The sequence below is a fragment of the Proteus sp. G4415 genome (genome assembly GCF_963896075.1).
Lineage (GTDB): Bacteria > Pseudomonadota > Gammaproteobacteria > Enterobacterales > Enterobacteriaceae > Proteus > Proteus mirabilis.
Map to the genome: position 1 here is coordinate 1 of NZ_CAWQOK010000041.1, position 55,074 is coordinate 55,074.

General features: G+C 34.3%; 71 protein-coding genes (1 of these 71 only partly in view). 14 read left to right on the forward strand and 57 right to left on the reverse strand.

What is annotated here, in order from left to right:
- The first annotated feature begins 70 nt into the window (after positions 1-70).
- Positions 71-436, forward strand: a complete 366-nt coding sequence (ddp1, locus tag AACU95_RS03970) for a DNA distortion polypeptide 3 (protein ID WP_049195411.1) — start codon at positions 71-73, stop codon at positions 434-436.
- A gap of 84 nt (positions 437-520) precedes the next feature.
- On the opposite strand, the gene AACU95_RS03975 is transcribed toward ddp1 (AACU95_RS03970), so the two are convergent.
- The 3 genes from AACU95_RS03975 to AACU95_RS03985 all read right to left on the reverse strand — a co-directional run bounded on the left by AACU95_RS03975 (position 521) and on the right by AACU95_RS03985 (position 2,263).
- Positions 521-724: a hypothetical protein gene (locus AACU95_RS03975; protein ID WP_036896419.1), complete on the reverse strand. Its 204-nt coding sequence runs from the start codon at positions 722-724 to the stop codon at positions 521-523.
- Between the two features lie 360 nt (positions 725-1,084).
- The gene (locus tag AACU95_RS03980) at positions 1,085-1,366 is read right to left on the reverse strand and encodes a ribbon-helix-helix domain-containing protein (protein WP_036896424.1); all 282 of its coding nucleotides are present in this window, start codon (positions 1,364-1,366) and stop codon (positions 1,085-1,087) included.
- A gap of 243 nt (positions 1,367-1,609) precedes the next feature.
- Positions 1,610-2,263: an AAA family ATPase gene (locus tag AACU95_RS03985; protein ID WP_049195410.1), complete on the reverse strand. Its 654-nt coding sequence runs from the start codon at positions 2,261-2,263 to the stop codon at positions 1,610-1,612.
- Positions 2,264-2,880: 617 nt separating this feature from the next.
- Between AACU95_RS03985 and AACU95_RS03990 the strand changes: the two genes are divergently transcribed.
- The 3 genes from AACU95_RS03990 (at position 2,881) to cui (AACU95_RS17915) (ending at position 4,114) form a co-directional block, all read left to right on the forward strand.
- A complete protein-coding gene (locus tag AACU95_RS03990) occupies positions 2,881-3,144 on the forward strand; it encodes a type II toxin-antitoxin system Phd/YefM family antitoxin (RefSeq protein ID WP_012368894.1) in 264 nt (87 codons plus the stop codon).
- A gap of 8 nt (positions 3,145-3,152) precedes the next feature.
- Positions 3,153-3,455, forward strand: a complete 303-nt coding sequence (locus tag AACU95_RS03995) for a type II toxin-antitoxin system RelE/ParE family toxin (RefSeq protein WP_012368893.1) — start codon at positions 3,153-3,155, stop codon at positions 3,453-3,455.
- 140 nt (positions 3,456-3,595) lie between these two features.
- The gene (gene cui / locus AACU95_RS17915; protein ID WP_012368892.1) at positions 3,596-4,114 is read left to right on the forward strand and encodes a colicin immunity protein Cui; all 519 of its coding nucleotides are present in this window, start codon (positions 3,596-3,598) and stop codon (positions 4,112-4,114) included.
- Positions 4,115-4,193: 79 nt separating this feature from the next.
- Here the strand turns inward: cui (AACU95_RS17915) and AACU95_RS04000 are convergent, their stop codons facing one another.
- Complete coding sequence (locus tag AACU95_RS04000; protein WP_012368891.1) at positions 4,194-5,660, reverse strand: colicin-like pore-forming protein; 1,467 nt, start codon at positions 5,658-5,660, stop codon at positions 4,194-4,196.
- 839 nt (positions 5,661-6,499) lie between these two features.
- Between AACU95_RS04000 and AACU95_RS04005 the strand changes: the two genes are divergently transcribed.
- Entirely contained in the window at positions 6,500-6,646 is a 147-nt protein-coding gene (locus AACU95_RS04005; RefSeq protein ID WP_012368889.1) for a Hok/Gef family protein, read from the forward strand.
- Positions 6,647-6,714: 68 nt separating this feature from the next.
- Here the strand turns inward: AACU95_RS04005 and AACU95_RS04010 are convergent, their stop codons facing one another.
- The 26 genes from AACU95_RS04010 to AACU95_RS04135 form a co-directional block, all read right to left on the reverse strand.
- Complete coding sequence (locus tag AACU95_RS04010; RefSeq protein ID WP_161737181.1) at positions 6,715-7,677, reverse strand: DUF6685 family protein; 963 nt, start codon at positions 7,675-7,677, stop codon at positions 6,715-6,717.
- Complete coding sequence (locus tag AACU95_RS04015) at positions 7,652-8,257, reverse strand: DUF459 domain-containing protein (RefSeq protein WP_223307256.1); 606 nt, start codon at positions 8,255-8,257, stop codon at positions 7,652-7,654. Before AACU95_RS04015 ends, AACU95_RS04010 begins: the two co-directional genes overlap by 26 nt.
- Positions 8,229-8,744, reverse strand: a complete 516-nt coding sequence (locus tag AACU95_RS04020; RefSeq protein ID WP_012368886.1) for an H-NS histone family protein — start codon at positions 8,742-8,744, stop codon at positions 8,229-8,231. Before AACU95_RS04020 ends, AACU95_RS04015 begins: the two co-directional genes overlap by 29 nt.
- A 44-nt stretch (positions 8,745-8,788) precedes the next feature.
- Complete coding sequence (topB, locus tag AACU95_RS04025; protein ID WP_012368885.1) at positions 8,789-11,107, reverse strand: type IA DNA topoisomerase; 2,319 nt, start codon at positions 11,105-11,107, stop codon at positions 8,789-8,791.
- A 3-nt stretch (positions 11,108-11,110) separates the two neighbouring features.
- A complete protein-coding gene (locus tag AACU95_RS04030; protein WP_012368884.1) occupies positions 11,111-12,790 on the reverse strand; it encodes a PcfJ domain-containing protein in 1,680 nt (559 codons plus the stop codon).
- A gap of 14 nt (positions 12,791-12,804) precedes the next feature.
- Positions 12,805-12,999 carry a hypothetical protein gene (locus AACU95_RS04035; RefSeq protein WP_012368883.1) on the reverse strand — a complete coding sequence of 65 codons (195 nt, stop codon included), beginning with the start codon at positions 12,997-12,999 and terminating at the stop codon, positions 12,805-12,807.
- 30 nt (positions 13,000-13,029) lie between these two features.
- Complete coding sequence (locus AACU95_RS04040; RefSeq protein WP_012368882.1) at positions 13,030-13,152, reverse strand: hypothetical protein; 123 nt, start codon at positions 13,150-13,152, stop codon at positions 13,030-13,032.
- Positions 13,149-13,661, reverse strand: coding sequence for a hypothetical protein (locus AACU95_RS04045; protein ID WP_012368881.1), 513 nt, complete (start codon positions 13,659-13,661; stop codon positions 13,149-13,151). Before AACU95_RS04045 ends, AACU95_RS04040 begins: the two co-directional genes overlap by 4 nt.
- A gap of 213 nt (positions 13,662-13,874) precedes the next feature.
- A complete protein-coding gene (locus AACU95_RS04050) occupies positions 13,875-14,423 on the reverse strand; it encodes a TrbM/KikA/MpfK family conjugal transfer protein (protein WP_012368879.1) in 549 nt (182 codons plus the stop codon).
- Complete coding sequence (locus AACU95_RS04055; protein ID WP_012368878.1) at positions 14,413-14,820, reverse strand: cag pathogenicity island Cag12 family protein; 408 nt, start codon at positions 14,818-14,820, stop codon at positions 14,413-14,415. The genes AACU95_RS04050 and AACU95_RS04055 overlap by 11 nt, the downstream gene beginning before the upstream one ends.
- Entirely contained in the window at positions 14,817-16,649 is a 1,833-nt protein-coding gene (locus AACU95_RS04060; protein ID WP_036896429.1) for a type IV secretory system conjugative DNA transfer family protein, read from the reverse strand. Before AACU95_RS04060 ends, AACU95_RS04055 begins: the two co-directional genes overlap by 4 nt.
- 8 nt (positions 16,650-16,657) lie before the next feature.
- Positions 16,658-17,689 carry a P-type DNA transfer ATPase VirB11 gene (gene virB11 / locus AACU95_RS04065; RefSeq protein WP_036896431.1) on the reverse strand — a complete coding sequence of 344 codons (1,032 nt, stop codon included), beginning with the start codon at positions 17,687-17,689 and terminating at the stop codon, positions 16,658-16,660.
- A gap of 2 nt (positions 17,690-17,691) precedes the next feature.
- Complete coding sequence (gene virB10 / locus AACU95_RS04070) at positions 17,692-18,876, reverse strand: VirB10/TraB/TrbI family type IV secretion system protein (protein ID WP_036896434.1); 1,185 nt, start codon at positions 18,874-18,876, stop codon at positions 17,692-17,694.
- Positions 18,873-19,793, reverse strand: coding sequence for a TrbG/VirB9 family P-type conjugative transfer protein (locus AACU95_RS04075; protein ID WP_370685674.1), 921 nt, complete (start codon positions 19,791-19,793; stop codon positions 18,873-18,875). Before AACU95_RS04075 ends, virB10 (AACU95_RS04070) begins: the two co-directional genes overlap by 4 nt.
- On the reverse strand, positions 19,793-20,512 hold the full coding sequence (locus AACU95_RS04080) for a virB8 family protein (RefSeq protein WP_036896438.1): 720 nt from the start codon (positions 20,510-20,512) through the stop codon (positions 19,793-19,795). Before AACU95_RS04080 ends, AACU95_RS04075 begins: the two co-directional genes overlap by 1 nt.
- Positions 20,502-20,744 carry a hypothetical protein gene (locus tag AACU95_RS04085; RefSeq protein WP_036896441.1) on the reverse strand — a complete coding sequence of 81 codons (243 nt, stop codon included), beginning with the start codon at positions 20,742-20,744 and terminating at the stop codon, positions 20,502-20,504. Before AACU95_RS04085 ends, AACU95_RS04080 begins: the two co-directional genes overlap by 11 nt.
- Positions 20,745-20,806: 62 nt before the next feature.
- Positions 20,807-20,932, reverse strand: a complete 126-nt coding sequence (locus tag AACU95_RS04090; protein ID WP_190306347.1) for a conjugal transfer protein — start codon at positions 20,930-20,932, stop codon at positions 20,807-20,809.
- Between the two features lies 1 nt (position 20,933).
- The gene (locus AACU95_RS04095) at positions 20,934-21,968 is read right to left on the reverse strand and encodes a type IV secretion system protein (RefSeq protein ID WP_052124780.1); all 1,035 of its coding nucleotides are present in this window, start codon (positions 21,966-21,968) and stop codon (positions 20,934-20,936) included.
- A 7-nt stretch (positions 21,969-21,975) separates the two neighbouring features.
- Positions 21,976-22,227, reverse strand: a complete 252-nt coding sequence (locus tag AACU95_RS04100) for an EexN family lipoprotein (RefSeq protein WP_036896444.1) — start codon at positions 22,225-22,227, stop codon at positions 21,976-21,978.
- On the reverse strand, positions 22,227-22,994 hold the full coding sequence (locus AACU95_RS04105; protein WP_049195405.1) for a type IV secretion system protein: 768 nt from the start codon (positions 22,992-22,994) through the stop codon (positions 22,227-22,229). Before AACU95_RS04105 ends, AACU95_RS04100 begins: the two co-directional genes overlap by 1 nt.
- 9 nt (positions 22,995-23,003) lie before the next feature.
- Entirely contained in the window at positions 23,004-25,775 is a 2,772-nt protein-coding gene (locus AACU95_RS04110; protein ID WP_074154166.1) for a VirB4 family type IV secretion/conjugal transfer ATPase, read from the reverse strand.
- Positions 25,776-25,835: 60 nt separating this feature from the next.
- Positions 25,836-26,123, reverse strand: coding sequence for a TrbC/VirB2 family protein (locus tag AACU95_RS04115; protein ID WP_036896447.1), 288 nt, complete (start codon positions 26,121-26,123; stop codon positions 25,836-25,838).
- 9 nt (positions 26,124-26,132) lie between these two features.
- A complete protein-coding gene (locus tag AACU95_RS04120) occupies positions 26,133-26,747 on the reverse strand; it encodes a lytic transglycosylase domain-containing protein (protein ID WP_036896450.1) in 615 nt (204 codons plus the stop codon).
- A complete protein-coding gene (locus tag AACU95_RS04125; protein WP_036896454.1) occupies positions 26,744-26,926 on the reverse strand; it encodes a hypothetical protein in 183 nt (60 codons plus the stop codon). Before AACU95_RS04125 ends, AACU95_RS04120 begins: the two co-directional genes overlap by 4 nt.
- 152 nt (positions 26,927-27,078) lie before the next feature.
- The gene (locus AACU95_RS04130) at positions 27,079-27,348 is read right to left on the reverse strand and encodes a hypothetical protein (protein ID WP_036896456.1); all 270 of its coding nucleotides are present in this window, start codon (positions 27,346-27,348) and stop codon (positions 27,079-27,081) included.
- 254 nt (positions 27,349-27,602) lie between these two features.
- Positions 27,603-28,013, reverse strand: a complete 411-nt coding sequence (locus AACU95_RS04135; protein ID WP_036896458.1) for a replication/maintenance protein RepL — start codon at positions 28,011-28,013, stop codon at positions 27,603-27,605.
- 404 nt (positions 28,014-28,417) lie between these two features.
- Here AACU95_RS04135 and AACU95_RS04140 point away from each other — a divergent pair, with 404 nt between their 5' ends.
- A complete protein-coding gene (locus AACU95_RS04140) occupies positions 28,418-28,669 on the forward strand; it encodes a type II toxin-antitoxin system Phd/YefM family antitoxin (RefSeq protein WP_036896461.1) in 252 nt (83 codons plus the stop codon).
- Entirely contained in the window at positions 28,666-28,953 is a 288-nt protein-coding gene (locus AACU95_RS04145; protein WP_036896464.1) for a type II toxin-antitoxin system RelE family toxin, read from the forward strand. Before AACU95_RS04140 ends, AACU95_RS04145 begins: the two co-directional genes overlap by 4 nt.
- Positions 28,954-29,043: 90 nt before the next feature.
- On the opposite strand, the gene mobP1 is transcribed toward AACU95_RS04145, so the two are convergent.
- The 9 genes from mobP1 to AACU95_RS04190 all read right to left on the reverse strand — a co-directional run bounded on the left by mobP1 (position 29,044) and on the right by AACU95_RS04190 (position 33,712).
- Positions 29,044-30,207, reverse strand: a complete 1,164-nt coding sequence (mobP1, locus tag AACU95_RS04150; protein ID WP_036896467.1) for a MobP1 family relaxase — start codon at positions 30,205-30,207, stop codon at positions 29,044-29,046.
- Between the two features lie 8 nt (positions 30,208-30,215).
- On the reverse strand, positions 30,216-30,764 hold the full coding sequence (gene ddp1, locus AACU95_RS04155) for a DNA distortion polypeptide 1 (protein WP_036896470.1): 549 nt from the start codon (positions 30,762-30,764) through the stop codon (positions 30,216-30,218).
- Positions 30,765-31,152: 388 nt separating this feature from the next.
- Entirely contained in the window at positions 31,153-31,287 is a 135-nt protein-coding gene (locus AACU95_RS04160; protein ID WP_257792832.1) for a hypothetical protein, read from the reverse strand.
- A 280-nt stretch (positions 31,288-31,567) separates the two neighbouring features.
- Positions 31,568-31,900 (reverse strand): hypothetical protein, encoded by a 333-nt coding sequence (locus AACU95_RS04165; RefSeq protein ID WP_036896473.1) that lies wholly within the window; start codon positions 31,898-31,900, stop codon positions 31,568-31,570.
- Positions 31,901-31,994: 94 nt separating this feature from the next.
- Positions 31,995-32,192 carry a helix-turn-helix domain-containing protein gene (locus tag AACU95_RS04170; RefSeq protein ID WP_161737182.1) on the reverse strand — a complete coding sequence of 66 codons (198 nt, stop codon included), beginning with the start codon at positions 32,190-32,192 and terminating at the stop codon, positions 31,995-31,997.
- A complete protein-coding gene (locus AACU95_RS04175) occupies positions 32,185-32,415 on the reverse strand; it encodes a hypothetical protein (protein WP_036896410.1) in 231 nt (76 codons plus the stop codon). The genes AACU95_RS04170 and AACU95_RS04175 overlap by 8 nt, the downstream gene beginning before the upstream one ends.
- Before the next feature lie 12 nt (positions 32,416-32,427).
- Positions 32,428-32,586, reverse strand: a complete 159-nt coding sequence (locus AACU95_RS04180; protein WP_153274249.1) for a hypothetical protein — start codon at positions 32,584-32,586, stop codon at positions 32,428-32,430.
- Between the two features lie 2 nt (positions 32,587-32,588).
- The gene (locus AACU95_RS04185; protein WP_036896412.1) at positions 32,589-33,146 is read right to left on the reverse strand and encodes a hypothetical protein; all 558 of its coding nucleotides are present in this window, start codon (positions 33,144-33,146) and stop codon (positions 32,589-32,591) included.
- A gap of 50 nt (positions 33,147-33,196) precedes the next feature.
- Positions 33,197-33,712, reverse strand: a complete 516-nt coding sequence (locus AACU95_RS04190; RefSeq protein ID WP_036896414.1) for a J domain-containing protein — start codon at positions 33,710-33,712, stop codon at positions 33,197-33,199.
- A gap of 951 nt (positions 33,713-34,663) precedes the next feature.
- On the opposite strand from AACU95_RS04190, the gene AACU95_RS04195 reads away from it, so the two are divergent.
- The 3 genes from AACU95_RS04195 (at position 34,664) to ddp1 (AACU95_RS04205) (ending at position 36,495) form a co-directional block, all read left to right on the forward strand.
- Positions 34,664-35,620 (forward strand): replication initiator protein A, encoded by a 957-nt coding sequence (locus AACU95_RS04195; protein ID WP_036896417.1) that lies wholly within the window; start codon positions 34,664-34,666, stop codon positions 35,618-35,620.
- Positions 35,621-35,629: 9 nt separating this feature from the next.
- A complete protein-coding gene (locus AACU95_RS04200) occupies positions 35,630-36,034 on the forward strand; it encodes a hypothetical protein (protein ID WP_049195517.1) in 405 nt (134 codons plus the stop codon).
- Positions 36,035-36,129: 95 nt separating this feature from the next.
- A complete protein-coding gene (gene ddp1, locus AACU95_RS04205; RefSeq protein WP_049195411.1) occupies positions 36,130-36,495 on the forward strand; it encodes a DNA distortion polypeptide 3 in 366 nt (121 codons plus the stop codon).
- 84 nt (positions 36,496-36,579) lie between these two features.
- Here ddp1 (AACU95_RS04205) and AACU95_RS04210 read toward each other — a convergent pair whose 3' ends face one another.
- The 3 genes from AACU95_RS04210 to AACU95_RS04220 form a co-directional block, all read right to left on the reverse strand.
- Entirely contained in the window at positions 36,580-36,783 is a 204-nt protein-coding gene (locus tag AACU95_RS04210) for a hypothetical protein (RefSeq protein WP_036896419.1), read from the reverse strand.
- Positions 36,784-37,143: 360 nt separating this feature from the next.
- A complete protein-coding gene (locus AACU95_RS04215) occupies positions 37,144-37,425 on the reverse strand; it encodes a ribbon-helix-helix domain-containing protein (RefSeq protein ID WP_036896424.1) in 282 nt (93 codons plus the stop codon).
- A gap of 243 nt (positions 37,426-37,668) precedes the next feature.
- A complete protein-coding gene (locus AACU95_RS04220) occupies positions 37,669-38,322 on the reverse strand; it encodes an AAA family ATPase (RefSeq protein WP_049195410.1) in 654 nt (217 codons plus the stop codon).
- Positions 38,323-38,939: 617 nt separating this feature from the next.
- Here AACU95_RS04220 and AACU95_RS04225 point away from each other — a divergent pair.
- The 3 genes from AACU95_RS04225 to cui (AACU95_RS17920) all read left to right on the forward strand — a co-directional run bounded on the left by AACU95_RS04225 (position 38,940) and on the right by cui (AACU95_RS17920) (position 40,173).
- Complete coding sequence (locus AACU95_RS04225) at positions 38,940-39,203, forward strand: type II toxin-antitoxin system Phd/YefM family antitoxin (protein WP_012368894.1); 264 nt, start codon at positions 38,940-38,942, stop codon at positions 39,201-39,203.
- An 8-nt stretch (positions 39,204-39,211) separates the two neighbouring features.
- Positions 39,212-39,514 (forward strand): type II toxin-antitoxin system RelE/ParE family toxin, encoded by a 303-nt coding sequence (locus tag AACU95_RS04230; RefSeq protein WP_012368893.1) that lies wholly within the window; start codon positions 39,212-39,214, stop codon positions 39,512-39,514.
- A gap of 140 nt (positions 39,515-39,654) precedes the next feature.
- Positions 39,655-40,173, forward strand: a complete 519-nt coding sequence (cui, locus tag AACU95_RS17920; protein WP_012368892.1) for a colicin immunity protein Cui — start codon at positions 39,655-39,657, stop codon at positions 40,171-40,173.
- A 79-nt stretch (positions 40,174-40,252) separates the two neighbouring features.
- Here cui (AACU95_RS17920) and AACU95_RS04235 read toward each other — a convergent pair whose 3' ends face one another.
- On the reverse strand, positions 40,253-41,719 hold the full coding sequence (locus tag AACU95_RS04235; protein WP_012368891.1) for a colicin-like pore-forming protein: 1,467 nt from the start codon (positions 41,717-41,719) through the stop codon (positions 40,253-40,255).
- 839 nt (positions 41,720-42,558) lie between these two features.
- On the opposite strand from AACU95_RS04235, the gene AACU95_RS04240 reads away from it, so the two are divergent.
- Entirely contained in the window at positions 42,559-42,705 is a 147-nt protein-coding gene (locus AACU95_RS04240; protein ID WP_012368889.1) for a Hok/Gef family protein, read from the forward strand.
- A gap of 68 nt (positions 42,706-42,773) precedes the next feature.
- Here AACU95_RS04240 and AACU95_RS04245 read toward each other — a convergent pair whose 3' ends face one another.
- From AACU95_RS04245 to AACU95_RS04310, 14 genes are all read right to left on the reverse strand, one after another.
- Positions 42,774-43,736 carry a DUF6685 family protein gene (locus AACU95_RS04245; protein ID WP_161737181.1) on the reverse strand — a complete coding sequence of 321 codons (963 nt, stop codon included), beginning with the start codon at positions 43,734-43,736 and terminating at the stop codon, positions 42,774-42,776.
- A complete protein-coding gene (locus AACU95_RS04250; RefSeq protein WP_223307256.1) occupies positions 43,711-44,316 on the reverse strand; it encodes a DUF459 domain-containing protein in 606 nt (201 codons plus the stop codon). Before AACU95_RS04250 ends, AACU95_RS04245 begins: the two co-directional genes overlap by 26 nt.
- Positions 44,288-44,803, reverse strand: a complete 516-nt coding sequence (locus tag AACU95_RS04255) for an H-NS histone family protein (RefSeq protein WP_012368886.1) — start codon at positions 44,801-44,803, stop codon at positions 44,288-44,290. Before AACU95_RS04255 ends, AACU95_RS04250 begins: the two co-directional genes overlap by 29 nt.
- Positions 44,804-44,847: 44 nt before the next feature.
- Positions 44,848-47,166, reverse strand: a complete 2,319-nt coding sequence (gene topB / locus AACU95_RS04260; protein WP_012368885.1) for a type IA DNA topoisomerase — start codon at positions 47,164-47,166, stop codon at positions 44,848-44,850.
- A gap of 3 nt (positions 47,167-47,169) precedes the next feature.
- On the reverse strand, positions 47,170-48,849 hold the full coding sequence (locus AACU95_RS04265; RefSeq protein WP_012368884.1) for a PcfJ domain-containing protein: 1,680 nt from the start codon (positions 48,847-48,849) through the stop codon (positions 47,170-47,172).
- A gap of 14 nt (positions 48,850-48,863) precedes the next feature.
- The gene (locus AACU95_RS04270; RefSeq protein WP_012368883.1) at positions 48,864-49,058 is read right to left on the reverse strand and encodes a hypothetical protein; all 195 of its coding nucleotides are present in this window, start codon (positions 49,056-49,058) and stop codon (positions 48,864-48,866) included.
- A 30-nt stretch (positions 49,059-49,088) separates the two neighbouring features.
- Positions 49,089-49,211, reverse strand: a complete 123-nt coding sequence (locus AACU95_RS04275; protein ID WP_012368882.1) for a hypothetical protein — start codon at positions 49,209-49,211, stop codon at positions 49,089-49,091.
- Complete coding sequence (locus AACU95_RS04280) at positions 49,208-49,720, reverse strand: hypothetical protein (RefSeq protein WP_012368881.1); 513 nt, start codon at positions 49,718-49,720, stop codon at positions 49,208-49,210. Before AACU95_RS04280 ends, AACU95_RS04275 begins: the two co-directional genes overlap by 4 nt.
- Before the next feature lie 213 nt (positions 49,721-49,933).
- The gene (locus AACU95_RS04285) at positions 49,934-50,482 is read right to left on the reverse strand and encodes a TrbM/KikA/MpfK family conjugal transfer protein (protein WP_012368879.1); all 549 of its coding nucleotides are present in this window, start codon (positions 50,480-50,482) and stop codon (positions 49,934-49,936) included.
- A complete protein-coding gene (locus tag AACU95_RS04290; protein WP_012368878.1) occupies positions 50,472-50,879 on the reverse strand; it encodes a cag pathogenicity island Cag12 family protein in 408 nt (135 codons plus the stop codon). Before AACU95_RS04290 ends, AACU95_RS04285 begins: the two co-directional genes overlap by 11 nt.
- Entirely contained in the window at positions 50,876-52,708 is a 1,833-nt protein-coding gene (locus AACU95_RS04295) for a type IV secretory system conjugative DNA transfer family protein (RefSeq protein ID WP_036896429.1), read from the reverse strand. Before AACU95_RS04295 ends, AACU95_RS04290 begins: the two co-directional genes overlap by 4 nt.
- An 8-nt stretch (positions 52,709-52,716) precedes the next feature.
- Positions 52,717-53,748: a P-type DNA transfer ATPase VirB11 gene (virB11, locus tag AACU95_RS04300; protein ID WP_036896431.1), complete on the reverse strand. Its 1,032-nt coding sequence runs from the start codon at positions 53,746-53,748 to the stop codon at positions 52,717-52,719.
- 2 nt (positions 53,749-53,750) lie between these two features.
- A complete protein-coding gene (gene virB10 / locus AACU95_RS04305) occupies positions 53,751-54,935 on the reverse strand; it encodes a VirB10/TraB/TrbI family type IV secretion system protein (protein ID WP_036896434.1) in 1,185 nt (394 codons plus the stop codon).
- Positions 54,932-55,074: the end of a TrbG/VirB9 family P-type conjugative transfer protein gene (locus AACU95_RS04310; RefSeq protein WP_370685674.1), read on the reverse strand. Its footprint extends 778 nt past the window's final position; only the last 143 of its 921 coding nucleotides appear in the window; its start codon lies off the right edge, out of view — the gene reads right to left on this strand; the stop codon is at positions 54,932-54,934. The genes virB10 (AACU95_RS04305) and AACU95_RS04310 overlap by 4 nt, the downstream gene beginning before the upstream one ends.

Genomic DNA, 55,074 nt, shown 5'->3' on the forward strand with positions numbered 1-55,074 from the left:
ACAACCGTAAAAATGCTAGCATTTTACTTTTGTTAGGCGGTTGACCTACAGTCGGTTCTTGGGAGGGCAGATGAGTTATCTTAGACAGCAATTTTTGACAGAAGAAGAAAGTAAATTATTAGTTATTTTACAAGAAAATGTAAAAGAAAACTATCATGTTTTTTGTAAAGTGAGATTGAGTGAGTTTTTATATTCTTCTCAAAAAATGGGAACATCTGAATTTTTTAATGAATTTGAGATTATTAATAGTATTAATTTACCTTTTGCAATTTATGACACATTAGAGAATCAATTAGTCGCTGCTATTAGTTACATTAATCCTATCGAAAAATCGAATTTATTAGAAAATCAAGATATAAAGGTTATTCATTTAACGATGTTAAAAGATACATTAACTAATGGTGAGCTATCAATGTTTTATTCTGATAGTGTTTGAGTTTTAATAACTATAATATTTTATATGTAAAAAATTGGGTGAATATGTCACCCTTAATTTTGCTAGTTATTAATTAGTAACTTGTTATAATCCTTTTAGATTAACCAAATATTCTTTATTAATTATTCTTAAGTTATCTTTTTCATAATCATCTAATTCGTTACAATCAATTTCCGATAGGTTACATTCTTTTAATACACTAGCGGAAAGTTCTGGCTTATCATGCAATTCTTGCAAAACGACAACAGCATGAATAATTTCTAACTCAAACTCAGTTAATTGTTTCATTATTATTTCTTTTGTTACAGAACTAAATAATCAAAAATCAAGTCCAGTTGCATTTTTATTCATTAATGTATTTTGACTAAATTAAAGTAACATATGATTAATTTAATTATGAGCCGAATACTTGTAATATTGTCAGGTGTTCACTCCATGCCTTATAAGAACCATATGAAAAAACAGGCATGACAATAATACCGATTACACTTATTATTAATTGGATATTATCCTCTAATCCTCCACTAACACCATTTAAATATAATAATCGAATTGTATTATATAATGCACATATCGCACCAAGCATTAGCAATATTGAAAAAATCAAATACATAATAATTATCTTTGTGTTGATATTAAAAAAAGTATTTAAAGTTTAAAAGACTCAAGTAATGCTAAGTTTTTGCTGTTTTCATCAAGGTTGCTGTAAGCCAATATAGCGGCTTTTAAAATGGCGGTTTTGTTTTGCCCTGCCCTTTCTGCTTCGGTGTCGAGAATGCTAATTGCGGATTCTGGCAAGCGAAAAGTGGATGGGATAAGTTTGTTTGACGTTGTTGGCCGTTTGTCTCCCGCCTTGATGAATTGGGTTGTCGAGTTCTTAGTTTTAGTGCTGGAGTCGGTTAAGTCTAAATCGGGTTTTTGAAGTTTCATTGTATTTACCTTGTTTGTACGCTGTAATGATAGTGTAATATATGTCTAGCTGTATGTACAGCGTATTAATTCTTTTATAATCAATGTATAAAGTCTGTGAATTAAAGTATTCATACGAACTTGGTATGAATACTTTAGCGGGTTAGAAAAATAATTTGTCTGCAAAAAGCATAATCCCCACAGCAATAAATAGGATTAAGATATATAGATATTTATTCTCTGGCATTTGGTATATCCCTTGAATTAAATCAGCCCTATTTCTTTTGCGATTAATTCAATTTGCGCTTTTGCCACACCTAAACTACTTGCTTTTTCTACTTCATGAACACCCACGCCAGCGTTAACGGCATTTTCAAAAATATCTAGTTCTGAAATTCGATTTTTAAGCGGTTGCAGCCAAATTTCATCGGACTTTAATTCATTCTCAAGCGATACGGCATCTTGCAGTTTATGCGACTTAATTCTCGTCATGAGTACGTGAGCTTTTAAGTCACTATTACCATGCTGCTTTTGCGCGGTTCTGACGGTTTTAGTCACATTCGTTAAGGTGTTTTTTTCTAAAGAGGATGAAGGCTTAACCAATGTGAGCAATACATCAGCCACCGTTAATGCACTTCGAAATTCTGAGCTATCATGTCCTGCACAGTCTACAACAACCACGTCACAGAGCTTTTCTAGGCGTTTTATTTCATCACTAATATTTCCGAATGCTTCATGAATGGGAATTGCTGAGAAGCCAGCTTGTGCGCGAATATCAGACCAGACAAACAAGTCTCGGTTTCTATCTGCTTTTAGCATAATCACACTTTTATTTTTTCTTTTAAGCATAACAGCCATATTGATCGCGGTTGTTGTTTTACCTACTCCGCCTTTATCAGAAGCAAAAACTAAAATCATAAATACCTCGTATTTTCTTTGTATTGTTGTGGTAAATACCATTCTGTACTTCTTATGTACTTCTATTGTAAATACATCTAAGTATTAATTGCGTATGTACAGAGTATGCTCATGTTTGTATCACAGTGTACTAACCATGTAAATACTAAATCGTATTTATTTTGTATGTACAATGTATGTTCATATGTGTATCACAGTGTATTTTTTGTGTAAATACATTTTTGTGTTTATTATGTATTTACTTTGTATGTACATTACTGTTATGGTGATGTACATACAATGTATTAATAACGTATTTCTTGTAATTTTAAGGCTTTGAGAGGGATTTCGATGCAAAAAATAGTTTTGTTAAAATGTTTCTTAATTGTTTCAATTTTAACAAAAAACAAACAATGGAATTTTGGCGGTTTTAATAACAGAAATCTTCCTGTTTTAGCAGGTAGAGAGTATGAGTGACAGGGTAACAGTGATTTTTATCACTAAAGCCAGCGATTTAACATAATGGGTCTTATGTGATCCAGTTTTTTTATTATTAGTATTAATTAATGGTAAAATTCACAACAAATAGCTATAATAGACATTCAAGCCATTTTGTACTTTTTTACGGAGTGTTACTTATGGAAATTATTCCTGCTCAACTCGCCAAAAATCAATTTGGTGATTTACTAATGAAAGCTCAACGTGAACCTGTCCAGATCAGCAAACATGGAAAGCGTGTAGCTGTAGTCATTTCTCCAGACGAATATGACCAATTTACACAGTTGAAGTTACAAAATTTAAAATCTATTTTGGCCGAATCTATTGAACAAGCAGAACGGGGAGAGTTACATCATATTGATGATGTTTTTGCACCTTTAACTAGCAATGAAATTGAAGGTTAATCTTATAAATGAGTGTTCTATTTACCAAGAAAGCAAAAGAGCATATTCGCACCATAAGACGATATTCTTTGACCCATTGGGGAAAAAATGTAGCTGAAACTTACATAAATTGCTTAAGAATCACAATAATCAATATTATTGAAAAACAACCCTCTATTGGTATAGATCGTAGTGATGACCTTTTTACAGGAATAAGAAGTTTTCCTGTAGAAAGTCATATTATTTACTATCGAGAAGTTGAGAATGGAATAGAAGTATTAGCAGTATTACATCAATCTCAAGATCCATATATTCATATAAAAAGGGATTAATTTTTCCCTGTCATATCAATAGAGGAATGATTAATTGTTATATTCATATTAAACCCTAGCCGTTTTAATGTTTCTTTATGTGTTTTACAAACAACTATGATATATTAATTATCATAGGTACTACGTAAAGGCAGGTTACTATGGATAATAAAAATCACCCAAATGATCATTTGTTAATTAAGTGGGGTTCAATATTCATCTTTATTAGTGCAATTCCGATATTTATTATTTTTTATTTTAATGATATAGATATATTATTTGCTGTGTATGAAAAAATAAACAATATACCATCAACTTATTCATCAACATATCCAATAATTAGCAAGTTATCATTTTTTTACTGCAAATTATCACCATTAATAGTATTGTTATTTTTCATTTTTTGTTATAAGAAACTGACTCTTGTAAAACCTATACCAATTAATAAATTAATAATAAATGTTATTTTTCCATGTCTTGTGATTACGATTATTTCTCTATATGTTTTATATTTTTACAATACTGATATATCAGATAGTGGTTGGAGTATACTTAAAACTATATCCAGTAATAAACACCTATTATTTGGTTACTATATAGCTATTTTTTTGGGATATTATGTTTGGTTGTTTCTTTTTTTTATTTCATTTATTTATCTTCCATTTAAATCAATTCGTTGATAAATAGTGATTACTTAATTTTTATAAAAATAAATGGTTATCTTAGATAGTTTTAACTAAATAAGATAACCAAAAGTAATTAATGAGCTTCTGGAATAAGTAAGTTGTTAATTTTATCAACAACTTTATCATCAATTAAGGATGCTAAATAACTAATTAACATTATAGTTGCTATAATTGCTAAGGTTGTAGGTAATGCTCCTATAGCTAAAAATGATGCAATTGATGAGATAAAACTTATTGCTATACTTATCGCTATCCCCGTAGCATATCCACTGATTATCATAGCTTCCACTTCCAGCATCAATGGTTTCCAGTTACCAGTCTCAAAACCAATAGCTGCTTTTTCGCGAAGCTTTTCAACACTCAAGACTTTACCCAATACCCCGAATGACTTACCTAAACGCTGAAAATTTTCAGACAGGATTTTTGTATCCACATGGCGCACTGCATTAGCCAGTACCACTCTATCCGCTTGTTTTATCTTAATATTAGGATTACGGTTGATTTTTTCCATCATTTTTAATGCATCAGACAAGCTACGTAATTTCTTTCCCTGAAAGTTACGTAAATCACTAGCGATCTCATTAGCAATAGTTTTGTATTTTTCCCCCAAGTGTTTACTAATTTTTTCGCCAGTATTAGTGATAATATCTGCCGCTCCCATCAATGCCTCTTTTTCTGCATCTTGGATAAATTTTTTATTTTGTGGGTACGATTGATATGCATTAACAACCATTAATTTCGCTAAATTTTCTTTTTTTTCATCTTGTTCAATATTTAAATCTTTATAGAATGCATTTAACTGGCGGCTTTCATATTGTGATGCTTTTATAATTTTCTTGGAGAATTTTTCTATAAAACCTAATTTATTTAATGTAAAAATAAATTCATATTCCTTTATTTTTACATTATAATCAAGAATATTACTAGGCTCAGTTTTATAACCTAATATTGCAAATCTCTTTACCTCTTCTAATCTATCTTTTTTCTCATTTGGTATCCCCTTAGAATAGCGATTATAGGTTTTCTCTATATATTCCTCAGAAATATTTTGCACGTTTCCAGCGTCATCAAATGTGACGGTATGAATATAATGCCCATTATAAATAGATACTCTAGCCTTATTATTTTTCAAATCAAAATAATCTTTTCTTATTCTCGACGTTAATCTCCCTAAATCTCGATCACGAGCCAACTTATTATTATAAGGTATCGGTAATTCAAGTTGGTTATTCTGAACATTATTTTTTTTATAATCAACACTATTACCTTTTCCATCAACTTCAATATTATTAGTCGTATGACCATTTTGAGGATTAATAATCCTTGCTCCGTGTACAGTCACCGTAAAGTTTAATCCCTCAAGCCCTTCTATTGTTGACGTAGTATATGAAAACGAAGCATTTGGATCACTTAAACTGATAATATTTCTATCTCCTCCATCGCCTTTTCCTACTGGGCCACTACCTAAATCACCTTTACTAGGTCTATCGGCAGTCACTGAAAGATGATCGGTCTCTGCTGAATGATTATTTTTACTCATAAAAATTTCCTTTTTTTATTAAAAATCAGTCAATGATACTGTATATGCATACAGTATAAATATAAACCTTATTCCTCCTCACGTCAATTTCTTTCTGAATAATTATTGAATATAAAAAAATCTTATTTTTCAAAAAATTAAAAGGCGCTATTAGAAAATAATTGAAAAATTGGGGACGTAACGATATTGCTACCATAAGCAATTTAGGGAACGTTTGTTTTGTAGGAAGGAATTAAACACCGTAACAACTTTCATGCTCTCCTAAAGTCACGCATTTAACCATATTGTGTCTTACGCGCTCCTCGTTTTTTGATTAGCTTAATTTTTTGAGTAGAGTTGCTGTGGCTAAAGCATGTTTCATGCAAGACACATTAATGTTGTAACTAAAGGTTCCTAATCTTATTCAAAGAATCTGGAACGGCCGCAACCAATCAGGAAGATGGCCATCGCCATTGAGCGATTACCGGCGATTCTATGAATCTTTGTTTTACAGTAAGTTAGGTTTTTTCAGTGTAAAAAATATCAGTGAGTATTTTTGAATGAGACAAAAAGACGTTGTATTACGTGAATTTTAGCGTAATGGCAGGGGGATTAGTGGTCAAATTTCACGTAAATGCACCAGATTAATCAGTTATGGAGCGTCATAGTGCTAATTGCGTGCTGTTTTGTTCAACTTTTGGTAATCTTTCAGCGGGTGCTTGATCCTGTCCGGTTCAAGCATTTAGTGAGAGCCAGATAGAAGAAAGCCCCGATAAGGTTATTTATTACCATAATCGAGGCTGCAATTCTCTACTTAGCACTAGAAATTGTGCCTCCTAATAAGTTAGGAGTCAAGGAAAATGACCAAGTACGCCCTGATAGGGCTGATTGCCGTTTGTTTAACGGTACTGTGTTTCTCTCTGTTAATGCGCGATAGACTCTGTTCTATCAGTGTGAATAGTGGGAATACAGTAGTTCAGGCAACACTTTCTTACGAAGAACGGTGATGCCTAGCGGGGGAGCATTCCCCCGCATTTTCTTTTTCTGTGTTTAGTTTAGGTTTCAAGCACCCTTTCTATTGAAAAATAGAATTTGGATTTGGCATTTTCAGATAACGAAGTTCATGCAAATAAGGTTTTGTATGATATTCATTTGGTAATCTAAAATAGTTCGGCAGATTGATTATTTTTTTCTGGTCATGTGCTTTATTAATACAGTTATTAAATAATTCTGAATCTATTTTTAATGATTCTTTAGGAATAAAGATAATCATTAAGTTCTGATAATAATGTACGGGTTTCAGAATTGAAATATGCGTACTGATTAGCTCTGTTATTACATTAATAAATTTATCACTTTCCGATAGGGATTTGGGATTGCTATCATTATTAATGATGAATGAATAGTATTCATTATCCAGCATTCGTATATAATAACTATTAAGAGAAACCTTTTCTAAAATAGTTTCTCTTGTGTATTTAATTTTATCTCTGATTGATTGATACACTACCAATGCGGCATGATGAGAACCGCCTGTATTAGGGGCAACAAACCTATTTAACCATTCGTAATATATGACATTAATAGGTCTGCACTTTCTGAACCCCTCAGATTCAATGTGCGCAATATTTCGTTTCCAATCATCTTCATTTTCCGCTTTCATTCTTTCGTCGGGATACATTGCGCGCCCCCAACTATACAAATCATAAAACCAGCTACCGTTTATAGCGCCATCAGGAATGCCACCAAAACTTTTAGATGCTGTTAATGATTGTATTTTATTAAAATCAAAAAAATAGTCTATAGTTTTCTCGATACGGCACAAATTAGTAATTATATCTTTAATTTCTGTAGGAAAACCCCTAACCATATAATTCTTAAAAAGCTCATCCCATCTCAAAATAGTATTTGAATCCGCCGTGGGTTTATATAGCTCAACTTTACCTAAATTAACATCATTTAACTGATCAATGACATAATTATCCGTTGTCTTATATATAAATGCAATAATGCTATCTGTTATTTTCTTTATCAACATTAATTAAGCTCCTTATTACATTATCAGCCCCATTTTCTGTTATATGAATACCATCACTGGTTCTTACTTTAACACCATTAATAAACTCTGAGTATTGATACCCTAAAGATACTCGAGTATCCATCGTTTTTATCTTATTTTTTCTTGCTGCTTCACAGATTGCAATTCGGGTATTTGATAATAAATTATTTTTTTCTTTATTTTTTAGGGTAGGGGGGAGTAACCAAACAATCTGCCTATTTTGCTTTTTTATGGTTTGGATAAAGACACTAGCCTTTTGTTGGTATTCGGGGATATCTGCCTTAGAAATGAGATCGTTTGTACCTAAAACAATATACACCGTGTCATAAAGCGAAAAATCGATATTCTGTGTGTAATCTTGCCAACTTAAAATCTGTTTTGATTGCAACCCTGTGCTTTCAAGGAATTTAGCATCAACAGGGGCAATTTTTTTGTAACTCATGGCGAGTTCATAAGTCAGTGAATCACCAATAAAAAGGGGCTTACATTGCCCGATAACAGGCAATGTAAGAGACAGCAGGAGAGGGAGATTAACCCAACGAAGAAGGGTGATTTTCAAAGAGTTTTTCCGCTTCTTTAATGTCATCTTTAGCATCGCTGGCTTTATCAATCAAAAATTCATCGAGAGAATGACCTGCATCAATTAATAGTTGCAATCCTTTCTTCATACGACCAATTCCCGTCCATGTGTCTGTTTTACCTGTTTCGGGATGCGTAAAGCGATATTTCGCAGGCGTATTTTTAGACTTTCTTTTCTTTCCTTTTTTATCGGTTGTTTCAAAAACGGAAATGTGGATTGTTTCTGGATCTAACCCCAACTCTTCTAAGTATTTAATCGCTTTTAGGCGTTTTTCTTCCAGTTCAGCAAGTTCAAGTTTGCGTAACTCGAATTCTTCACGCTGTTCTTCTACAATACCATTGAGTTGATTGGCAAGATTTTCTAACCATTCAAAATTTTTCGTTTTTGCAAACTTTCTTAGCTCTGTTAATCCCGTCAGTGATTCAGACGTAATTTTGTATTTTTCTTCTCTAGTTAATTCGCTCATGTTTTACCTCAATATAAAAATGGTTTTCTGTTAAAAAATAATAGTTACTTTTTCTTTTCAGGGAAACCTATCTTCCCTGTTTTCTTATCATCTAAAACAAGTTCAGTATCAAATGTTTTCCCTGCTTTGGTTTTAAACCCTTTAATAACGGCAGTTTTTCCATCTTTAATGAGTTTTTCCACTTGATTCTGTGTGAGTTTTTTACTGCAAAATTCAGCCCATATTTTAAATTCACATCCTGTACAGAAGTATCCTTTTGGTCGAATAATTATTTCGTTACTGCATGACGGACACATGACATTTAAACGTGCTACTGCGCCCTCATTAGGTTGTTTTTCTGTAACTGGTTGCCCATTTTTATCGGGAAATGCCGTCTTACATTCAGGATAGCATGAACAACCCCAAAAGAAACCATTTTGCCCCTTACGTTTGATTAAAAACCCCTTTTGACAAACAGGGCAAGGTGTACCGTTAGCTGTGATATTTATTCCGTTAGCGTCGAGTTCGGCAATCAACTCCTTAATATAGCTGTCTGTTTCTTTAATAAAGTCAGCAACGGTCAGTTCCCCTTTTTTAATTAAGGCTTGTTTTTCAGCCCATCGAGCCGAAATATCGGGCTTGGTAATTTCATCAGGCAGAGCAGCGCAAAACTCTTGCCCTTGCTTTGTTGTTTTCCAAACAAGCTCTGAATAGCCTTTTTCTTTTTCAATCGAAATTAATCCCGTATTTTCGGAGAGTTTTTTTAATATCCCTGCGCGAGTCGCTTCTGTGCCAATACTGCCTTGATCAGTGCTCCCCTCGTCTTTAGCTTCAAGTATTTTTCGAAGTTCAGGATCATCAATAAATTTTGCCGCACGTGTCATAGCGGCAAGGAGTGTTGAAGCAGTAAAATATTTAGGTGGAAGAGTGGGCTTTTTATCCACGTTAGCTGTTTCACACACCCCATTATCATTAAATTTTAACGTTGATAAATCAAAGTCGAGTTTTTCTGGCTCTTCTGTTTCTTCTTCGTCGCTGTCTTTACCTAATGATTCCCATCCTGACTGGACTAATACGCTTTGTGTGGCGGTAAAGGTGTTGCCTTTGATATCAAAATGCACTTTTGTTTTATCTCGAATGCTATCGGGATAAAATAAGCCAATAAAGTAAAGTGAAACTAATCGATACACATTTTTCTCTTTCTCATTCAATTGAATATTAGAGCCGTCTTTCGTTGTTGGCACAATAGCATGATGCGCTTCAATTTTGCTGGCGTTAAAGGCTTTGTGTTTTTGAACTTTATCCATGTGCTCAACCGTGCTTGCCAATTCTGGCAATGTACCGATAACTGCTTGAGCGATATCATTCGCTTGGTAATAGTGCTCGTCAGACAAATAACGATTGTCTGTTCTTGGATAGGTCAATAATTTATGCGTTTCATACAGGCTTTGCATAATATCCAGCGTTTCTTGTGGGGCATAGCCAAATCGTTTAGCGCAAATTTGCTGTAGTGTAGATAAATTTAACGGTAAAGGTGGTTTTGTGTTTTCCGCTTTCGTTGCTGCAATGGTCACTTTTACCGCTTGCCCTGAAACGATTTCAGTAATGTGTTTGGCTTGGGCTTCTGAGATTAAGCGACGCTTATCATCAATCTGATCGTTATCGGTTGTTTGATATTTCGCCTTAACTTGATGTCCGTTCATCTCAATTAAAGCATAAATATCATAATAGAAACTTTCATTGTGGTTTTGGTTCGCCAATGTTCGCATATTCACAAGCCCCAAAACTGCACTTTGCACCCGTCCCACGTTTAAAACACCTTGATAGCCTTTTTCACGCCCTTTTAATGTACAGCCACGAGTAAGGTTATAGCCAAAACTCTGATCGAGCAGAGAACGGGATAACGCACTGTTTGACATACCGCGAAATTTTTCATTCGGTTGTAAATCGGCTAAGGCTTTTTTAACAGGTGCTAAGTTTAAATCCGATACTAAAATACGCTCTACGGGCTTTTTATTTTTTGCGTAATCTAAAATTTCATTGACCAGAAGACAGCCTTCCTCGTCTGGGTCGCCAGCATTAACAATGGTTTTTGCTTGGTCAATTAATGACAAAATGATTTTTGTTTGTGCTGCCGTTTCTTTTTTTATTTTATAGGTTGGTGGGAAAACCGTTTTAATCGGTAAGTCACCAAAACGCCAGCTTGCATATTTCTCATCATAATCTTGGGGGTCGCTCAACTCGAGCATGTGACCAACACACCACGTCACAACATCGTCACCGTGTTGAAAATACCCTTTTTTCTTTTCCGTGTTTGGATTACCACCTAATCCCTCAAAAATGGCTTTTGCTAATGATGGTTTTTCCGCAATAAAGACTCTCATAATTTACTCTCCTAAATTAATTAAATTAACTTTATTTATTTTGCTGTTGACTTGATTTAATACTTTTTTACTCATTTTTATTATTTCACTTGAAACCGCAGAGTTTGATACTCCCATTACTTGGTCAAATTTGAATATTTTATGGTTTTCGACTTGTGAAATCCCTAAAGTGGCTCTTTCATCATTATTTATGATAGTGAAAACTCGATATGTTTCATTGGCGCAATCATGAGCGTAGGAATAAACGCAATGATGCATTTCTTGACCTTCTTTTTTTAGTTGTTCTAGTGTCGTAATTTCACTTACCGTCATTTCAGAAATGCACGATTGCCAATCAATATCAATACCATTCCATTGAGGGGAAATTTCTGCATAGTCATAATCGTCATGATTGAGTTCTTCAACCCATTCTTCTGATAATCGATAGATAGAAGCTAAAGACTGATTTTTTTGGATGTAAAAATCGGTGTTAAACACCCATTCTATAGCATGTGCAAAGCGATTTAGTTCCGTGTTCCAGCGTCTTGTTACCGATTTATAACCAATATTTTTATAAAGGTCTTGATGATAATCGAGCCATTTTAATGCAATGCGGTAAACCGAAGTATAACCATGTTCAACGCGTAAACCATTCCATACGGTCTCTAAAAAATCAAAAATAGCCTTAGTAGGGTATTTTTTAATTTCAGGCTGCCTGAGTAATTTCATGATTATTTTAATTTTATCATTTATACCAAACCGATATCTGTCACGTAGACTTATAAATTCAATTAACTGTGCGATTAATGAGGGCTTTAATGTATACATATATTTAAAATCCCCGTAAGAAATTGATTCAGGTAGTTGTAGCTCTTTATACAGGTCTTTTATTTTACCTGTTAAAGTATAGTGATAATTAGATTTTTTTTGCTTCCGTAAAAAACCTATCATCAACCAAAGTCCTTTATAATCGACATTATCATTGATGCGTATCTGTTTTGAGAATTTATAATAATCCAAAAAATTAGCATCTAATATTGAATTACGTACGAAGGAATTAAAATGTGCTTTTCCGTATAAAGAAAATACCCCCTTATCAATAACTTTCCATATATTTTTGGATAAACTCATGCTTGCATATTTTTGGGTTTCATTATTAATAAATGCATTTATTCTAGTCATAATTTTTATGCAAATATCATGACGCATTTTACTCATACTCATACCCGCTAAATAATGAGGATAAAAAAAGGTTTTTTCCTCAAACATTTCACTAGTCGTATCAAAATCTGGTTGTATATCTTCAAGAAGTATTTTCGTTTCAATCCCTCCATAAAATGATTTATACATATAACATATACCACTGATCGAGTAATTTGATTTCACTATTGAGTCAATAACATGGGTTACTGCACTTTGTAACCAATATTGTATATTATATATATTTTCATTTTTCCAAAAACAAGGGATTCGGTTAGGTAATGATTTTCTAACTCGCCACTCGCCTGACTCTAAGTTTGTAAAAAACCACGTATGCAATGTGACTTTTTGTGTTTTTTTATTAAGCCTAATTTGATAAACGCCACAGATAATAATTTTAACAAATGAGTCGTTTTCTTCGACTTTGACTAATCGAAAAACACCGTTCGCTTCACAAAATTTAAATAACTCATGAAGTGTTAATATTTTATTTTGTTTAATCATTATCCACTCCCATTTTATTTATTTATTTTTGCATTGCTTTTCCAAACATAAACCCCACCTCGATACTTAAATACTTTTTCAATAATCTTATCTTCATCTTCTTTGGAAAGTACATTTCCATTAACGAGGTAATGTAAATCAATATCATCAGGCAAATAATGATTTTGTCTTTTTTTGCAATAGGTATGAATAGACAATTGTTCATTCATACCTATATTTTCTTGTAAAATATGAATTAGTCATTCTTCTTTTAGTTGTTTCGATATAAAATCAAACAACTCCCGAAATTCCAACTCCATTAATTTGTTTGCTTCTTCGGGGTTATCACCATAGGCGAAAGGATCAAGATCTAAATATTTCATTGGTCGCTTCCTTTGTCATATTCAGGAAAAACAATTTTCAGTGGCATTCCGTTGGTTTCTATCATGTACTGTTTCACTAACCGTCCAACTTGGTCTTTTGACATATATTGTTCAACGACGAGTTCACCTTCATCAATCCATGAAAACAATTCATCATCAGGATAAAAGGCATTTTTACTTTTCAGTATTTTTTCAGCGTCATCATCGGTATAGTTGAAATAAACTCTATTTTCCTTTTTGATTTTTCTATTATTAAAATCCAAAAAACGATAAATCGCATACACACAAACAGAAATAATAAATGAAAAATATTGTACGTTGCCACTCGCAACAAATTGGCTGAATGAAATTTCATCAATCTGAGAACCATCAAAAGTTAGAATGATATACAGCCATATAATAATAATCGGAATAGTAATTGCTAAAATGAGTAATAGCTTAATAACAAAAACAGCAAGGCTATAAATTTCCTTAGCAGCACTCCATCCTATTTTTTTTAGTTTCTTCATAAAGTCACCCTTTAATTAAAATCGTTTAATTTCTTTTGTTAAATACTGATAACTTATTTTTGTCACATCCGCCAACACAGAAAAACATACATAAAAACAATAAATAAAAATGCAAGGTAAAAATAAAATCTTTCCATAAATAGATTTTATCGCATTCATAACAACCTCCATTTTTTAATGGGGTACAGCTTTATGCCAATACCCCTATATAGGCTAATCAACCCATCGACCACCTGAATTATTCCAACCTGCCACAGATTCTTTCTTAACCCATTCCATTTTTCCCTGATAATGCAGGCTACTATCTAAATCAGTCCATTCATGATTAACGTAAGCACGGCAATAGTTAGGAAGTTCATTTTTTATGCGATAGTACGTTTCATACCAACAATCTTCTTCCTTTCCCCGACTGCGGCACTTTTGCTCTCTCTTTTCTTCATACAGAAATTTATTAAGATAAGTAGCATCACAACGCCCTGCGCCATTAGCAATGGCATTAACTAACTCAGGCATTCCTGCATCACTTGATGCAGGGCAAAGCTGTAAGAAATTTTTTCTTGCATTAACAGTATCAGACCAAAACTTTTTATTAATACCAAAGTAACGTGATAATGCAGGAGCGCACTCACTTGGGCGCGTACCTGATGAAAGACACAAGACCGCTTCACAAGCTAACTTGACATCCCCTGTGAATACGGGGACATCTGCTTGTGATAATACGGGTAAGAAAAATAAACTTATCGCAACGATTTTACTTTTCATTTTGATTTTCCTTAATAAGATAAACTGTTATTGGATTATTTAACCAGTTTGATTTTTTTTGATATTGTATTACCCCATTTGCACCGTGAGCCTGTAACCATTCTTTTGTTTTCAAAAATTCAGTGCCATTATTTGCTTCAACAATAATTTTATTCGAATGTGCAATGGCAAAATAAACCGCATCATCATAAAGACGATTTTCAGGAATAAAATTATTAATTCGTTTTTGCCATTCATCATTAACGACGTCACTACTCACCACGGTATGAATTGGTGTCCATGTCATTATTTTAGCATTTACCGCAACCTCTTTTTTTCCCCAATCCACTTTCGGGGCTTCTGGCGGAGATGAACATGCCGTTAATAAAACAACACTAAGCCATAATCCTTTTTTCATAAAAACACCTCAGATTCTAATTCACCTAATGACAGCATTTTTTCTTTATCGGGATAACGTAATCCTTTCACCCCAATAACCGTTGATTTTTTATTAATTTTTTTTACTTCATCTTCAAGTTTCGGACTGACCTTTAACAATCTGTCCATAAAATAATTATCAGAAAAATAAAGCGCTTTTTCTGCTTTAACAGGGTTTTCGCCTTTTAATAAAATAAACTCTTCTTTAAAATCGAGCGTACCTAATTCCTGCGGTAAAACTAAAGCACGACGTGCTTCGCTTTCCGATTTACTTTTAGATGAACCACGACCTTGACTTTTGCTTTCTCCTTTTGATTTTGTCGTGATATAACCAAGTTTTGCCGAGATTTGTTCAGCATCATCTTGTTCACTGACAGCATAAATAACCCTACAAGGATGGGCGCTTAACAATGTTTTCGCTCCCTCGATGCCGTAAATCTCATTTAACTGGCTAACATTTTGATAAATGGTTAACAATTTCAAGTTAAATCCTGCGATATAGCCAGAACCCTTTTTAATGATCGGCATATAACCGATTGACGGAAATTCATCTAACATCAACAAGCATGAATGTTTTAATGATGGGTCAAAATCAGGGTTTTCACGTAATGTCACTTCAACCACAAAATTAAAAAAGAGATTTAAAAAATCATAGGCAATACCTAAATCCTCCGCATTAATCCCAACATAAATCGTGATTTTTTCGCGTCGTAACTGACGTAAATCAAAATCGTTATTATCTGTACATTTACGTACTGTGGGTAAATAAAACAGACTCATTTTTTTTCGAAATGAACCATCGACACTCGAACGCTGTTCATCTTCGGTTAAATGGTATTCCTGTAGTTTTGTTAGCCCATCTTGTAAATGATAAAGTGTATTTTCATCACGGGCTTTGGCTTCAATTTCTTGCCTGTTGTTAAGGACTAATTCCCTATCAATACGCCCGTATAAATCCACGACACTGCCAATAGAAAAAACAGGTTTAACATCAAACGTTTTCAAATATTCAGGGGCATGATGAATAAAGAAATATAATAACTTTGTTAATCCCGTAAAATATTGTCCTGCCAAGTTATTAAAGTGTGCCTCTGCCCCTGTTGAGCCATAGGATGGAAATAAAATTTCCACTAACTTTAATAAATCTTTTGCGCCACTTTCTTTATCTAATTCGATATAGAAAAAGGGATTAAACCCGTGTGTTTTGCTATTAAACGGGTCAACCAGATAAACCCGATGCCCTAACAGTTTTTCACGGACTTTACTGGTAATTTTCCAGCACTCTTGTTTAGGATCGAGAATAATCAGCGAATGCAACCACACAAGCAAATTAGGAATGCCAATAGCTGCTCCTTTACCCGCCCTTGTTCCAGCCCCTAATGACACAAAATCAGGCGCGGTATACCAAAGGTATTTCCCTTTATATTTCCCAACTAAAATACCTTTTGAATTTTCCTTTTCCCATTTTAATAGTTTTGATTTTTTTAAATCATTATCACTGGCAAATTTTGCATCTCCGTGAAGTGACATTTTTTCTTGATTTAATAAATAAATCACCGCCACAGGTAAAATAAAAGATGCCACGAAGCCAATCAGCAAAGCAGGAATAGCCGTTACCCGTATAGATGCTTTAATTCGGCTTTCGCTAATCAATTGCCACAATAAATCAGATTGATAATGCTTATAAATATATAAAAAATCATAACCATTTAAAAAATAAACAATCACACTTCCTGCGTAATATGTGATACCTAACATAACAATAGCAATAAAAATACTTTGAGGTTTGTCGGGATATTTTCGCGCCATTATTCCTCCTACCCTAACAGTCTCGCTAAGTAATCATTTTGATGGACATCTTTAAAATAAATATCACTCGCAAAACGCTTATCATCATCACTAAGGTATTTAATGCTCATGATGACATCGATGTTATTTAACACTTTTCGGACTAATGCATTAAAGGGTAAATTATTACACTCCGTATTTTGATAACACCGTGTCACCATGCCTAAAATGGCATCTTCTGGTTTTTCTTCATGCACCGTAGTTACACCACCTGAATGCCCTGAACTTGACGCCTTTAAAAAATCCCACGTTTCTGCACCCCGAATTTCTGTCATTAAAATACGGTCGGGATTCATCCTTAAACATGCACGGAGTAACGATGCTGAGGTGATAAGGTTATTTCCCCCCTCTGACGGATAATAAAGTTTGACGTGATTTTCATGAAAACGAAAACGGGTTTCGTCAGTATCTTCAATAGAAATTAATCGTAAATGATGTGGAATATAAAACATAACCGCATTACTAAACGTGGTTTTACCGCTCCCCGTTCCGCCACAAAACACCATGGTTTTCCCTTGACGTAAACATTCAGGAATAAACGCTGCAAAATTACCCGTGTGGTATAAATCCACTAAATCAGATGAAGCATTTTCTGATTTAAATGACTGCCCCACTCGGGAATAAAATCCTGACTTCACAATATCATCATGGGTAATAAACACATTCGAGGGTTTTCGGATCGTAATAGAGACTTTATCTTTTTCACACGCAGGGGGAATAACCACCTGTACACGTTCACCGTGAGGCAGTGTTGCGGATAAAACAGGCTTAATATCACCGATTGAATCACTGTGATAATCCGCTAACGTTGACGCAAAAGAAAGACAATCATCATATGATATTTTCGGTTCGCGTTTCTCCCAACGTCCTTTAACCTTCAAAAAGAGTTTATTAGGCTCATTTACCGCAATTTCCGTTAATCCCTTAACGCCATTAAGGTATTCAGCAAAAAATTGTTGCGTTAAATCGTGAATGAGATGTTGATTGTGATATTCACGCATAACTATTTCATCCTTAATTGGTAAATTGAACTAAAATCTAAATCACTTCCCGTAATCAAGGTGATAATTTCGCCTTGATTTTTATACAGCGTAGGCGGAATGTTAACGCTGTTCGCAAATGCCTGTTTTGCTATCTCGGAAAAGGCTTGACGACTATTCGCGGTATAATCGGTCTGATTATCTTTATTATCTTTTGCCACATTATTTAATCCCTGCATGGCATCGGGGATCATGCCTAGCATCATTGCCCCACCGAAGCGATCCCAAAAATGCGTATCAATCCAACCATCAACCCCCGTTTCACCTAATGCGCCCGCAGCTTCGGAATCTACTAATGGAATATCAATAAAAGGCTGTGTACGGGTTCGTAGCTTAGTTGCCATTAAAAAGACATGCCCTTGCCCCTGATTAGGCACATAAGCCGACTTATAAACCAAATGTGCTACCGTGCCTTTATCTATTAGCTTTACATTGCCGTTTGCACTGTAAACGTCCTCATAGACGGTACACGTCAATTTACCCGCTAAATCTGAGACAAATCGACGATCTAACGAACACGGAATTGCCGTATTTTCAGGAATAAACAAATTCGGGTCATAGGGTAAGCGCGTTATTTTGGTTTTACTGCCAACAACCGTTTCAGGCTGCGTCGTTGTTGCGCTCACAGTCTCTACGGGTGCATTTTGGCTACTACTAGGTGTGCTAGTACTGCTTGAGCGTGTCGAAACCCCTCTGTCCATTCCACGACTGAATTCAATGCGCTTTGGCGGTGGTGGTGTACTTTCAGCTGGCTCATTGGTATTTGCCGTCGTTAACTCACCTGCATTGTTTAATTCTGCTTGACCAAATGGGTCAACATCATTATTTAGCCCTGTTAACTTGTCACGGCCACCGGTTGAAATCGTTTCTTGTGGCACTTCTTCCGCTTCATCACTGCTAATAAACGCACGCAATAACGAAGGGAAATAATATAAAGACAATGCACCAATTGATAAGACAAAAAAAAGAATAAGCAACACGGTTCCTTTTTTGGATTTTTTTAATTTATCAATCCCAAGTGAAACTTTTTTTGGTTCTGGCGTTGATTCTTTATTTTCGGAAGATTGGTCAATTTGCAATTGACGTTCTTGTTTAAGTTTTTGCTCAATTTCAACGGCAGTTAATGGCTTTTCAGTATCTTCACTCATTGGATCACCTCTTTAACAACATTGTCAGAAACAGTATCACTGTTACTTAAACGCACTTTACCAAGTCCTTTATTTTCAATACCAATAACTTGATCCCCTAAACGTAAAATCCAACGGTCATTAACTTGATGTGCGACTAATACCGTATAATTCCCCCGTTTTTCAATTGTTGGGTTTGTGATCGTTTCTTGCTCCCCAATTTGTGAAAATAAGCTCGGCATTTTTTTATTCGGATTAAATCCAAAATACGTAAATCGACCATCATCATAGGCATAGTCAGGCATAATCATTTCACTACCTTTAGCCACTCGTTGATAATATTGCCAATTTTTAGGTGTTTTGGCATTTTCAAGTTCCCGATTGATTTTTGCGGTTTCTTGTTGCCGTTGGTATTCAGCTAAACGTTGTTGTTCAATTTCATTTTGCTGTTTTCTTTTTTCATCGGGATAACGATAATTCACCACAAAGGCTATTTTTTTTGGCTCTTTAAATGTTTTCGCATTCAATTCTAAGCTGTAATTTCTTTTTGTAGTCACAACAAATAAATTTGTTTGCCAGCGTGACAAGTCTGTTTCAGGGTCAAGCGCAATTTCTTTTTGCTCAACCTTTCCATTGTCCGCCATTTCTTCAACAACTTGTTTTACAGGTAACACACGGATATAAACGCGGTTATCTGCTTTAGAAATATCCCAACCTTGCTCATAGCCTGTTTGTGCATCAATCACCTTTTCATCATCATCAAACACAACCGTTGTAATATAGCCAATAGCACTATTAATCACGGTCGTATTTAACGGATTGAAATTAACAACTTGATTTCGTGGGTCATAGCGACTTGCAGAAGGTAATATTTCCGCAGTACTTTGTTGTGATAAAAAAACAGCCAGTAATAACAAAAGACTTTTCTTTTTCATTATTAACCTCGAATTTCTTTTTCAGCGACCCAACTGGTTACAACAAAGCCTAATGGATTTGCATTTCGTTCACTTTCTTTTTTCTCAACGTCAGGCATAAAACGGTAAGTCATTCTCGCTACCCATGTTTCCTCAACACTGCGATTTGTTGTGACATCCTTGATGATTTTTTTAAAACGAACGGTAGCTAACAAATCAGGATCACCTTTCTGAGACGATGGATTAATAAAAACAGGATAGATAATTTCTATATCAACGGTACGTTGTGCTTTTTTATACACAATAGTTGGTCTAGCATCCGTTTTAAAAATAGCGGTATAATCATTAGCGACATTTTCCGCACTCCATAACATCACCATGTCATAATCATGCTGTAAACGAAAATAGTTATACCCTTCACGCGCTTTAATGTATTGCGTCACAAAATAGCGACCTAACGCTTCATCTTTTGTCAGGTTTTCATCTTTCACACGTGACACCTTTTCTGTTTGCCCTGTATTTTTGTCAACTGTCCATATTTCCACTTCCGTATTTTTTAATGGCAGCATCATTATCCAACCAAGTAAACTTAAAAAAGCAAACGCCAAACCAGAAAGCCCAAAAATCTTATACAACGTATTAATGATTTTTTGTTTTTTAATGTCTTTTTCTTCGAAGGTTTTTGCTAGTTCAATTTTTTCTTTCTTTTTTAAAAATGGTATTCCCACTTTTTTATTTTTCATATCTACCTCCCCTTTGAATAAAACTCAAATAATTTTTGGTTTCCACTTCGATATAACCTTTATCACAAGAAAGCCGACATGAGGAATCTGTGATTTTCACGTCATATTCTTTATAGATAGTAATAAAATTTTTTATTTTCTCTTTTTCAGAGCCTGAAACTATAATATTTATTACGACAGATACAAAAAATCCGATGACGAAAAAAATTACAGCGATAATAATGCCACTCATAAATGACTCCATTTAAAAACTCACGATTAAATTATTTATAACTAAGGTAAGCCCCTCTTGGTTTATTTTTCATTTTTCATCACCTCTGCCGTATTTATGGGTTGCAACTCACCAGTGACTTTGGGGAGTAATTTATTTGATTGACAGGCAGTTAAAAGAAAAACAACAAGTATTAGATATTTGTTCATTTTATGTTCCATAACGTTTTCTCACATTATCAATCGAGGCTTGCCGACGCGATTTTGCCGAGTTAGGCGCAGACGAACCACTATTCCCACTCGCTGAAGCCCCATTCCAGCCCCTATCTCGATTACTTTTACCCATATTTGACGCGGTATTTCCTGCTTTTCTGATACCTTTAAATGCCATTACAGCAGCTCCTGCAACTCCCATCATTGCCATACCCTGAACTGCACCGTCTACACCTACCCCTGCTAGTTGAGTTGCAAAGTTTTTAGCTAAAATCATTACAAATACCATAAATAATCCAGCCGCTGCCGCAGTTGCCCCTAATTGCATGAGATTAGCTTCCGCAGCTTGAGCCACCGAAACGCTCAAAACAATATTCAAAAACGACATACCCGCCCGTAACGCTAACGAACCAAACATAACAATGAATAAAGAACTGAAAATCAGTTGTAACCAGTTATTGAACATTTGCCGTAAAAAACCAAACATCAGACACAAAATGAAAATAGGAGCCGTTGTCGTCAGCAGTAATAAAGTAATTTCAGCAGCAAAAAATACGAATGAGCAAGTAAGTAAAGCAGCCAACCCTCCAAAATAAGTAAGAAATGAGCCAATTCCCCCATCAACTTTCACATACGTTGATGTATCCTTTGACATTATATGTGCAGCAACCTGAGATGTTTTAACCCACAGTTGATCCATCCACTTCCAAGGATCACCACCTGCCAAAGTGTCGCGCAATCCGTAAATAGCATCGGTGCTGGCACTCAGCCAGCCCCCGCTATTTTTAATAAACATCAAGATGATAGTAAAACGCGCCAAGTTCCAAATAAAATCAGGCACAGGCGTTTTATTTTTTAAAGCTAGCGTACTGAATGCAAACCATAAAATATAAATTGAAATCCCGTACTGTGCCAAATCCGCAGCAATTTGAGAGTATTCAGAAACCTTATTTGCCACTGTTTTATTCAGCATATCCCAAATAACTTGATATGCTGTTTGAAAAAAGTCGGATGTAGCTGTCGCGTTTTCCATAATTTACCTATTCTTTGTTTTGTGTTTTCTTATATGCATCCATAAAAGATGGTGATTTTGCTGTTAATTGTTTATGACGGAATAATCCATCTTTTGCATTTCGGCAATTTTCACTATCATTTCCGTTGGAAGAACATTCCGTTACTTTTTTCTGTGCTTCATCTGCATGTTCTTGCCACCATTGAACTGATTTCACTTCTTCACCACATGCCGATAGAAAGAGAATAGATACTGCGCCAATTAATAATTTTGTTTTCATTACTGAAATTCCTCATCAAATTGAGACTTATGATAAGCATCTAAATATGAAGGTTGACTATCTACTGCTTTTAGCTGCTTATCACGGAAATTAGCTTGATTAAGCTGTTCTTTATATTCAGCTAAATCACGCTGTTTGTCTCGGTACATTTGATACTGGAACTGTAATTTTTCAAATTTTAATTGTTCAAAAGAAATCGCATTTGCGGCATCAGCCGTCGCTTTAGGGTCTTTCGCATTTTGGACTTGCTTTATCAGGCTTTCCATACGGCTATTATCTTGCTCTAATTGCTTTTGCAATGAATCACCGTACTCTGACACAGAAAGAATTGATAAAAACTGCGCTTCACACCCTTTAATTGCATCCCCCACATAGCCTTTGTTCGCACAGGTTTTTGAAACGTTATATTTAGATAACAGGGCTTGAGCTTGCTGTGAGAACGCTTCCGTTGGGTTTTGCGCGTATTTGTCAATAAACGCATTCCCTTGATTGTAAATTGCCGTTAAATCATTTTTGATGGATTGAGCATCTTGAATTAATTGCTGAACATCACGGATACCCGTCTTAGCTAACAATTCATCCTGATAGGACTGAATTTGAGCATTATAATGTTTCACTGTATCGGACCATTGCTTCAATTTTTCAGACCACCGCCCCGCTTCAATCGCCCATTCAGGGTTAGCGTCAATAGCAACAGGAATACCAGCCGAAGCCATAAATGAAGCCCCAAATACCATACTGATCAATGTTAATTTGAATTTGTTCATTGTTATCTCCTAAGCGGCTTGGTTTGCTCTTTCAAGATAGATATCTATCCACTCATCAGGTTTCATACCGTCTTGGTAGATTTCATCAAATATTTCTAACTGCTCTGTTGATGCACTCAATATCGGCAAGTAATATGCAGCTTCCCCAAGTTCAAGACTGGCAAATGCCGCGAAATCTTGAGAGTCGCCTTTTCGTTGTGGGTTTTTAACCACTAAAAAGCGTCTTGAAAGCGGGTCAATTTTTTTGATTTTATTAAAATACAATTCATTAACTTGTAGCCCATCAACATATTCACTCTTTTTCGCATTCGGGTTAGCTAAGTAAATATGTGTTGCTAATTGCTCTCTCAGGGCTGAAATCATTGGAGATTTCAATAACTCATCAGGAGACTGAGTGGCAAAAACAATGACCATATTGAGTTTTCGCCCTGTTTTGAGCTTGTTATAAATCATCATGGCTGTCAGCATGTTTGCTAACCACTGCCAAAACTCATCAAAATACAGTGTTAAACGACGTCCATCTGCTAATAACGTTATTTTGTAAATCAGATAAAAAGGCACAACCTGAGATAAAATGGCATCTTCTAAAAATTCGGTGCCATCAATGCCAAAAATGGTTTTATCGCTGATATCAAAATCATCTGTGGCATTATCAAACACCCAACCAAATTCACCACCTTGTTTCCATGCAGCTAAACGTATTTTGAGTCCATCTCGTAATGTTTCTTCTGTTCTTTCCTCCATGATAAGTGGGATCAGCTTACTGATACCGAAAGAGCGATCTTCTCGCTGCATTAATCGTTCTACCGCATCCGAAATCAGTTTATTTTGATATTCGGTTAACCCTTTTTCGCTATTTAACGTACATAAATTACGAATTAAATCTTTTAGAAAAATCAGGTTCCGCTTAGTCGCAGGCATAGCAAATGGATTCCAACCTGTTGGTTCACCCAATTTCACTTTATAATAATCGCCCCCCATCGCACGAATAGCGACTTCCCCTGCGCGGTCTTTATCAAAAAAGATAGTCGTTTGTTTTTTAACTTTACTATTCGGTGGAAAAGAAGTTTCAGACCCAAATTGTTGTAAGGCACAGGCTTGCATCATCATTAACACCGTTTTACCCGCATTCGATGTACCTAATATTTCGCTATGCCCTAGCGTCGGGTTTTTACCAAAAAAATTCTGATATTCGGTCGTCATGTGATAATTCAAATGATAGATATCATTACCAGAACCTTTTAAGGTTAATAAGCAATTACCCCATGTATTTCCCGTTTCTTTCCCTGTAAAGAAATTATGGAAACATTCCATTTCAGCGTAATTCAGGCTACTCAAAATCGATAATCGAGGACGCAAAGTATAATTCCCTGGTAATTGAGAGAAGAACGCAGCTCCCAAAGATAAAGTGGAATAACTCAAAATAAGCCCTAAGTCTTGTAACGCCCCCGTTACCATATTCGTGTTTTTAACCAATTCATCAGGACTATCAGCAAAAACACACAGCGTTAAATGGCTATGACCCATCGATAAATAACCACTAGAGACCATATCAACAGCAACCTCTAAATCGGTAATTTGAGATTTAGCGGCATCGTCCGTCATTTCTAATTTTTCACGCTGGTCATCGAGTTTTTGAATTGCTTCCCGTTTGTCTAATGGCGTAAAAGAGGTTGTCAATGTGTATTCAACAGGCATATACATCAACGAATCAAAAATGCCAGATTCTGTATCTTGAAAATAATCTTTGATCTCGATAATGCGGAAATAGCGCATCGGTTCAGAAATACTAATTTGCCCCGCATCACCACCAAAGAAAATATCTTTACCACCTAAATACGTATAGAACGGGCTATTCGTCACTCTAACTGGCTGCCACTGTCCACTAAGCAGATATTGATAAAAACTCAATTGAGATGAAAATACACGGTCATTCTCAGTATAAACCCCTAAACGATGTGCTTTGTAACGAGATAAATAGTTAGTTAATCGAGCACAGATTTCATTCATTTCGTTAATGGGTTCAGCTAAAATCGATTTATCTTTTTGTTTATTTTTCTTTTTAGAACTTAAAAATTGAGCCACTTTTTCTTCTAATGAAAAAGGCTTAAAACAAACGGTTAAAAATAAACGATTTTGATAAAAATCAGATTTTGTTAATGAACCGTAGTAAGCATTCATCACGCGATTAGCAAAAGGAATAGGACTATTAAACTCAGCTTTAACCTGTTTTTTATTTCTAATACGATGTGTATAGAAAGTTACGGGTTTGCCTTCATAACTTCGTATGAGTGTATTAAACTGATCAACCATTAATGACAAATCATTTTCACTGACACATTCAAAGTAAGCCCCCGATAATTCAAATGTAGCAATTAAATCTCTATTCTGGCTTAAAACTAAATCATCCGTAATATGAGAAGAGTATGGAATGAGTTTTTCCAATGAAGCCTGATCACTAAGTTTCATAAAATTCTCCACATCGGATAAATCAACACGGTCATAATCATTCCCACCTACATGAACAGCATGATATTTTTGATTTGAAACAGGATTTCCCATCACTAAATAACGAAGATAAATTAATTCAAAATACCGTTCATCAATCTTCATTATTTTTCGAATAACAAATATCCCGACAATAATTAAAAAATAAAGTGCTTCATGTATCCAAACGCCAAGTAACACACACAAAACACAAGTAAATAAAAACGGGTATAATGGGACGCCTAACCCGCGAATAAGTGCGGGGCGTGTTAGTCCCTTAAAAACAGTGCTCATAACAGCCCCTTGATAGAGAGGTTAAACGTATAGTTAATTTAAATACGATAAATATTTAAATTAACCCAACCAATCAGGCAGATATGGCGCAATGATAAAGATAATAATCCCGATAATCAGTGGATATATCCAAGCCATATGATTACGTGCAAATAATGCAATAAAACCAATACCTAGAGCACAAATAGTGATAGCTGGCTTTCTAATTGTCGTTAAAAAATCAATGATCCTATCTAAGAATCCTGTTGTCGCTGTAGTTACATCAGCAGCTTGAGCAGGAAAAGTAAAAGCAATCAATGACATTAATCCGCACATTAATAGAAATGGCAATTTTTGTGATGTTTTCATATTAAATCCCTAATTTTCTTTGACTACACCCCTCATTACATAACGAGGATAAACAATTTTGTTTGATGGTTTTAATTTCTCAATAACAACGTCTGATTCAGCTTTCGCCACCTCCTGATTTTCTTCCTTATAATTTTTTGTACTTGGAACAATATAATTATTTTTATTATCTGAAATTCCTATTCGTTCTATATAACTGGTGTTGGCAAACTGCGTTTCTTTCTTTTTTCCTGTTTTAAAATTGCCTGAGTAATAACAACTCAGCGCATTGGCTAGACTCCCTCCCCTTTGATAACAATCAACTAAAATTTTTTCAAAGATATTCAAGTTACGGCAGCTATCAAGTAATTCTTCTGGTGTAACTTCAAAACCCTTAAAATTACCAGAATAAATTTGCATTAATCCTACCGAGTACCGAGCATTACTCGTCTTTAATCTTGAAATAATATTTAAGGCTTCATTTTTAGTTTTGGGTAAATGGCTAATGACTTTACCTTTAGCTTTTATTTCAGCAATTGCGTAAGGATTGAATCCACTTTCAACCTTAGCAATATCATGAGCAGTATCAGGGTGCACTAACGGTGCACATTGCAATGCTAATGAAAGTAAAGTTTCTTTGATCATAAAATATCGTTATCTAAATTAAGCGGTTGTCTTTTAGACAAATCTTTTGTGCGCGCTTCTTCAATAAGATGTAAAAGAAAATTACGTTTAGAACGATTCTGATCTTTTGATTTAAAATTAATCCATGCATTTAAATCATCAGGCACAGCTAACGTAATATGTGTTTTTGAATTTTTCATTTATAATTTCCAATCAGTAATATCAATCACAATCAAATCATGATTTGCATCTTAAGTTAAATTACAAAAAAAAGGCAACTTCACAAAGTGAAGTTACCTTTTAACTTACTAAAAAGTTTAGTATTATTGTTAGAAATAAGAAAATTATGCTTTCATCGTATTTTAATATTTATAAACTGACATATTAATTTCATAAAAATAATTGTTCTCAATGATGAAAGAGAAACATTACCAAATTCATTTCTCACCACATCCAAATGTAACCAAATACTGCGAGTAGAATTATCAAAATGCATAGCTAATTCTTCTGCTGTTTGACCAAACACATAACGTATAGCTATCTCCTTTTGCTTAAAGCTCAACTTTTTACCATCAAAAATATCGCATTTCTCTACTAAAGTTATAATTTCATCACTCTTCATAATGACGTCCTTTTCAGGTAAAAAGCAGAATATAAGCCCAATACCACAATCGGTACATTAATAGAATTGATGATTTTTAACCTCTGACGCGAGGTCAAATTGCAGGAAATTAAAGCAAACAAGACAATAACATTATTTTGCGCTTCATTTATGCGCGTATGGAAGATACTATGTGACATAGCTCTACTCCTAGTTGACGTAGGTTTAGGGTTAGCTGTACGTAGGTACTGGTAATACTTACGTACAGCGTTAATTTAAATTAAATCATTCCAAACTCTTAATATAGTTAATCTGTTACCAACTCCGCCATAATGAATAACTGACGGATTTAACAAGTAAGTTCCTGATCGTTTTTGCTTTAGATAGCCGTTATCCTTAAGTGCTTTAAACACCCTAGCTACAGTCGCAACACCAACAGATTCTTCTTTTGCTATCTCACGCTGCGTTCCGTGAATCTCATTTTGGTTATTTTTATTTTTTAAAATCCATCCAAGAACTTTTTCACTTCCATTACCTGTGCAACCAATTATTGAAGCAAGCTCATTTAAAAATACCTTGTTGAAAGAACCACCATCTTGAGTTTTAAGTATATCAATACCGATACACTCACCAGTGACTTTATGTACTAAATGCCAATCTTCCAAATTAACTTCCTTTAAGTTCATGCTCCAATCTCTTGATAACTTTTGTTCAACTAAACATAACGCTTGTTATCTAATCGGTCAAGCAAATGTTCCATTTTTTTGATAACATAAAATTTCAAGCGAATGAGATATTTCTTCATTTTTAATAAAAAACAACAAATACAAATCACATTTAACGCATTGATTAGTATATATTTATAATTAAATAAACAACTATTACGTACTTATATTGTAACCCTACGTTTAGCGTTATCTCTGATATTAGCGAACCAAAATAAATACAATAGCAATATTATGTAAATACAAATCTGTATGTACTATGAAAATACTATGTGTTTACATTTTTTTTTCAAACTAGCCATTGAATCTCACAGCAAACAACCTTAAAATAAGACCTATTAATAGGTCTTATTGAGGGTTTAATTATGCCAAATACGATTTTAAGTGATACAACAGCCAGCGTCAGTGAACTCAAAAAAAACCCAATGGCGACAGTTAACGCAGGTTTAGGCTATCCCGTAGCCATTTTAAACCGTAATCAACCTGCTTTTTACTGTGTTCCTGCTGAGTTATATGAGCAAATACTTGATGCGCTAGACGATAACGAACTTGCAAAGCTGGTCAAAGAACGAGAATCACAACCTCTTGTCGATATTAATTTAGCCGAGTACCTATGATGTATTCGGTTAAATTTAGAAAAGATGCAGAAAAGGAATGGAAAAAATTAGATAAAACCATTCAATCTCAATTTGCCAAACAATTAATAAAACGATGTGAAAATCCACATGTAGCATCTGCAAAACTGAGAAATATGCCGAATTGCTATAAAATTAAACTTCGTGCATCAGGTTTTAGATTGGTCTATCAAGTTATTGACGATATGTTAATTATTGCAGTTGTTGCCGTTGGCAAGCGGGAAAAAAGTCAGGTTTATAATCTTGCCAGTGAACGCTTAAAATAGGAAATAGATAGACTAACGCGCTCCGCTTGTTCAATTCGTTGTGGCAATGCATACAAGCTGCACCACCACAACGAATTCTCTTGAATAACATTAAAATTTAAGCCCCACTTTAATTTGTTGTTCTTTTTTAATCAATTCCATTGCTTGCTGTTTAAATTGCGTTTGTTGTTTTTGGAATTGTTGGATCTCTTTAATCCCCGAATTTTCGGGTAAAATATTTTTAGTGCGATCAACGCCTTTAACGCCTAAGTTTTGCATCTCCCATTGATTACGCTGTGTGATTTTCCACCCTGTTTGCTGCCCTTTATCATCTAGCTTAGGGATTTTTATATCTTCTGTACCTATCTTTTTTAATTTTATTAAATCCCCTTTTTGAATTTTTTCTCTATTGCATAAAGCACCAAACTCTTTACCCCAATACGTTGCTTCAACGCCCTTGTTTAAGGTTTTCACTGTCAAATAATTTTGTGATTTATTTTTAGTATTGAATTGATAAGGTGCTCGCCCAAAATCAATCACTTCATAAACATTCTTTTGGCGCTTAGGCGCAGTTAATGAATCATCTTTAAGCTGTGACTTTAACCCAATTTGTTGTTTATGTGTTGCTTTTACATCATACCCTTTGAGCTTCAATTCATCACAAAATCCAGATCTCAAATCACGCAAATCCTGTTTAGTAATTTTGATTCGCTTATCTTCATTTTCTTTACGTGTTTTCAATATAACATGAACATGAGGGTGCTCTTTCTTATCATCATGATAAGCTATCACAAAACGATTATCTGGATATTTTTTTATTAACGTTTGTCTAACGGCTTCAATCGCTTCTTCGGGTTTTACCTTTGCAGTCATGGGGGGTGAAAAAACAATATTTTTAGTTATATCAGGTGTTCTTCTGCTCTTATCACTTAACTGCAATGCATCATCACTATCAATTAAAGATTGTTTAGCTTCTTCCGCATTGATTTTGATACCCTGCTCATCAACAAGTTCTAATGAATCATCTCGACTAATATAATCAACACTATTTCTTACCCCTTGTTTAACTTTTGCGCTCCCTGTTATTTTAGTCATAACCTCTTTGCTCGCCCCTTTTTTTATTCGGGATTCTTGAGCGTTTCGGTCATAAAATTTCCCTCCATTTTTCACTTTATGTACAAATGAGGATTTAGCTGATTTAATCGATTTAACTGATCGACTACTCTCTTGTCTAGCCCGTTTAGCTCGGTACTCTTTTTCGATATCCAATCCCATGACCAACCTCACAATCGATTTGCAATAATTCTACCTTTACACTTATTGATAAAGTAATTAAATTTATTTTCAAGTTCATTAAGCTGTTCGGTTAATGCTTGCATATCTTGACGCATTCCCTCTTTATCTAAAACACGTCCTTCATCACGTCGTAATATCATATTAATATTGAGTCCAATACGTTTAATATGATTTCGACATAATTTCATTTCTTGTAACTCTTGGTCGAAAAAATCCATTTCATTACTTAAGGTTGTTTGAAGACGAAAACGCATTTCTCTCGATAATGACCAACCATGCTTTTTTGCTGATGTTATTAGCGCATTTTCTTGTTCAGCCGTTAAATACAAGTATGCTCTTTTATCGGTATAATCAGATTCTTCACCTATCGATATCGCATGATCAGACAAGGTTTCTTTAATATCTTTGTCCTTATTTAACATCATATTACCGACTAATTTATAAAAACTCGGCAATGACATATTTAAGTTTTCTTTGACTTTTTTATGATATAATTCATATTCATTATCATTAATTCTAAAATTAATTTGCTTCATCTTACCCCCCAAGAACCGACTGTAGGTCAACCGCCTAACAAAAGTAAAATGCTAGCATTTTTACGGTTGTTAGGATATCCTGCATCGCACTAAAACTTATCTTACCTCTGAGCTTAGTTTTTATCTATCTCAAAAAGAAAAAAGACGGCAAACATAGCGGTGAATTCCTTTTGTCTGCGACCATTCAACACTAAAGTCGCTTTATATTCTGTGTTTATAGGGTTCGCTTCGCTCACGGCTTAATAGTGCGGAAGGGGTTCGAGAATATTTAAAAGCCCTCCCTTTTATCGGCAAATCAGATTTAGGTGTTTTAATTGGCTTTGGTGGGTTGCCTGACATGTGCCATAGGCACATAAAAAAGGGGCATTAAGCCCCTTGAGATTTTAAATTAATGTTTTAACAATTCACTTTCTTTACGTATTTGTTGAAGAAAAAAAGGTAATTCTTTGACTGTCATGATTGGAAAAGTGGTTCTTTTTCCCTTTGCAAAATCTTTGGCTGCTGCTATCATTTTATCCGACATAATAAATTCCTTTGTAAGTTTTTTGTGTCAGAGTCTAGGGGGGGGCAACCCTCTAGACTCAACCTTTAAATCACTGAACAAATATGTTTATTTCTTATTCTCCGTATAAACTCTACGGCTTCCTGTTCCTCCTCTGAATTTTGTTTAAATGATGTTTTTGTTACGTTCGCTTCACTGTCGAACTCGACAACCTGATCTAACTCGCCATTTTTTGAAATGTGGTAAGTGTAAAATCCGTTGTACTCGAAAATACTAATAATTTTATATTCAGGTGTATTCATTAAATATATTTCCAATCGACAGTTAAATAATCTTGTTTGAAGTAATTATTTAATTTTGTTATCAGGTCTAACGTATTATTAACTATGGTAGGTTGTGATTCACAGAAAATCACTTGGTTGTGAACATTGTAAGCAGACATAGTAAATTTAACAGTAACAGGCTCTAAGAATAAATCATATACAACAATTGCACTAACTCGCGCATTTTTAAAAATTTTAAATTTTTCTTTTACTTCATTTAATGATTGAGCAACTTCATAAAAATTTTTCAATTCAATATTTTTTTCAAAATCATCATTTGTTACGTTTAAAATCACATGAAACAATTTCATTATTCACTCCTACCCTTTGAGGGCTTTGGAAGAAAGGGAACCATTCCGCTTTCAATAAAATCATTATAGTACCTCATAAGGTACTTATCAAGTTTTATTTTTCTAAAATTGAATATTTTTCGTGTTCACCTGCCAATAGTTTTAAAAATTCAATTTCTAACTTACTTGCTGTTTTTTTATTAAAATCAGATGCCATTCTGTTTTTTATCGTTTGCTCTGATAATCCCATAAGTTCAGCAAGAACACTATTTGACAGACCTAACTTATCTCTTAATCGTTTTAATTCATTCATATTCACTTTTCCATTGTTCCAACATACTTTTTAAAATAGATCTGTCTGCTTCATCGGGAAGCAAGTCAATCCCAACAATAATTTTATACACTTGTTTTTTAGCCGTTTTATTTCCGTCTTTAACGTCATTCTTATTTCTGACCTTAATGTTTTTGATAAAAACTAACTGCCCGTTTTCACGTGTCAGATAGTAGTTTTTACTGCCTTTACTGAGTTTGATCATAAAAATAAAACCTCAATAAGAACCCACATAAAACCAAACAGTATAACTATTTGTAAAATCAGTTATATTGCCTTTTCTAGTCTCAATATTGATAATTTTTACGTCTTTGTTATTTTTAAGCCATTTATTAATATCGAAAACACTATCGAAATTTTCACGTTTAATTTCCATTTTTAACCCCTTTCTAACGTTGTTATCATGCCTGCGAGTTTAATCAGATTATCTACGGATAACTTATCTATTTCAATTTTATAACCACTGTACGTTTTTCTAATCATACCGTCTAAACCATTATCAGACTTGAATGCACCTATTACCCCACTCTGCCAGCTACTATGCATTGTAAATAAACGAGATAACATATTTTTGACAATTAAGTCTTGTTCTTTTTTTTCCTGTTCTTTTACTTTACTTTCTTTTGCCTTATTAATTTCATCATGAGCAAATACAATGATTTTTCGTTTAATATCCTCGGCAATGTGTACAGGATTTCGATCTTTTGACACCGTACAGCTATGAATTTCTCCACGATGAATGCGAGAATCAAAACTACCCATAATCGAAAAACGGTTTTTTTCTTCCCTAACATGAATTGAAAAGCCCATGAATCGGTTAGACGTGATCTTGATCCGATAAGCATCATTATCAAGTAAGTTAATGCGCCAGTTATCACCGAGACAACGACAAACAATTTCAAAAACAGATTGATAACACTCGTTAAAATTTTTCATAATAGTATATCCTCTTCTTATGAAAATAGCGGGGTTGCCCCCGCTATCCGTTATGCCCTGTTTTCTACTCTCTGCCAGCCTGTCGCTGCTCTTTGTCCATTTGTTCCATACATAGTACGTATTTCATCAATACTGTGTTCTTTGCGATTTCTACGGCTTTTATGTTCCTCTGGACGGTAAAACCATTGTTTCTTTTTTGCAGCCCATTTACAGCCAATCTCTTTTAATGTGTCTTTGTGCTCTTTGGTTTCTCCACTAATCCAAACCCAGTTTCCAATAACTTCATAAATAATCCCCATCAAACCCGACAACGTTAATAAAACCTCTTCCAGTTCTTCGGTAAAATTGTAATGAGTGTTTTTATCGCTACTTTGAAATTTATTGATGTTCTCTAAGTTATTCATTAAAAAATCAAAGGCTGCATTTATGGCTTTCATCAGTTCTGCGCCTAATGGATTACGGTCAGGATGATATTTTAACGCTGCTTTTTTGTAAGCGGTTTTGATGTCTTGCTCGGTGAGTTCACCAGATAAGCCAAAAATATTTAACGCTTCTTGTACATTCATTTTTTGCTCCTGCCCTGTGAGGGCTTTGGAAGAAAGGGAACCATTCCGCTTTCAATAAAATCATTATAGTACCTCATAAGGTACTTATCAAGCATTTTTTCCAAAAATTGCTCTTTTTATTTTAATGCGAATATATCTAAATTATTGTATTACAAGGAAATTTAAGGGAAGACTGAGATGTAATGATTTATTTAAATCAAACGCGCTGTAATCGATTCTAAGCGACGATCATTTATATTTGGTTAAATGGATAGGCTATACGGGGAAAAACCACCCTGAATGGCTTACAGCTCATTTTTGATGATTATATTGCTGCTAGTGATGATCTTGTGGAGAAAATAAAGATCAATAACCCGTTAAAACCGCAACGCTCGCCGCAAGATGGAAATTTATTTTCCATCGAGGAAGCGTAATATCTGTGATGTTAATGTTGGCACATACTCCCAAAACTCAAATCAAAATATGTTTAGACGAAGTGTTAGTTATCCACAAAAAATTGCCATAATTCTTATTAAAAGACTTATTAATTCTTATTAAAACTTATTAAGGAAAAAAACACCTCACAATACATTGAATTTAAACAATTATTTTTAGATGTGTGTGTGTAAATCCCGTGTCCGTGTGTGTAAATCCCGTGTCAGTGTGTGTAAATCCCGAATGAGGTGTGTGTAAATCCCGAATCGCTGTTTGAAATTTGTACAGTAATTATTTCGTTTTTTGTGTGTAAATCCCGATAATCAAGAGTAAATCAACTCTTGATTATGTTCCTATTTTTTTTAGTCAAAATAGTCTTGACTGTCGTGTGTAAATCCCGATATATTGTGTGCAAATCCCGATGTTTTTTGTGTTGATATTGTAACTACTGTGTGTGTAAATCCCGATATTTCGTGATCATCGTATGAATTTATTTGTGTGTGAATCCCGATAAAAGAAAGGTAAGTAATACAAAAGATGAAAACGTTAAGACCTAAAAAATACAAGGAAGAAGAATTTTTTATCGCTGATGAAGTTGAAATTTCATCTTTTCGGGATGAGTTAGCCAGTATGGAACACCCTTTTTTTGCTTTAAAAGGGGGGGATGATAAAGTTAGAGAATACAGAAATAATAATATTTCTGTATTAGTTAGACCCGCAACTGGAATTGGATTAGCTACTGTATTTGATAAAGATATTTGGATTTATGCTATTTCTAAATTGCAACAAGCGATTTTTGAAGGAAAACCGATTAGTCGAACTATCGCTTTTACTCCTTATGAATTTTTTGTTACGACGAATCGTGATAAAGGGGGAAGGTCTTATGATGAATTAAAAAAAGCCCTTGAGCGTTTAGCTGGTACTCGTATTCAAACCAATATTGTATATTCATCAGAAAAACAAGAAACAGAAAACTTTGGTTTAATTGATAAATGGAGAATATTAGAAGAAAAAAAAGGACGATTAGATATTGGCATGGTAGAAGTGACTTTACCTGATTGGCTTTATCAGGGCATTACAAAAAATAAAGTATTAAAAATTAATTCTGATTATTTTCGCATAAGAAAAGCAATAGATCGACGTATTTATGAAATAGCAAGAAAGCATTGTGGATATCAAAAATCATTTTCATTATCAATAGAATTATTGCATTTAAAATCTGGCGCTACGTCAAACAAAAGAGAGTTTAAACGTTCAATTAAAAAACTTAGTTTAGTAAATGATTTGCCTGATTATGAGGTTTTATTAGATGCCGAAAATGATTGTGTGACATTTACTAATCGTCATTTTGATGAGTCTCTCGAAAAGAAAATGAATCAATTAGCTAAAAATAAAAATATGATAGAGGAGGTTGTGAGTAATGGTAAATTACCTAAAAAACTTCAAAAAAAGGTAGCTACAATTGCAGATAAAATAAGTAAAGAAAAAAGATAGGGTGTTAATATGGCTAAAATATATCAATTCCCTCAAGGGAAAGAAAAAAAAGAAATACAGGCTAAATTAAAAAAATCTCGATCTGTAAAGATAAAAAAAGATATTAAGAAATCATCCTTATCCCATATACTTTCTATGCTGTTTTTGGGGATTCGTTATTTCTTAGGGGTAACGCTAGATGTACTTTTATTGATGGTAGTCTCTATCATCTCTGTTTTCCGTTATTTGATTATTCCACTCGGTATTTTTGCATTGATATTATTCTATTACAACAATGAGAAAATGTGGAATGTAGAAATGACGGTGACAATGGCGTTAATGGTTTCTAGTCTTATCAACCCCGAAGTTTTACAAGATATACAGCCATTTCAAACATTATTTGGTGTAAAGTCACCACAATCTGAGGCTAAGTAATTATAATGCGATGCAGGATAGCCTAACAACCGTAAAAATGCTAGCATTTTACTTTTGTTAGGCGGTTGACCTACAGTCGGTTCTTGGGAGGGCAGATGAGTTATCTTAGACAGCAATTTTTGACAGAAGAAGAAAGTAAATTATTAGTTATTTTACAAGAAAATGTAAAAGAAAACTATCATGTTTTTTGTAAAGTGAGATTGAGTGAGTTTTTATATTCTTCTCAAAAAATGGGAACATCTGAATTTTTTAATGAATTTGAGATTATTAATAGTATTAATTTACCTTTTGCAATTTATGACACATTAGAGAATCAATTAGTCGCTGCTATTAGTTACATTAATCCTATCGAAAAATCGAATTTATTAGAAAATCAAGATATAAAGGTTATTCATTTAACGATGTTAAAAGATACATTAACTAATGGTGAGCTATCAATGTTTTATTCTGATAGTGTTTGAGTTTTAATAACTATAATATTTTATATGTAAAAAATTGGGTGAATATGTCACCCTTAATTTTGCTAGTTATTAATTAGTAACTTGTTATAATCCTTTTAGATTAACCAAATATTCTTTATTAATTATTCTTAAGTTATCTTTTTCATAATCATCTAATTCGTTACAATCAATTTCCGATAGGTTACATTCTTTTAATACACTAGCGGAAAGTTCTGGCTTATCATGCAATTCTTGCAAAACGACAACAGCATGAATAATTTCTAACTCAAACTCAGTTAATTGTTTCATTATTATTTCTTTTGTTACAGAACTAAATAATCAAAAATCAAGTCCAGTTGCATTTTTATTCATTAATGTATTTTGACTAAATTAAAGTAACATATGATTAATTTAATTATGAGCCGAATACTTGTAATATTGTCAGGTGTTCACTCCATGCCTTATAAGAACCATATGAAAAAACAGGCATGACAATAATACCGATTACACTTATTATTAATTGGATATTATCCTCTAATCCTCCACTAACACCATTTAAATATAATAATCGAATTGTATTATATAATGCACATATCGCACCAAGCATTAGCAATATTGAAAAAATCAAATACATAATAATTATCTTTGTGTTGATATTAAAAAAAGTATTTAAAGTTTAAAAGACTCAAGTAATGCTAAGTTTTTGCTGTTTTCATCAAGGTTGCTGTAAGCCAATATAGCGGCTTTTAAAATGGCGGTTTTGTTTTGCCCTGCCCTTTCTGCTTCGGTGTCGAGAATGCTAATTGCGGATTCTGGCAAGCGAAAAGTGGATGGGATAAGTTTGTTTGACGTTGTTGGCCGTTTGTCTCCCGCCTTGATGAATTGGGTTGTCGAGTTCTTAGTTTTAGTGCTGGAGTCGGTTAAGTCTAAATCGGGTTTTTGAAGTTTCATTGTATTTACCTTGTTTGTACGCTGTAATGATAGTGTAATATATGTCTAGCTGTATGTACAGCGTATTAATTCTTTTATAATCAATGTATAAAGTCTGTGAATTAAAGTATTCATACGAACTTGGTATGAATACTTTAGCGGGTTAGAAAAATAATTTGTCTGCAAAAAGCATAATCCCCACAGCAATAAATAGGATTAAGATATATAGATATTTATTCTCTGGCATTTGGTATATCCCTTGAATTAAATCAGCCCTATTTCTTTTGCGATTAATTCAATTTGCGCTTTTGCCACACCTAAACTACTTGCTTTTTCTACTTCATGAACACCCACGCCAGCGTTAACGGCATTTTCAAAAATATCTAGTTCTGAAATTCGATTTTTAAGCGGTTGCAGCCAAATTTCATCGGACTTTAATTCATTCTCAAGCGATACGGCATCTTGCAGTTTATGCGACTTAATTCTCGTCATGAGTACGTGAGCTTTTAAGTCACTATTACCATGCTGCTTTTGCGCGGTTCTGACGGTTTTAGTCACATTCGTTAAGGTGTTTTTTTCTAAAGAGGATGAAGGCTTAACCAATGTGAGCAATACATCAGCCACCGTTAATGCACTTCGAAATTCTGAGCTATCATGTCCTGCACAGTCTACAACAACCACGTCACAGAGCTTTTCTAGGCGTTTTATTTCATCACTAATATTTCCGAATGCTTCATGAATGGGAATTGCTGAGAAGCCAGCTTGTGCGCGAATATCAGACCAGACAAACAAGTCTCGGTTTCTATCTGCTTTTAGCATAATCACACTTTTATTTTTTCTTTTAAGCATAACAGCCATATTGATCGCGGTTGTTGTTTTACCTACTCCGCCTTTATCAGAAGCAAAAACTAAAATCATAAATACCTCGTATTTTCTTTGTATTGTTGTGGTAAATACCATTCTGTACTTCTTATGTACTTCTATTGTAAATACATCTAAGTATTAATTGCGTATGTACAGAGTATGCTCATGTTTGTATCACAGTGTACTAACCATGTAAATACTAAATCGTATTTATTTTGTATGTACAATGTATGTTCATATGTGTATCACAGTGTATTTTTTGTGTAAATACATTTTTGTGTTTATTATGTATTTACTTTGTATGTACATTACTGTTATGGTGATGTACATACAATGTATTAATAACGTATTTCTTGTAATTTTAAGGCTTTGAGAGGGATTTCGATGCAAAAAATAGTTTTGTTAAAATGTTTCTTAATTGTTTCAATTTTAACAAAAAACAAACAATGGAATTTTGGCGGTTTTAATAACAGAAATCTTCCTGTTTTAGCAGGTAGAGAGTATGAGTGACAGGGTAACAGTGATTTTTATCACTAAAGCCAGCGATTTAACATAATGGGTCTTATGTGATCCAGTTTTTTTATTATTAGTATTAATTAATGGTAAAATTCACAACAAATAGCTATAATAGACATTCAAGCCATTTTGTACTTTTTTACGGAGTGTTACTTATGGAAATTATTCCTGCTCAACTCGCCAAAAATCAATTTGGTGATTTACTAATGAAAGCTCAACGTGAACCTGTCCAGATCAGCAAACATGGAAAGCGTGTAGCTGTAGTCATTTCTCCAGACGAATATGACCAATTTACACAGTTGAAGTTACAAAATTTAAAATCTATTTTGGCCGAATCTATTGAACAAGCAGAACGGGGAGAGTTACATCATATTGATGATGTTTTTGCACCTTTAACTAGCAATGAAATTGAAGGTTAATCTTATAAATGAGTGTTCTATTTACCAAGAAAGCAAAAGAGCATATTCGCACCATAAGACGATATTCTTTGACCCATTGGGGAAAAAATGTAGCTGAAACTTACATAAATTGCTTAAGAATCACAATAATCAATATTATTGAAAAACAACCCTCTATTGGTATAGATCGTAGTGATGACCTTTTTACAGGAATAAGAAGTTTTCCTGTAGAAAGTCATATTATTTACTATCGAGAAGTTGAGAATGGAATAGAAGTATTAGCAGTATTACATCAATCTCAAGATCCATATATTCATATAAAAAGGGATTAATTTTTCCCTGTCATATCAATAGAGGAATGATTAATTGTTATATTCATATTAAACCCTAGCCGTTTTAATGTTTCTTTATGTGTTTTACAAACAACTATGATATATTAATTATCATAGGTACTACGTAAAGGCAGGTTACTATGGATAATAAAAATCACCCAAATGATCATTTGTTAATTAAGTGGGGTTCAATATTCATCTTTATTAGTGCAATTCCGATATTTATTATTTTTTATTTTAATGATATAGATATATTATTTGCTGTGTATGAAAAAATAAACAATATACCATCAACTTATTCATCAACATATCCAATAATTAGCAAGTTATCATTTTTTTACTGCAAATTATCACCATTAATAGTATTGTTATTTTTCATTTTTTGTTATAAGAAACTGACTCTTGTAAAACCTATACCAATTAATAAATTAATAATAAATGTTATTTTTCCATGTCTTGTGATTACGATTATTTCTCTATATGTTTTATATTTTTACAATACTGATATATCAGATAGTGGTTGGAGTATACTTAAAACTATATCCAGTAATAAACACCTATTATTTGGTTACTATATAGCTATTTTTTTGGGATATTATGTTTGGTTGTTTCTTTTTTTTATTTCATTTATTTATCTTCCATTTAAATCAATTCGTTGATAAATAGTGATTACTTAATTTTTATAAAAATAAATGGTTATCTTAGATAGTTTTAACTAAATAAGATAACCAAAAGTAATTAATGAGCTTCTGGAATAAGTAAGTTGTTAATTTTATCAACAACTTTATCATCAATTAAGGATGCTAAATAACTAATTAACATTATAGTTGCTATAATTGCTAAGGTTGTAGGTAATGCTCCTATAGCTAAAAATGATGCAATTGATGAGATAAAACTTATTGCTATACTTATCGCTATCCCCGTAGCATATCCACTGATTATCATAGCTTCCACTTCCAGCATCAATGGTTTCCAGTTACCAGTCTCAAAACCAATAGCTGCTTTTTCGCGAAGCTTTTCAACACTCAAGACTTTACCCAATACCCCGAATGACTTACCTAAACGCTGAAAATTTTCAGACAGGATTTTTGTATCCACATGGCGCACTGCATTAGCCAGTACCACTCTATCCGCTTGTTTTATCTTAATATTAGGATTACGGTTGATTTTTTCCATCATTTTTAATGCATCAGACAAGCTACGTAATTTCTTTCCCTGAAAGTTACGTAAATCACTAGCGATCTCATTAGCAATAGTTTTGTATTTTTCCCCCAAGTGTTTACTAATTTTTTCGCCAGTATTAGTGATAATATCTGCCGCTCCCATCAATGCCTCTTTTTCTGCATCTTGGATAAATTTTTTATTTTGTGGGTACGATTGATATGCATTAACAACCATTAATTTCGCTAAATTTTCTTTTTTTTCATCTTGTTCAATATTTAAATCTTTATAGAATGCATTTAACTGGCGGCTTTCATATTGTGATGCTTTTATAATTTTCTTGGAGAATTTTTCTATAAAACCTAATTTATTTAATGTAAAAATAAATTCATATTCCTTTATTTTTACATTATAATCAAGAATATTACTAGGCTCAGTTTTATAACCTAATATTGCAAATCTCTTTACCTCTTCTAATCTATCTTTTTTCTCATTTGGTATCCCCTTAGAATAGCGATTATAGGTTTTCTCTATATATTCCTCAGAAATATTTTGCACGTTTCCAGCGTCATCAAATGTGACGGTATGAATATAATGCCCATTATAAATAGATACTCTAGCCTTATTATTTTTCAAATCAAAATAATCTTTTCTTATTCTCGACGTTAATCTCCCTAAATCTCGATCACGAGCCAACTTATTATTATAAGGTATCGGTAATTCAAGTTGGTTATTCTGAACATTATTTTTTTTATAATCAACACTATTACCTTTTCCATCAACTTCAATATTATTAGTCGTATGACCATTTTGAGGATTAATAATCCTTGCTCCGTGTACAGTCACCGTAAAGTTTAATCCCTCAAGCCCTTCTATTGTTGACGTAGTATATGAAAACGAAGCATTTGGATCACTTAAACTGATAATATTTCTATCTCCTCCATCGCCTTTTCCTACTGGGCCACTACCTAAATCACCTTTACTAGGTCTATCGGCAGTCACTGAAAGATGATCGGTCTCTGCTGAATGATTATTTTTACTCATAAAAATTTCCTTTTTTTATTAAAAATCAGTCAATGATACTGTATATGCATACAGTATAAATATAAACCTTATTCCTCCTCACGTCAATTTCTTTCTGAATAATTATTGAATATAAAAAAATCTTATTTTTCAAAAAATTAAAAGGCGCTATTAGAAAATAATTGAAAAATTGGGGACGTAACGATATTGCTACCATAAGCAATTTAGGGAACGTTTGTTTTGTAGGAAGGAATTAAACACCGTAACAACTTTCATGCTCTCCTAAAGTCACGCATTTAACCATATTGTGTCTTACGCGCTCCTCGTTTTTTGATTAGCTTAATTTTTTGAGTAGAGTTGCTGTGGCTAAAGCATGTTTCATGCAAGACACATTAATGTTGTAACTAAAGGTTCCTAATCTTATTCAAAGAATCTGGAACGGCCGCAACCAATCAGGAAGATGGCCATCGCCATTGAGCGATTACCGGCGATTCTATGAATCTTTGTTTTACAGTAAGTTAGGTTTTTTCAGTGTAAAAAATATCAGTGAGTATTTTTGAATGAGACAAAAAGACGTTGTATTACGTGAATTTTAGCGTAATGGCAGGGGGATTAGTGGTCAAATTTCACGTAAATGCACCAGATTAATCAGTTATGGAGCGTCATAGTGCTAATTGCGTGCTGTTTTGTTCAACTTTTGGTAATCTTTCAGCGGGTGCTTGATCCTGTCCGGTTCAAGCATTTAGTGAGAGCCAGATAGAAGAAAGCCCCGATAAGGTTATTTATTACCATAATCGAGGCTGCAATTCTCTACTTAGCACTAGAAATTGTGCCTCCTAATAAGTTAGGAGTCAAGGAAAATGACCAAGTACGCCCTGATAGGGCTGATTGCCGTTTGTTTAACGGTACTGTGTTTCTCTCTGTTAATGCGCGATAGACTCTGTTCTATCAGTGTGAATAGTGGGAATACAGTAGTTCAGGCAACACTTTCTTACGAAGAACGGTGATGCCTAGCGGGGGAGCATTCCCCCGCATTTTCTTTTTCTGTGTTTAGTTTAGGTTTCAAGCACCCTTTCTATTGAAAAATAGAATTTGGATTTGGCATTTTCAGATAACGAAGTTCATGCAAATAAGGTTTTGTATGATATTCATTTGGTAATCTAAAATAGTTCGGCAGATTGATTATTTTTTTCTGGTCATGTGCTTTATTAATACAGTTATTAAATAATTCTGAATCTATTTTTAATGATTCTTTAGGAATAAAGATAATCATTAAGTTCTGATAATAATGTACGGGTTTCAGAATTGAAATATGCGTACTGATTAGCTCTGTTATTACATTAATAAATTTATCACTTTCCGATAGGGATTTGGGATTGCTATCATTATTAATGATGAATGAATAGTATTCATTATCCAGCATTCGTATATAATAACTATTAAGAGAAACCTTTTCTAAAATAGTTTCTCTTGTGTATTTAATTTTATCTCTGATTGATTGATACACTACCAATGCGGCATGATGAGAACCGCCTGTATTAGGGGCAACAAACCTATTTAACCATTCGTAATATATGACATTAATAGGTCTGCACTTTCTGAACCCCTCAGATTCAATGTGCGCAATATTTCGTTTCCAATCATCTTCATTTTCCGCTTTCATTCTTTCGTCGGGATACATTGCGCGCCCCCAACTATACAAATCATAAAACCAGCTACCGTTTATAGCGCCATCAGGAATGCCACCAAAACTTTTAGATGCTGTTAATGATTGTATTTTATTAAAATCAAAAAAATAGTCTATAGTTTTCTCGATACGGCACAAATTAGTAATTATATCTTTAATTTCTGTAGGAAAACCCCTAACCATATAATTCTTAAAAAGCTCATCCCATCTCAAAATAGTATTTGAATCCGCCGTGGGTTTATATAGCTCAACTTTACCTAAATTAACATCATTTAACTGATCAATGACATAATTATCCGTTGTCTTATATATAAATGCAATAATGCTATCTGTTATTTTCTTTATCAACATTAATTAAGCTCCTTATTACATTATCAGCCCCATTTTCTGTTATATGAATACCATCACTGGTTCTTACTTTAACACCATTAATAAACTCTGAGTATTGATACCCTAAAGATACTCGAGTATCCATCGTTTTTATCTTATTTTTTCTTGCTGCTTCACAGATTGCAATTCGGGTATTTGATAATAAATTATTTTTTTCTTTATTTTTTAGGGTAGGGGGGAGTAACCAAACAATCTGCCTATTTTGCTTTTTTATGGTTTGGATAAAGACACTAGCCTTTTGTTGGTATTCGGGGATATCTGCCTTAGAAATGAGATCGTTTGTACCTAAAACAATATACACCGTGTCATAAAGCGAAAAATCGATATTCTGTGTGTAATCTTGCCAACTTAAAATCTGTTTTGATTGCAACCCTGTGCTTTCAAGGAATTTAGCATCAACAGGGGCAATTTTTTTGTAACTCATGGCGAGTTCATAAGTCAGTGAATCACCAATAAAAAGGGGCTTACATTGCCCGATAACAGGCAATGTAAGAGACAGCAGGAGAGGGAGATTAACCCAACGAAGAAGGGTGATTTTCAAAGAGTTTTTCCGCTTCTTTAATGTCATCTTTAGCATCGCTGGCTTTATCAATCAAAAATTCATCGAGAGAATGACCTGCATCAATTAATAGTTGCAATCCTTTCTTCATACGACCAATTCCCGTCCATGTGTCTGTTTTACCTGTTTCGGGATGCGTAAAGCGATATTTCGCAGGCGTATTTTTAGACTTTCTTTTCTTTCCTTTTTTATCGGTTGTTTCAAAAACGGAAATGTGGATTGTTTCTGGATCTAACCCCAACTCTTCTAAGTATTTAATCGCTTTTAGGCGTTTTTCTTCCAGTTCAGCAAGTTCAAGTTTGCGTAACTCGAATTCTTCACGCTGTTCTTCTACAATACCATTGAGTTGATTGGCAAGATTTTCTAACCATTCAAAATTTTTCGTTTTTGCAAACTTTCTTAGCTCTGTTAATCCCGTCAGTGATTCAGACGTAATTTTGTATTTTTCTTCTCTAGTTAATTCGCTCATGTTTTACCTCAATATAAAAATGGTTTTCTGTTAAAAAATAATAGTTACTTTTTCTTTTCAGGGAAACCTATCTTCCCTGTTTTCTTATCATCTAAAACAAGTTCAGTATCAAATGTTTTCCCTGCTTTGGTTTTAAACCCTTTAATAACGGCAGTTTTTCCATCTTTAATGAGTTTTTCCACTTGATTCTGTGTGAGTTTTTTACTGCAAAATTCAGCCCATATTTTAAATTCACATCCTGTACAGAAGTATCCTTTTGGTCGAATAATTATTTCGTTACTGCATGACGGACACATGACATTTAAACGTGCTACTGCGCCCTCATTAGGTTGTTTTTCTGTAACTGGTTGCCCATTTTTATCGGGAAATGCCGTCTTACATTCAGGATAGCATGAACAACCCCAAAAGAAACCATTTTGCCCCTTACGTTTGATTAAAAACCCCTTTTGACAAACAGGGCAAGGTGTACCGTTAGCTGTGATATTTATTCCGTTAGCGTCGAGTTCGGCAATCAACTCCTTAATATAGCTGTCTGTTTCTTTAATAAAGTCAGCAACGGTCAGTTCCCCTTTTTTAATTAAGGCTTGTTTTTCAGCCCATCGAGCCGAAATATCGGGCTTGGTAATTTCATCAGGCAGAGCAGCGCAAAACTCTTGCCCTTGCTTTGTTGTTTTCCAAACAAGCTCTGAATAGCCTTTTTCTTTTTCAATCGAAATTAATCCCGTATTTTCGGAGAGTTTTTTTAATATCCCTGCGCGAGTCGCTTCTGTGCCAATACTGCCTTGATCAGTGCTCCCCTCGTCTTTAGCTTCAAGTATTTTTCGAAGTTCAGGATCATCAATAAATTTTGCCGCACGTGTCATAGCGGCAAGGAGTGTTGAAGCAGTAAAATATTTAGGTGGAAGAGTGGGCTTTTTATCCACGTTAGCTGTTTCACACACCCCATTATCATTAAATTTTAACGTTGATAAATCAAAGTCGAGTTTTTCTGGCTCTTCTGTTTCTTCTTCGTCGCTGTCTTTACCTAATGATTCCCATCCTGACTGGACTAATACGCTTTGTGTGGCGGTAAAGGTGTTGCCTTTGATATCAAAATGCACTTTTGTTTTATCTCGAATGCTATCGGGATAAAATAAGCCAATAAAGTAAAGTGAAACTAATCGATACACATTTTTCTCTTTCTCATTCAATTGAATATTAGAGCCGTCTTTCGTTGTTGGCACAATAGCATGATGCGCTTCAATTTTGCTGGCGTTAAAGGCTTTGTGTTTTTGAACTTTATCCATGTGCTCAACCGTGCTTGCCAATTCTGGCAATGTACCGATAACTGCTTGAGCGATATCATTCGCTTGGTAATAGTGCTCGTCAGACAAATAACGATTGTCTGTTCTTGGATAGGTCAATAATTTATGCGTTTCATACAGGCTTTGCATAATATCCAGCGTTTCTTGTGGGGCATAGCCAAATCGTTTAGCGCAAATTTGCTGTAGTGTAGATAAATTTAACGGTAAAGGTGGTTTTGTGTTTTCCGCTTTCGTTGCTGCAATGGTCACTTTTACCGCTTGCCCTGAAACGATTTCAGTAATGTGTTTGGCTTGGGCTTCTGAGATTAAGCGACGCTTATCATCAATCTGATCGTTATCGGTTGTTTGATATTTCGCCTTAACTTGATGTCCGTTCATCTCAATTAAAGCATAAATATCATAATAGAAACTTTCATTGTGGTTTTGGTTCGCCAATGTTCGCATATTCACAAGCCCCAAAACTGCACTTTGCACCCGTCCCACGTTTAAAACACCTTGATAGCCTTTTTCACGCCCTTTTAATGTACAGCCACGAGTAAGGTTATAGCCAAAACTCTGATCGAGCAGAGAACGGGATAACGCACTGTTTGACATACCGCGAAATTTTTCATTCGGTTGTAAATCGGCTAAGGCTTTTTTAACAGGTGCTAAGTTTAAATCCGATACTAAAATACGCTCTACGGGCTTTTTATTTTTTGCGTAATCTAAAATTTCATTGACCAGAAGACAGCCTTCCTCGTCTGGGTCGCCAGCATTAACAATGGTTTTTGCTTGGTCAATTAATGACAAAATGATTTTTGTTTGTGCTGCCGTTTCTTTTTTTATTTTATAGGTTGGTGGGAAAACCGTTTTAATCGGTAAGTCACCAAAACGCCAGCTTGCATATTTCTCATCATAATCTTGGGGGTCGCTCAACTCGAGCATGTGACCAACACACCACGTCACAACATCGTCACCGTGTTGAAAATACCCTTTTTTCTTTTCCGTGTTTGGATTACCACCTAATCCCTCAAAAATGGCTTTTGCTAATGATGGTTTTTCCGCAATAAAGACTCTCATAATTTACTCTCCTAAATTAATTAAATTAACTTTATTTATTTTGCTGTTGACTTGATTTAATACTTTTTTACTCATTTTTATTATTTCACTTGAAACCGCAGAGTTTGATACTCCCATTACTTGGTCAAATTTGAATATTTTATGGTTTTCGACTTGTGAAATCCCTAAAGTGGCTCTTTCATCATTATTTATGATAGTGAAAACTCGATATGTTTCATTGGCGCAATCATGAGCGTAGGAATAAACGCAATGATGCATTTCTTGACCTTCTTTTTTTAGTTGTTCTAGTGTCGTAATTTCACTTACCGTCATTTCAGAAATGCACGATTGCCAATCAATATCAATACCATTCCATTGAGGGGAAATTTCTGCATAGTCATAATCGTCATGATTGAGTTCTTCAACCCATTCTTCTGATAATCGATAGATAGAAGCTAAAGACTGATTTTTTTGGATGTAAAAATCGGTGTTAAACACCCATTCTATAGCATGTGCAAAGCGATTTAGTTCCGTGTTCCAGCGTCTTGTTACCGATTTATAACCAATATTTTTATAAAGGTCTTGATGATAATCGAGCCATTTTAATGCAATGCGGTAAACCGAAGTATAACCATGTTCAACGCGTAAACCATTCCATACGGTCTCTAAAAAATCAAAAATAGCCTTAGTAGGGTATTTTTTAATTTCAGGCTGCCTGAGTAATTTCATGATTATTTTAATTTTATCATTTATACCAAACCGATATCTGTCACGTAGACTTATAAATTCAATTAACTGTGCGATTAATGAGGGCTTTAATGTATACATATATTTAAAATCCCCGTAAGAAATTGATTCAGGTAGTTGTAGCTCTTTATACAGGTCTTTTATTTTACCTGTTAAAGTATAGTGATAATTAGATTTTTTTTGCTTCCGTAAAAAACCTATCATCAACCAAAGTCCTTTATAATCGACATTATCATTGATGCGTATCTGTTTTGAGAATTTATAATAATCCAAAAAATTAGCATCTAATATTGAATTACGTACGAAGGAATTAAAATGTGCTTTTCCGTATAAAGAAAATACCCCCTTATCAATAACTTTCCATATATTTTTGGATAAACTCATGCTTGCATATTTTTGGGTTTCATTATTAATAAATGCATTTATTCTAGTCATAATTTTTATGCAAATATCATGACGCATTTTACTCATACTCATACCCGCTAAATAATGAGGATAAAAAAAGGTTTTTTCCTCAAACATTTCACTAGTCGTATCAAAATCTGGTTGTATATCTTCAAGAAGTATTTTCGTTTCAATCCCTCCATAAAATGATTTATACATATAACATATACCACTGATCGAGTAATTTGATTTCACTATTGAGTCAATAACATGGGTTACTGCACTTTGTAACCAATATTGTATATTATATATATTTTCATTTTTCCAAAAACAAGGGATTCGGTTAGGTAATGATTTTCTAACTCGCCACTCGCCTGACTCTAAGTTTGTAAAAAACCACGTATGCAATGTGACTTTTTGTGTTTTTTTATTAAGCCTAATTTGATAAACGCCACAGATAATAATTTTAACAAATGAGTCGTTTTCTTCGACTTTGACTAATCGAAAAACACCGTTCGCTTCACAAAATTTAAATAACTCATGAAGTGTTAATATTTTATTTTGTTTAATCATTATCCACTCCCATTTTATTTATTTATTTTTGCATTGCTTTTCCAAACATAAACCCCACCTCGATACTTAAATACTTTTTCAATAATCTTATCTTCATCTTCTTTGGAAAGTACATTTCCATTAACGAGGTAATGTAAATCAATATCATCAGGCAAATAATGATTTTGTCTTTTTTTGCAATAGGTATGAATAGACAATTGTTCATTCATACCTATATTTTCTTGTAAAATATGAATTAGTCATTCTTCTTTTAGTTGTTTCGATATAAAATCAAACAACTCCCGAAATTCCAACTCCATTAATTTGTTTGCTTCTTCGGGGTTATCACCATAGGCGAAAGGATCAAGATCTAAATATTTCATTGGTCGCTTCCTTTGTCATATTCAGGAAAAACAATTTTCAGTGGCATTCCGTTGGTTTCTATCATGTACTGTTTCACTAACCGTCCAACTTGGTCTTTTGACATATATTGTTCAACGACGAGTTCACCTTCATCAATCCATGAAAACAATTCATCATCAGGATAAAAGGCATTTTTACTTTTCAGTATTTTTTCAGCGTCATCATCGGTATAGTTGAAATAAACTCTATTTTCCTTTTTGATTTTTCTATTATTAAAATCCAAAAAACGATAAATCGCATACACACAAACAGAAATAATAAATGAAAAATATTGTACGTTGCCACTCGCAACAAATTGGCTGAATGAAATTTCATCAATCTGAGAACCATCAAAAGTTAGAATGATATACAGCCATATAATAATAATCGGAATAGTAATTGCTAAAATGAGTAATAGCTTAATAACAAAAACAGCAAGGCTATAAATTTCCTTAGCAGCACTCCATCCTATTTTTTTTAGTTTCTTCATAAAGTCACCCTTTAATTAAAATCGTTTAATTTCTTTTGTTAAATACTGATAACTTATTTTTGTCACATCCGCCAACACAGAAAAACATACATAAAAACAATAAATAAAAATGCAAGGTAAAAATAAAATCTTTCCATAAATAGATTTTATCGCATTCATAACAACCTCCATTTTTTAATGGGGTACAGCTTTATGCCAATACCCCTATATAGGCTAATCAACCCATCGACCACCTGAATTATTCCAACCTGCCACAGATTCTTTCTTAACCCATTCCATTTTTCCCTGATAATGCAGGCTACTATCTAAATCAGTCCATTCATGATTAACGTAAGCACGGCAATAGTTAGGAAGTTCATTTTTTATGCGATAGTACGTTTCATACCAACAATCTTCTTCCTTTCCCCGACTGCGGCACTTTTGCTCTCTCTTTTCTTCATACAGAAATTTATTAAGATAAGTAGCATCACAACGCCCTGCGCCATTAGCAATGGCATTAACTAACTCAGGCATTCCTGCATCACTTGATGCAGGGCAAAGCTGTAAGAAATTTTTTCTTGCATTAACAGTATCAGACCAAAACTTTTTATTAATACCAAAGTAACGTGATAATGCAGGAGCGCACTCACTTGGGCGCGTACCTGATGAAAGACACAAGACCGCTTCACAAGCTAACTTGACATCCCCTGTGAATACGGGGACATCTGCTTGTGATAATACGGGTAAGAAAAATAAACTTATCGCAACGATTTTACTTTTCATTTTGATTTTCCTTAATAAGATAAACTGTTATTGGATTATTTAACCAGTTTGATTTTTTTTGATATTGTATTACCCCATTTGCACCGTGAGCCTGTAACCATTCTTTTGTTTTCAAAAATTCAGTGCCATTATTTGCTTCAACAATAATTTTATTCGAATGTGCAATGGCAAAATAAACCGCATCATCATAAAGACGATTTTCAGGAATAAAATTATTAATTCGTTTTTGCCATTCATCATTAACGACGTCACTACTCACCACGGTATGAATTGGTGTCCATGTCATTATTTTAGCATTTACCGCAACCTCTTTTTTTCCCCAATCCACTTTCGGGGCTTCTGGCGGAGATGAACATGCCGTTAATAAAACAACACTAAGCCATAATCCTTTTTTCATAAAAACACCTCAGATTCTAATTCACCTAATGACAGCATTTTTTCTTTATCGGGATAACGTAATCCTTTCACCCCAATAACCGTTGATTTTTTATTAATTTTTTTTACTTCATCTTCAAGTTTCGGACTGACCTTTAACAATCTGTCCATAAAATAATTATCAGAAAAATAAAGCGCTTTTTCTGCTTTAACAGGGTTTTCGCCTTTTAATAAAATAAACTCTTCTTTAAAATCGAGCGTACCTAATTCCTGCGGTAAAACTAAAGCACGACGTGCTTCGCTTTCCGATTTACTTTTAGATGAACCACGACCTTGACTTTTGCTTTCTCCTTTTGATTTTGTCGTGATATAACCAAGTTTTGCCGAGATTTGTTCAGCATCATCTTGTTCACTGACAGCATAAATAACCCTACAAGGATGGGCGCTTAACAATGTTTTCGCTCCCTCGATGCCGTAAATCTCATTTAACTGGCTAACATTTTGATAAATGGTTAACAATTTCAAGTTAAATCCTGCGATATAGCCAGAACCCTTTTTAATGATCGGCATATAACCGATTGACGGAAATTCATCTAACATCAACAAGCATGAATGTTTTAATGATGGGTCAAAATCAGGGTTTTCACGTAATGTCACTTCAACCACAAAATTAAAAAAGAGATTTAAAAAATCATAGGCAATACCTAAATCCTCCGCATTAATCCCAACATAAATCGTGATTTTTTCGCGTCGTAACTGACGTAAATCAAAATCGTTATTATCTGTACATTTACGTACTGTGGGTAAATAAAACAGACTCATTTTTTTTCGAAATGAACCATCGACACTCGAACGCTGTTCATCTTCGGTTAAATGGTATTCCTGTAGTTTTGTTAGCCCATCTTGTAAATGATAAAGTGTATTTTCATCACGGGCTTTGGCTTCAATTTCTTGCCTGTTGTTAAGGACTAATTCCCTATCAATACGCCCGTATAAATCCACGACACTGCCAATAGAAAAAACAGGTTTAACATCAAACGTTTTCAAATATTCAGGGGCATGATGAATAAAGAAATATAATAACTTTGTTAATCCCGTAAAATATTGTCCTGCCAAGTTATTAAAGTGTGCCTCTGCCCCTGTTGAGCCATAGGATGGAAATAAAATTTCCACTAACTTTAATAAATCTTTTGCGCCACTTTCTTTATCTAATTCGATATAGAAAAAGGGATTAAACCCGTGTGTTTTGCTATTAAACGGGTCAACCAGATAAACCCGATGCCCTAACAGTTTTTCACGGACTTTACTGGTAATTTTCCAGCACTCTTGTTTAGGATCGAGAATAATCAGCGAATGCAACCACACAAGCAAATTAGGAATGCCAATAGCTGCTCCTTTACCCGCCCTTGTTCCAGCCCCTAATGACACAAAATCAGGCGCGGTATACCAAAGGTATTTCCCTTTATATTTCCCAACTAAAATACCTTTTGAATTTTCCTTTTCCCATTTTAATAGTTTTGATTTTTTTAAATCATTATCACTGGCAAATTTTGCATCTCCGTGAAGTGACATTTTTTCTTGATTTAATAAATAAATCACCGCCACAGGTAAAATAAAAGATGCCACGAAGCCAATCAGCAAAGCAGGAATAGCCGTTACCCGTATAGATGCTTTAATTCGGCTTTCGCTAATCAATTGCCACAATAAATCAGATTGATAATGCTTATAAATATATAAAAAATCATAACCATTTAAAAAATAAACAATCACACTTCCTGCGTAATATGTGATACCTAACATAACAATAGCAATAAAAATACTTTGAGGTTTGTCGGGATATTTTCGCGCCATTATTCCTCCTACCCTAACAGTCTCGCTAAGTAATCATTTTGATGGACATCTTTAAAATAAATATCACTCGCAAAACGCTTATCATCATCACTAAGGTATTTAATGCTCATGATGACATCGATGTTATTTAACACTTTTCGGACTAATGCATTAAAGGGTAAATTATTACACTCCGTATTTTGATAACACCGTGTCACCATGCCTAAAATGGCATCTTCTGGTTTTTCTTCATGCACCGTAGTTACACCACCTGAATGCCCTGAACTTGACGCCTTTAAAAAATCCCACGTTTCTGCACCCCGAATTTCTGTCATTAAAATACGGTCGGGATTCATCCTTAAACATGCACGGAGTAACGATGCTGAGGTGATAAGGTTATTTCCCCCCTCTGACGGATAATAAAGTTTGACGTGATTTTCATGAAAACGAAAACGGGTTTCGTCAGTATCTTCAATAGAAATTAATCGTAAATGATGTGGAATATAAAACATAACCGCATTACTAAACGTGGTTTTACCGCTCCCCGTTCCGCCACAAAACACCATGGTTTTCCCTTGACGTAAACATTCAGGAATAAACGCTGCAAAATTACCCGTGTGGTATAAATCCACTAAATCAGATGAAGCATTTTCTGATTTAAATGACTGCCCCACTCGGGAATAAAATCCTGACTTCACAATATCATCATGGGTAATAAACACATTCGAGGGTTTTCGGATCGTAATAGAGACTTTATCTTTTTCACACGCAGGGGGAATAACCACCTGTACACGTTCACCGTGAGGCAGTGTTGCGGATAAAACAGGCTTAATATCACCGATTGAATCACTGTGATAATCCGCTAACGTTGACGCAAAAGAAAGACAATCATCATATGATATTTTCGGTTCGCGTTTCTCCCAACGTCCTTTAACCTTCAAAAAGAGTTTATTAGGCTCATTTACCGCAATTTCCGTTAATCCCTTAACGCCATTAAGGTATTCAGCAAAAAATTGTTGCGTTAAATCGTGAATGAGATGTTGATTGTGATATTCACGCATAACTATTTCATCCTTAATTGGTAAATTGAACTAAAATCTAAATCACTTCCCGTAATCAAGGTGATAATTTCGCCTTGATTTTTATACAGCGTAGGCGGAATGTTAACGCTGTTCGCAAATGCCTGTTTTGCTATCTCGGAAAAGGCTTGACGACTATTCGCGGTATAATCGGTCTGATTATCTTTATTATCTTTTGCCACATTATTTAATCCCTGCATGGCATCGGGGATCATGCCTAGCATCATTGCCCCACCGAAGCGATCCCAAAAATGCGTATCAATCCAACCATCAACCCCCGTTTCACCTAATGCGCCCGCAGCTTCGGAATCTACTAATGGAATATCAATAAAAGGCTGTGTACGGGTTCGTAGCTTAGTTGCCATTAAAAAGACATGCCCTTGCCCCTGATTAGGCACATAAGCCGACTTATAAACCAAATGTGCTACCGTGCCTTTATCTATTAGCTTTACATTGCCGTTTGCACTGTAAACGTCCTCATAGACGGTACACGTCAATTTACCCGCTAAATCTGAGACAAATCGACGATCTAACGAACACGGAATTGCCGTATTTTCAGGAATAAACAAATTCGGGTCATAGGGTAAGCGCGTTATTTTGGTTTTACTGCCAACAACCGTTTCAGGCTGCGTCGTTGTTGCGCTCACAGTCTCTACGGGTGCATTTTGGCTACTACTAGGTGTGCTAGTACTGCTTGAGCGTGTCGAAACCCCTCTGTCCATTCCACGACTGAATTCAATGCGCTTTGGCGGTGGTGGTGTACTTTCAGCTGGCTCATTGGTATTTGCCGTCGTTAACTCACCTGCATTGTTTAATTCTGCTTGACCAAATGGGTCAACATCATTATTTAGCCCTGTTAACTTGTCACGGCCACCGGTTGAAATCGTTTCTTGTGGCACTTCTTCCGCTTCATCACTGCTAATAAACGCACGCAATAACGAAGGGAAATAATATAAAGACAATGCACCAATTGATAAGACAAAAAAAAGAATAAGCAACACGGTTCCTTTTTTGGATTTTTTTAATTTATCAATCCCAAGTGAAACTTTTTTTGGTTCTGGCGTTGATTCTTTATTTTCGGAAGATTGGTCAATTTGCAATTGACGTTCTTGTTTAAGTTTTTGCTCAATTTCAACGGCAGTTAATGGCTTTTCAGTATCTTCACTCATTGGATCACCTCTTTAACAACATTGTCAGAAACAGTATCACTGTTACTTAAACGCACTTTACCAAGTCCTTTATTTTCAATACCAATAACTTGATCCCCTAAACGTAAAATCCAACGGTCATTAACTTGATGTGCGACTA

What these genes read in the sequence shown, in the direction of transcription:
- ddp1 (WP_049195411.1), top strand. Translation starts at nt 71, where the DNA reads ATGAGTTATCTTAGACAGCAATTTTTGACAGAAGAAGAAAGTAAATTA.
- AACU95_RS03975 (WP_036896419.1), bottom strand. Translation starts at nt 724, where the DNA reads ATGAAACAATTAACTGAGTTTGAGTTAGAAATTATTCATGCTGTTGTC.
- AACU95_RS03980 (WP_036896424.1), bottom strand. Translation starts at nt 1,366, where the DNA reads ATGAAACTTCAAAAACCCGATTTAGACTTAACCGACTCCAGCACTAAA.
- AACU95_RS03985 (WP_049195410.1), bottom strand. Translation starts at nt 2,263, where the DNA reads ATGATTTTAGTTTTTGCTTCTGATAAAGGCGGAGTAGGTAAAACAACA.
- AACU95_RS03990 (WP_012368894.1), top strand. Translation starts at nt 2,881, where the DNA reads ATGGAAATTATTCCTGCTCAACTCGCCAAAAATCAATTTGGTGATTTA.
- AACU95_RS03995 (WP_012368893.1), top strand. Translation starts at nt 3,153, where the DNA reads ATGAGTGTTCTATTTACCAAGAAAGCAAAAGAGCATATTCGCACCATA.
- cui (WP_012368892.1), top strand. Translation starts at nt 3,596, where the DNA reads ATGGATAATAAAAATCACCCAAATGATCATTTGTTAATTAAGTGGGGT.
- AACU95_RS04000 (WP_012368891.1), bottom strand. Translation starts at nt 5,660, where the DNA reads ATGAGTAAAAATAATCATTCAGCAGAGACCGATCATCTTTCAGTGACT.
- AACU95_RS04005 (WP_012368889.1), top strand. Translation starts at nt 6,500, where the DNA reads ATGACCAAGTACGCCCTGATAGGGCTGATTGCCGTTTGTTTAACGGTA.
- AACU95_RS04010 (WP_161737181.1), bottom strand. Translation starts at nt 7,677, where the DNA reads ATGTTGATAAAGAAAATAACAGATAGCATTATTGCATTTATATATAAG.
- AACU95_RS04020 (WP_012368886.1), bottom strand. Translation starts at nt 8,744, where the DNA reads ATGAGCGAATTAACTAGAGAAGAAAAATACAAAATTACGTCTGAATCA.
- topB (WP_012368885.1), bottom strand. Translation starts at nt 11,107, where the DNA reads ATGAGAGTCTTTATTGCGGAAAAACCATCATTAGCAAAAGCCATTTTT.
- AACU95_RS04030 (WP_012368884.1), bottom strand. Translation starts at nt 12,790, where the DNA reads ATGATTAAACAAAATAAAATATTAACACTTCATGAGTTATTTAAATTT.
- AACU95_RS04035 (WP_012368883.1), bottom strand. Translation starts at nt 12,999, where the DNA reads ATGAATGAACAATTGTCTATTCATACCTATTGCAAAAAAAGACAAAAT.
- AACU95_RS04040 (WP_012368882.1), bottom strand. Translation starts at nt 13,152, where the DNA reads ATGAAATATTTAGATCTTGATCCTTTCGCCTATGGTGATAACCCCGAA.
- AACU95_RS04045 (WP_012368881.1), bottom strand. Translation starts at nt 13,661, where the DNA reads ATGAAGAAACTAAAAAAAATAGGATGGAGTGCTGCTAAGGAAATTTAT.
- AACU95_RS04050 (WP_012368879.1), bottom strand. Translation starts at nt 14,423, where the DNA reads ATGAAAAGTAAAATCGTTGCGATAAGTTTATTTTTCTTACCCGTATTA.
- AACU95_RS04055 (WP_012368878.1), bottom strand. Translation starts at nt 14,820, where the DNA reads ATGAAAAAAGGATTATGGCTTAGTGTTGTTTTATTAACGGCATGTTCA.
- AACU95_RS04060 (WP_036896429.1), bottom strand. Translation starts at nt 16,649, where the DNA reads ATGGCGCGAAAATATCCCGACAAACCTCAAAGTATTTTTATTGCTATT.
- virB11 (WP_036896431.1), bottom strand. Translation starts at nt 17,689, where the DNA reads ATGCGTGAATATCACAATCAACATCTCATTCACGATTTAACGCAACAA.
- virB10 (WP_036896434.1), bottom strand. Translation starts at nt 18,876, where the DNA reads ATGAGTGAAGATACTGAAAAGCCATTAACTGCCGTTGAAATTGAGCAA.
- AACU95_RS04080 (WP_036896438.1), bottom strand. Translation starts at nt 20,512, where the DNA reads ATGAAAAATAAAAAAGTGGGAATACCATTTTTAAAAAAGAAAGAAAAA.
- AACU95_RS04085 (WP_036896441.1), bottom strand. Translation starts at nt 20,744, where the DNA reads ATGAGTGGCATTATTATCGCTGTAATTTTTTTCGTCATCGGATTTTTT.
- AACU95_RS04090 (WP_190306347.1), bottom strand. Translation starts at nt 20,932, where the DNA reads ATGAACAAATATCTAATACTTGTTGTTTTTCTTTTAACTGCCTGTCAA.
- AACU95_RS04095 (WP_052124780.1), bottom strand. Translation starts at nt 21,968, where the DNA reads ATGGAAAACGCGACAGCTACATCCGACTTTTTTCAAACAGCATATCAA.
- AACU95_RS04100 (WP_036896444.1), bottom strand. Translation starts at nt 22,227, where the DNA reads ATGAAAACAAAATTATTAATTGGCGCAGTATCTATTCTCTTTCTATCG.
- AACU95_RS04105 (WP_049195405.1), bottom strand. Translation starts at nt 22,994, where the DNA reads ATGAACAAATTCAAATTAACATTGATCAGTATGGTATTTGGGGCTTCA.
- AACU95_RS04110 (WP_074154166.1), bottom strand. Translation starts at nt 25,775, where the DNA reads ATGAGCACTGTTTTTAAGGGACTAACACGCCCCGCACTTATTCGCGGG.
- AACU95_RS04115 (WP_036896447.1), bottom strand. Translation starts at nt 26,123, where the DNA reads ATGAAAACATCACAAAAATTGCCATTTCTATTAATGTGCGGATTAATG.
- AACU95_RS04120 (WP_036896450.1), bottom strand. Translation starts at nt 26,747, where the DNA reads ATGATCAAAGAAACTTTACTTTCATTAGCATTGCAATGTGCACCGTTA.
- AACU95_RS04125 (WP_036896454.1), bottom strand. Translation starts at nt 26,926, where the DNA reads ATGAAAAATTCAAAAACACATATTACGTTAGCTGTGCCTGATGATTTA.
- AACU95_RS04130 (WP_036896456.1), bottom strand. Translation starts at nt 27,348, where the DNA reads ATGAAGAGTGATGAAATTATAACTTTAGTAGAGAAATGCGATATTTTT.
- AACU95_RS04135 (WP_036896458.1), bottom strand. Translation starts at nt 28,013, where the DNA reads ATGAACTTAAAGGAAGTTAATTTGGAAGATTGGCATTTAGTACATAAA.
- AACU95_RS04140 (WP_036896461.1), top strand. Translation starts at nt 28,418, where the DNA reads ATGCCAAATACGATTTTAAGTGATACAACAGCCAGCGTCAGTGAACTC.
- AACU95_RS04145 (WP_036896464.1), top strand. Translation starts at nt 28,666, where the DNA reads ATGATGTATTCGGTTAAATTTAGAAAAGATGCAGAAAAGGAATGGAAA.
- mobP1 (WP_036896467.1), bottom strand. Translation starts at nt 30,207, where the DNA reads ATGGGATTGGATATCGAAAAAGAGTACCGAGCTAAACGGGCTAGACAA.
- ddp1 (WP_036896470.1), bottom strand. Translation starts at nt 30,764, where the DNA reads ATGAAGCAAATTAATTTTAGAATTAATGATAATGAATATGAATTATAT.
- AACU95_RS04160 (WP_257792832.1), bottom strand. Translation starts at nt 31,287, where the DNA reads ATGTCGGATAAAATGATAGCAGCAGCCAAAGATTTTGCAAAGGGAAAA.
- AACU95_RS04165 (WP_036896473.1), bottom strand. Translation starts at nt 31,900, where the DNA reads ATGAAATTGTTTCATGTGATTTTAAACGTAACAAATGATGATTTTGAA.
- AACU95_RS04170 (WP_161737182.1), bottom strand. Translation starts at nt 32,192, where the DNA reads ATGAATGAATTAAAACGATTAAGAGATAAGTTAGGTCTGTCAAATAGT.
- AACU95_RS04175 (WP_036896410.1), bottom strand. Translation starts at nt 32,415, where the DNA reads ATGATCAAACTCAGTAAAGGCAGTAAAAACTACTATCTGACACGTGAA.
- AACU95_RS04180 (WP_153274249.1), bottom strand. Translation starts at nt 32,586, where the DNA reads ATGGAAATTAAACGTGAAAATTTCGATAGTGTTTTCGATATTAATAAA.
- AACU95_RS04185 (WP_036896412.1), bottom strand. Translation starts at nt 33,146, where the DNA reads ATGAAAAATTTTAACGAGTGTTATCAATCTGTTTTTGAAATTGTTTGT.
- AACU95_RS04190 (WP_036896414.1), bottom strand. Translation starts at nt 33,712, where the DNA reads ATGAATGTACAAGAAGCGTTAAATATTTTTGGCTTATCTGGTGAACTC.
- AACU95_RS04195 (WP_036896417.1), top strand. Translation starts at nt 34,664, where the DNA reads ATGAAAACGTTAAGACCTAAAAAATACAAGGAAGAAGAATTTTTTATC.
- AACU95_RS04200 (WP_049195517.1), top strand. Translation starts at nt 35,630, where the DNA reads ATGGCTAAAATATATCAATTCCCTCAAGGGAAAGAAAAAAAAGAAATA.
- ddp1 (WP_049195411.1), top strand. Translation starts at nt 36,130, where the DNA reads ATGAGTTATCTTAGACAGCAATTTTTGACAGAAGAAGAAAGTAAATTA.
- AACU95_RS04210 (WP_036896419.1), bottom strand. Translation starts at nt 36,783, where the DNA reads ATGAAACAATTAACTGAGTTTGAGTTAGAAATTATTCATGCTGTTGTC.
- AACU95_RS04215 (WP_036896424.1), bottom strand. Translation starts at nt 37,425, where the DNA reads ATGAAACTTCAAAAACCCGATTTAGACTTAACCGACTCCAGCACTAAA.
- AACU95_RS04220 (WP_049195410.1), bottom strand. Translation starts at nt 38,322, where the DNA reads ATGATTTTAGTTTTTGCTTCTGATAAAGGCGGAGTAGGTAAAACAACA.
- AACU95_RS04225 (WP_012368894.1), top strand. Translation starts at nt 38,940, where the DNA reads ATGGAAATTATTCCTGCTCAACTCGCCAAAAATCAATTTGGTGATTTA.
- AACU95_RS04230 (WP_012368893.1), top strand. Translation starts at nt 39,212, where the DNA reads ATGAGTGTTCTATTTACCAAGAAAGCAAAAGAGCATATTCGCACCATA.
- cui (WP_012368892.1), top strand. Translation starts at nt 39,655, where the DNA reads ATGGATAATAAAAATCACCCAAATGATCATTTGTTAATTAAGTGGGGT.
- AACU95_RS04235 (WP_012368891.1), bottom strand. Translation starts at nt 41,719, where the DNA reads ATGAGTAAAAATAATCATTCAGCAGAGACCGATCATCTTTCAGTGACT.
- AACU95_RS04240 (WP_012368889.1), top strand. Translation starts at nt 42,559, where the DNA reads ATGACCAAGTACGCCCTGATAGGGCTGATTGCCGTTTGTTTAACGGTA.
- AACU95_RS04245 (WP_161737181.1), bottom strand. Translation starts at nt 43,736, where the DNA reads ATGTTGATAAAGAAAATAACAGATAGCATTATTGCATTTATATATAAG.
- AACU95_RS04255 (WP_012368886.1), bottom strand. Translation starts at nt 44,803, where the DNA reads ATGAGCGAATTAACTAGAGAAGAAAAATACAAAATTACGTCTGAATCA.
- topB (WP_012368885.1), bottom strand. Translation starts at nt 47,166, where the DNA reads ATGAGAGTCTTTATTGCGGAAAAACCATCATTAGCAAAAGCCATTTTT.
- AACU95_RS04265 (WP_012368884.1), bottom strand. Translation starts at nt 48,849, where the DNA reads ATGATTAAACAAAATAAAATATTAACACTTCATGAGTTATTTAAATTT.
- AACU95_RS04270 (WP_012368883.1), bottom strand. Translation starts at nt 49,058, where the DNA reads ATGAATGAACAATTGTCTATTCATACCTATTGCAAAAAAAGACAAAAT.
- AACU95_RS04275 (WP_012368882.1), bottom strand. Translation starts at nt 49,211, where the DNA reads ATGAAATATTTAGATCTTGATCCTTTCGCCTATGGTGATAACCCCGAA.
- AACU95_RS04280 (WP_012368881.1), bottom strand. Translation starts at nt 49,720, where the DNA reads ATGAAGAAACTAAAAAAAATAGGATGGAGTGCTGCTAAGGAAATTTAT.
- AACU95_RS04285 (WP_012368879.1), bottom strand. Translation starts at nt 50,482, where the DNA reads ATGAAAAGTAAAATCGTTGCGATAAGTTTATTTTTCTTACCCGTATTA.
- AACU95_RS04290 (WP_012368878.1), bottom strand. Translation starts at nt 50,879, where the DNA reads ATGAAAAAAGGATTATGGCTTAGTGTTGTTTTATTAACGGCATGTTCA.
- AACU95_RS04295 (WP_036896429.1), bottom strand. Translation starts at nt 52,708, where the DNA reads ATGGCGCGAAAATATCCCGACAAACCTCAAAGTATTTTTATTGCTATT.
- virB11 (WP_036896431.1), bottom strand. Translation starts at nt 53,748, where the DNA reads ATGCGTGAATATCACAATCAACATCTCATTCACGATTTAACGCAACAA.
- virB10 (WP_036896434.1), bottom strand. Translation starts at nt 54,935, where the DNA reads ATGAGTGAAGATACTGAAAAGCCATTAACTGCCGTTGAAATTGAGCAA.